A 43654-nucleotide genomic window follows, 5' to 3' on the forward strand; every position below is an offset into this window, starting at 1 on the left:
GATGGGGGCCGGGCCGGGGCGGTGGGCGGGCCGGGGCCGGGGCCGGGTCGGCAGGACTAGCCGGACCGGTCCAGGTAGCGCAGGGCCACGAGGGTGGACTGCTCGGCCACCTTGAGCAGGAACGGCGAGACGTCCCGGTAGATGTGCTGCGTGATGAGCTCGGCGGACGCGTCGGGACCCAGCACGTCCCGGGCGGCCGCGATCTGCTCGAGCCGGTCCCGCCGGTGACGGGCCAGCACCTGGGCGGCACGAGCGGTATCGGCCACATCCGGACCGTGGCCGGGGATGCCCACCACGCCGTCGGCGCGGGCGGCCAGCTGGTCGAGGCTCTGCAGGTAGTCCCCCAGATCGCCGTCGGTGGAGTCCAGAACGGTCGAGTCGCGACCCAGGATCGTGTCGCCGAGCACCACGCAGTCCGCCCGAGCGGTGAACCCGGCACCCGCGGGACGCACCTCGAGGCTGATCGAATCCGCGGTGTGCCCGGGTGTGGCCAGCACGGTGAGGTCCAGCCCGGCGGCGTGGATCACCTCGTCGTCGTCGCCCTCCGTCACCAACGGCGCCGCATCGCGGCAGTACGTCTCCCCGACCGCCCGGACCGGTGCGCCGGTCAGCGCCCGGAGGTGGTCGATCCCGCCGGTGTGGTCCCCGTGTCGATGGGTGATGACGACGAGCTCGATCTCCCCCACGATCGCGGCGATCCGCTCCGCGTGCGCGCGATCGTCCGGCCCGGGGTCCACCACCACGGAGGTGCGCGAACCCGGGGCCCGCAGCACCACCGTGTTGGTCCCCTCGAAGGTCATCTCCGAGGGGTTGTCGCAGAGGATCACCCCGGCCAGGTCGGTGACGGGGCGCAGGGTCTCGTACGCCGGGAACGTGATCGGGGCCAGACCGCCGCTCATCGACATTCTCCGTCCCAGACCATCGCCCGGTCCTATCCCTCGACCTCGACGATGAGCTCGACCTCGACGGGCGCGTCGAGCGGCAGCTCGGAGACCCCGACGGCGGAGCGGGCGTGGACGCCGGCGTCGCCGAAGATCTCACCCAGCAGATCCGAGGCGCCGTTGATCACCGCGGGCTGGGCGTGGAAGCCCGGGGCCGACGCGACAAAACCGACGACCTTGACGATCCGCACCACCGAGTCGACGCCCACCAGGCCGTCGACCGCGGCGAGCGCGTTGAGGGCACAGGTCCGGGCGAGATCGGCCGCCGTCTCCGGGGAGACCGCGGCACCGACCTTGCCGGTCGCGGCGAGAGCGCCGTCGATCATCGGCAGCTGACCCGAGGTGTAGACGTAGGCGCCCGTCCGCACGGCGGGCACGTAGTTCGCGAGCGGGGGGACGACGGTCGGCAGGTCGATCCCCAGCTGCTCGAGCTTGCGGGTCCAGTAACCCCCGCCCTCGCCCTCGGGCATCAGAGCTGACGCTTGAGGTAGGCGACGTGCTGCTCGCCGGTGGGCCCGGGCAGCACGGAGACCAGCTCCCAACCGTCACCGCCCCACTGGTCGAGGATCTGCTTGGTGGCGTGGGTGAGCAGCGGGACCGTCACGTACTCGAACCGGGCTGCGGGGGTGGATTCGCTCATGCCCCCACTCTAGGGAAGTCGCGGGCGGCCCGCGCGACGTGGTGGAACCGCTTAGGGTGGACCGCATGCCGTCCACCGACACATCAGGAACGCAGTCGACCACGTCGACCACGTCGAGTCAGTCGACCGAGTCGAGTCAGTCAGTGAGGTCGACGATCGCCGACGAGCTGTCCACCGGCTGGTCCGACGCCTCCGCCCGCGCGGACCTCCACTACGTCTCCGGCAAGGGGGGCACCGGCAAGACCACGGTCGCCACCTCGCTCGCGCTGGCGCTGGCCTCGACCGGAAAGCGCGTCCTGCTGGTGGAGGTCGAGGAACGCCAGGGCATCGCCCGGATCTTCGACCGCTCGCCGCTGCCGTACCGCGAGGAACTCGTGGCCCGGGTCGACGGCGGTGGCAAGGTGTTCGCGCTGGCCATCGACATCGAGGCCGCGATGCTCGACTATCTGGACACCTTCTACCACCTCGGGGTGGTGGGCAAGGTGATGAAGTCGGTGGGTGCGATCGAGTTCGCCACCACCATCGCTCCCGGCCTCAAGGACGTGCTCCTGACCGGCAAGATCTACGAGGTCGTCACGCGCCAGCACGCCAAGAAGGAGGTCGTGTACGACGCCGTGGTGGTGGACGCCCCGCCCACGGGTCGCATCGGCAAGTTCCTCGACGTGACCACCGCGATGGCGGACCTGGCGGCGGGCGGGCCCATCCGTCGTCAGGCCGATGCCGTCTCCGAGCTGGTCCACTCCCCACAGACCGTCGTGCACCTGGTGACCCTGCTCGAATCGCTGCCGGTCCAGGAGACCATCGAGGCGATCGAGGAGCTTCGGTCCCACGATCTGCGGGTGGGTCAGGTGATCATCAACCGGGCGGAGACCCGGCACCTCGACGACGCCGCGCTGCAGAGGATCGCCGAGGAGGACATCGACGCCGAGGCGGTGCTGGCCGGTCTCGAGGAGACCGGTGTGGAGCTCGACGACGAGGGCCTGCAGGGGCTCCTGGTGGAGGCCATCGAGCACGCCCGCGTCGCACGCGGACAGCTCAAGGCCGGCGAGACCCTGACCTCCTCCGGCTGCCCGACCCTCGTACTGCCGGCCCTGCCCAACGGCGTCGAGGTCTCCGACCTGTACGACCTCGCCTCCGCCCTCGCCGACCAGGGAGTGCACTGATCATGACTCGTCGTCTCGACATCACCGGACTGCTCACCGACCCCGCGACCCGGGTCGTGGTCTGCACCGGCGCGGGCGGGGTGGGCAAGACCACCACCGCCGCCGCGGTGGCCCTGCGCGCCGCCGAACTCGGCCGCGACACCGTGGTCCTCACCATCGACCCGGCCCGGCGCCTCGCGCAGGCGCTGGGGATCGACGACCTCTCGAATGAGCCGTCCCGCGTGGACCTGGGACCGGAGCACGCGGAGTCGGACGGCTCGTTGCACGCGATGATGCTCGACATGCGTCGCACGTTCGACGAGCTGGTCACCGCCAACACCACGCCCGAGAAGGCGCAGTCCATCCTGGACAACCACTTCTACAAGACCATGGTCACCTCGTTCGCGGGGACGCAGGAGTACATGGCCATGGAGAAGCTGGGGCAGCTGCTCGACGACTCCACGTGGGACCTCGTCGTGGTGGACACCCCTCCGTCCCGCAACGCGCTGGACTTCCTCGACGCCCCGCGCCGCCTGGGTGCCTTCATGGACAGTCGTCTCATGCGGGTGTTCGCTGCGCCCGGCCGCGGGGTCGGCCGGTTGATGACCGGCGCCATGAGCACCGCCATGCGGGGGGTGTCGGCGGTTGTCGGGTCCTCCATGCTCAAGGACGCCTCCGAGATGGTCGTGGCCCTGGACTCCACCTTCGGCGGGTTCGCCACGCGGGCCTCCCGCACCCAGGCGATCCTGCGCCGCAAGGGCACCGAGTTCCTGGTGGTCTCGTCCGCGGAACGACCCGCCCTGCGCGAGGCCGCGTTCTTCACCGAACGGCTCTCCGAGGAGTCGATGCCGCTCGCGGGGGTGGTGATCAACCGCACGCACCCGCGGCTCACCGACCTGACGGCCGAGCAGGCGTGTGCGGCGGCCGACCGCTTGGCGGGGAACCCCGAGGCCGAGGCGGTGCTGCGGATCCACGCCGACCGGGCCGGCACGGCCAAGCAGGAGGTCCGCCTGCTGGAGTCCTTCACGGACACCCATCCGGACGTGCGGATCGTGGGAGTGCCCTCGCTGCCGTTCGAGATCTCCAACCTGGAGGCGTTGCGCTCGGTCGGTGACCAGCTCTGCGGGTGAACAGACTGAGTGGGTGACCAGCTCTGCGGGTAGACCGGGGCCGGGCCTGAACGGACGACGCGACCCGCGGCGGGAGCCGCGGGTCGCGTCGAGGTGGGGGTGGGGTACGCCGGTGGGGTGCGGAGCCGGTGGGCGTCAGTAGATGACGGTGTGGCGCTCGATCTGCTGCGCGAAGAAGTCGGCCCAGGATCGCACCTCGGGGTGCTGCTTGAGCAGGGCGCGCCGCTGACGCTCGGTCATCCCGCCCCAGACCCCGAACTCCACGCGGTTGTCCAGCGCGTCGGCACGGCACTGCAGCAGGACCGGGCAGTGGCGACAGATGGACGCAGCCTTGCGCTGCGCGGCGCCGCGGACGAAGAGCTCGTCCGGGTCGATGTCCTTGCACCGGGCCCGGGCGACCCACTCCTGGCGCCCCTCCCCGATGATCGTCTCCTCGGAACCGAGGGGATTGCTTGAACCGGGGCGGACCCCGGCGTCGTCGGTCCGGGAGGTCCCGGGAAGGGTGGCCGTCATCGAAGTACCCCTGTCTGTGTGGAGTCGCGGACGGGTCTGCCGCACACGCCTCCGGCCTTCTGGACCCGCCCGGCGCGGCGGGCCCACGGTGTCCGCGGGAGCCTCTCGGCCGTGAGGTCCGTCACACAACCTCATCCGGGTCCGAAACGTCCCGCGTTCTCTAATATTGTTACCGCAGTCACACAACAGAAGTAAAGAGTCGTGTGCGACGGAGGCCTCGCGGGGTGGCGGGACGGGGGTGTTCACGTACTCTTGGCCCCGTGTCGGCTATGAGTTCGCTGGGAAAGCTGGCCGCGACCTGTGTCGCGGCCGGGGTGGTGGCGGCCGGGTCATTGTTCCCGATCGCCGGGGCGGCGGGCCTGGCCTCAAACAAGATGGCGGACTCCCTGTCCGGGACCTCGGCGGACCTGATCAAGGGCGATCTCCCGTCCATCTCCACGGTCACCGACTCCGAGGGGACACCGATCGCCTGGTTGTACGACCAGCAGCGCGTGGTGGTCCCGAGCGAGCAGATCTCGCAGAACATGAAGCTGGCGATCATCGCGATCGAGGACCGCCGGTTCGCCGACCACAACGGCGTGGACTGGCGGGGCACGATCCGCGCGGCGCTCACCAACGCCACGTCCGGCGACGTCCAGCAGGGCGCCTCCACCATCGATCAACAGCTGGTGAAGAACTACCAGTTCCTCGTCTCCGCGGAGAACGACGCCGAACGGCGCGCCGCCGTGGAGACCACCCCGGCGCGCAAGATCAAAGAGATCCGGATGGCGCTCACGCTGGACGCCGAGATGAGCAAGGACGACATCCTCAGCAAGTACCTCAACCTGATCTCGTTCGGCAACGGCGCCTTCGGCGTCCAGACCGCGGCCCAGACGTATTTCGGGGTCGACGCCTCCGAGCTGACCGTGCCGCAGTCCGCCATGCTCGCCGGGATGATCCAGTCCACCAGCATGTTCAACCCGTACGCGAACCCCGAGGACACCAAGGACCGTCGCGACACCGTCATCGACACCATGGTCCAGACCGGCGCGATCTCGCCAGCCGAGGGCGCGGCCTTCGCGGCCGAGCCCCTCGGCGTCCTGGAACGCCCCAACTCGTTGCCCCGTGGCTGCATCACCGCCGGCGACCGAGGGTTCTTCTGCGACTACGTGCTGGATTACCTGGACCAGAACGGCCTGAGCCGCGAGATGGTCCAGGAGGGCGGGTACACCATCCGCACCACACTCGACCCGACCGTCCACGACTCGGTCCAGCGGTCGCTCAACACCTACGGCAACCCGACGGGCCAGGGCGTGGCGCAGGTCATGAGCGTCGTGCGTCCCGGCCGGGATTCCCACAAGGTCGCGGCGATCGCCTCGAGCCGCCAGTACGGCCTCGAGCTGGGCGACAGCCAGACCGTCCAGCCCCAGCCGTTCTCGCTCGTCGGGGACGGCGGCGGCTCGGTGTTCAAGGTCTTCACGGTGGCCGCGGCCATGGAGAAGGGGATGGGGACCAACACCACGTTGTCGGTCCCGCGCCGCGTGCAGGTCTCCGGACTGGGTGCCGGTGGCGCCCGCGGATGCCCGCCCGCCCAGTACTGCGTCGAGAACGCCGGATCGTACCCGGCGTCACTGTCCGTGGCGGACGCGCTCGCCCAGTCGCCCAACACCACCTTCGTCAACCTCATCAAGGACGTCGGCGTCGCCCCCACCGTCGACATGGCGGTACGCCTCGGGATGCGGTCGTACGACCGAAAGGGCACCGCGGCGGACGGCGACTCGATCGCCGGGTTCATCAAGAAGAACAACCTGGGATCGTTCACCCTCGGCCCCACGGCGGTCAACGCCCTGGAGCTGTCCAACGTCGGGGCCACCCTCGCCTCCGGCGGAACCTGGTGTCCGCCGAGCCCCATCGAGTCGATCACCGACCGCACCGGGGCGCCGGTCGAGCTGAACGAACCGGGGTGCGAGCAGGTGGTCGAGCCCGGGTTGGCGGATACCCTCTCGGTGGCCCTGTCCAAGGACCACGTGGGAGCCGGCACCGCCGCGGGAGCGGCGGGGGCCGCCGGATGGGGCCTGCCCATGTCGGGCAAGACCGGGACCACCGAGGCCAACCGCTCCTCGGCGTTCCTGGGGTACACCAACAACTACTCGGCCGCCGTCTACGCCTTCAACGACGGCACCACCACGAGCGAGCTGTGCACCAGCCCCCTGCGCCAGTGCGCGTTCGGCAACCTCTTCGGCGGTCTCGAACCGGCCAACACCTGGTTCTCCGCGTTCACCCCGATCGCCCAGATCTACGGCCCGGTCCAGCTGCCCGCACCTGATCCCGCCTATCAGGCCGGCACCAGCGGCGCGGCGATGCCCGATGTCGAGGGGATGAGCCAGTCCGCGGCGACCTCCCTGCTCACCGCCGCCGGATTCGTCGTCAACACCCAGTTCGTCTCCGGCACCGGACGCCCCTACGGCACCGTCGTGGGGCTCGGCGGCGGGACCGGGATCCCCGGATCCCAGGTCACCCTCCGCGTCTCCGACGGCTCAGGGGGCGGCGGCGCCGCGACCCGGAGCACCGACGGCCAGGAGGCCTCGGGTCCGGGGGCCGCGATCGGGGACGAGCCCGTCGTGCTGAACGTCCCCGGTCTGGCGCCCATCACCATCTCCCCGCCGAGGTAAGCGCTGCCGGGTGGCGCCTTCACACGGGCACCGCCGGTAGGATGGTGGGATGCAGCGCCCCTCCCGCCGGCCCCGGAGCACCCCGTCGAGCCCCTCCGCCCGCGCGGCGGCCGTCCTCGCGGGCGCGGTCGTGGCGGGCACGGTCTACGCGTCCGGATGGGAGCGCAACGCGTTCACCGTCCGTCGTCACTCCCTCCCGCTGCTCGCGCCGGGCTCGGAGCCGCTGAAGATCCTGCACATCTCGGATCTGCACATGATGCCCGGTCAGAAACGGAAACAGGAGTTCCTCGCGGCCCTGGCCCGATTGGAGCCGGATCTGGTGCTCAACACCGGGGACAACCTCTCTGATGTGCGCGCGGTGCCGTCCGTCGTGCAGGCGCTCGGTCCTCTGCTGGGCCGGCCGGGGGCGTTCGTGTTCGGCTCCAACGACTACTACGCGCCGGTACCCAAGAACCCCCTGTCATACCTCGGCGTCGGACGGAAGAAGCACTCCTCCGTTCCGCTGCCGTGGCGGGACCTCAAGGCCGCGTTCTCCGAGCGTGGATGGGTGGACGCCACCCATCGGCGCGCGGAGATCTCCGTGGACGGCCGTCGCGTCCTGGTGGCGGGGGTCGACGACCCGCACATCGGTCGCGACCGCTACAGCGAGATCGAGGGACCCGCCGGTCCGGCGTTCGACCTGCGGATCGGCCTCGTCCACTCCCCCGAGCCCCGGGTGCTCGACCGTTTCGACGCCGACGGGTACGACCTCGCGGTGGCGGGCCACACCCATGGTGGGCAGCTCTGCCTCCCCACGGGGGCGATCGTCACGAACTGCGGCATCGACCGCTCGCGCGCCCAGGGACTGTCCGCCTGGGGCCGGAACCTGGTCCTGCACGTGTCCGCCGGACTCGGCACCTCGCCGTACGTGCCGGTCCGGACGTTCTGCAGACCAGAGGCGACGCTGCTCGAGCTGGTCGCCGGGCCCGGCGGTGGCGGCGAGGAGGCCTCGGTCCCCGAGACGCCGTTGCGCGAACGGATCCCGCTGCCGGCCTGACCCGGTTCCGCGCGTCACCCCGGTTTCGCGATACACCCCGGTTTCGCGATTCATCCGGCGGGGCGCTAGAGTATCCCTCGTTGTCAGCGGGGTGTGGCGCAGCTTGGTAGCGCGCTTCGTTCGGGACGAAGAGGTCGTGGGTTCGAATCCCGCCACCCCGACAATGCGAGGTCCCGGGCCGTTCACGGTCCGGGACCTCGCTCATTTGTGGGGCAGGGGCGGACCCGGACCGGCGCACAACCGAGTCGCGACGACCACGCTTCCGGTGCACGTCGGCGTAACAGATCCGTAGGGTTGTGTCATGACCAACGAGACCGACGTCCAGAACGCCGCGGCCCCCGGCGCGGCGGCCCCCCAGCCGGCCAGTGCGGGGCACCCCCACTACGGCCGGATCACCACGACCGGCCAAGGGGACCCCGCCCTCGCCGCAGGACTCCAGAAGGTTCTGGACGGCCGCTGGGCGGACGCGCGCCGGATGACGCGCGAGGCCATGACCCCCGACATGCTCAACCCGATCGGGGCGACGATGGAGGAGCACCGCGCGCGGGTGCTCGAGCAGATGAGGCTCCTCGCCGACTCGGGTCTGCCCGGGTTGGGGTTCCGCACCGAGGACGGCGGCACAGGGGACACCGGCGGGGCGCTGACCTCCTTCGAGATGCTCGGCCACCTGGACCTGTCGCTCATGGTCAAGGCGGGCGTGCAGTGGGGCCTGTTCGGTGGGGCCATCGCGAACCTCGGGAACGCCGAGACGCGCGGCAGGTACCTGCCGAAGGTCATGTCGCTGGACCTGATGGGATGCTTCGCCATGACCGAGCTCGGTGGAGGCTCGGACGTGCAGAACCTCGAGACCACCGCGACCTTCGACCGCGACACGGGCGAGTTCGTCGTCCACTCCCCCACTCCGAGCTCGGAGAAGTGGTACATCGGGAACGCCGCCCGCGACGGTTCGATGGCCGCCGTGTTCGCCCAGCTCATCACGCATGACGAGGACGGCGAGGAGGTCCACCACGGGGTCCACTGCCTGCTGGTGCCGATCCGGGACGAGGACGGCAACGACCTCCCGGGCGTCACCACCACCGACCACGGCCACAAGGGCGGACTGCTCGGCGTGGACAACGGCAAGATCATGTTCGACCACGTGCGGGTGCCACGCGAGGCGCTCCTCGACCGGTTCGGCGCCGTGGACGCCGAGGGCCGGTACTCGTCGCCCATCGATTCGGTCGGCGCCCGCTTCTTCACCATGCTCGGCACGCTGATCCGCGGCCGCGTGTCGGTGGGGGCGGCCGCCGGCGCCACCGCCCGGACCGCGCTGGCCATGGCGGTGCGGTACTCGCTGATCCGCCGCCAGTTCGACCACCCCGAGACGGGCAAGGGCATCCCGCTGCTGGAGTACCGCGAGCACCAGCGACGCCTGATGCCGCGGATCGCCCGCGCGTACGCCTACGCGTGCGCCCAGAACGCGATCGTCGCCGACCTGCACGACTTCGAGAAGAACCCGGACGCCTTCGACGCCGAGCGTCGGCGCGAGATGGAGTCCCACGCCGCGGGCATCAAGGCCACGGTGACGGGGTTCGCCAACGACACCATCATCGAGGCCCGCCTCGCGTGCGGCGGCGCCGGGTACATGTCCGAGAACCTGCTCACCGAGATGCGCAAGGACTGCGACGTCTTCTCCACGTTCGAGGGCGACAACGTCGTGCTCACGCAGTTGGTGGCCAAGGAGTTGCTCGGCGCCTACGCCGCCGAGTTCGGGGACATGGACCAGCGCGAGACCGTGGCCTTCGCCCTGACCACCGCGGTGGACGTGGTGCAGGAGAAGGCGCGTGCGTCGACGCTGTGGCAGAAGCTCATCGACACCGTGACGGACCGGGAGAACACCGACCTGCTCGACCGCGCCAACCAGCTGGAGCTGCTGGTCGACCGGGAGGAGCACCTGCTGGAGACCGTCGCGCGCCGCCTGCGCAAGGCCCAGGGCGAGGACGGCTCGGCGGCGTTCAAGGTGTTCAACTCGGCGCAGGACCACATGCTGCAGGCCGGGCGCGCGCACATGGACAGCTGGGTGTTCGCCCGCTTCGCCGAGGCCGTGGACGCCTGCGAGGACCCGGAGGCCAAGGAGGTCCTGGGAACCTTGTGCGATCTGTACGTCCTGGACATCGTGGACCGCGACAAGGGCTGGTTCCTCGAGCACAACCGCCTGACGACCGAGCGCACCAAGGCCGCGACCGCCGCCCGCAACCGCCTGTGCACCAAGCTCGCGGGCAAGGCGCGGACCCTGGTGGACGCGTTCGCGATCCCCGAGTTCGTCTTTGACGTCCCGATGCTCACCGACGGCGGCGTGGACGCCCCACTCGAGACCTGATCGAGAGCCGGCCAGCGCGACCGACGGGCCGCCGGCCGCAGATCCCGGACGCCATACCGGCGCACAGGGCCACCGCGGCCAGCACCGCGGCACCGGTCCACGCCACCGTCGGCGAGCCACCCAGCAGAACAGCGTCGAGGGCTGCGGTGGCCTGACCGGTGGGGGTGCCCGACACCGCCGTGAGCGCGGCGGTCGGGGCACCCCCGGACACCCACACCCACCAGGCGACCCCGATCGAGGTGGCCGCCACGAGCAGACCCGCCACGCGGCCGGGCCACCGACCGAGCACGACCGTCAGTGCGTGCCAGAGGGTCGACGAGGCGACGACGACGAGGACGATCAGTCCCACGACGGCCGCCGCTGTCGCGGCGGTCGGCGCGTCGGCCGTGGCGAGGGCCCACGCGGACAGGCCCGCGGACAGGACCGCCAGGGCGAGGACCGGTTCGGTGAGACCGGAGCCGGGCCGGCGGACCAGCTGCACGAGCAGCGCCCCCAGCACCGCCGCCGCGGCGAGGGCGAGGATCCCTGCCGAGGTGCGGCGCTGGGTGGCGTCGGCGGCCTCCGCGGCGGCCGCCCCGGCGTCTCCGCGTTCCGCCGCCAGCGCCCGTCCGGCCCGGCTGACCGCCGCGTCGGTCCGTTCCGCGGATCCGGCCACCCCGGCGGCGCCGTCGCGGAGTTCCACGGTCCCGGCGGCCAGTTCCGCGGCGCCGTCCCGCAGATCGTGCGATCCCCGGGTCAGCTGGAACACACCGTCACGCAGGGGTGCGCCCGGGGCGGAGAGCTGGCGGGCGAGCTCGTCGGCCCCACCCTCCAGCGCGTCGAGTCCGTCGAGGGTGCCCTGTCCCATCCCCTGGGTGGCGAGCTGCTGGCGAAGGCCGAGGAGCGCCTCCCTGGCGCGGACCACCTCGGGGGCGTCGCCCTGTAGGCGCCCCAGCGCGTCCTCGATGGCCGTCGAGACCTGCCCCTGGATCACCGCCACCCCACGAACCGCCCCGACGACCTCCCGCACCCCGCCGGCGACCTCGGTCGCACCGCTGCCCGCCTGGCCGATCGCCGACTGGAGTTGGTCCATCCCGCCCGCGAGCTCGGCGCCACCCGCTCGCATCTGTTCGGCCCCGTCCGCCAGCTCGGCCGACCCGTCCCGGAGTTGCTCCGCCCCGGCTCTGGTGAAGGTGGACTGGGCCGAGGCGTCGGCGAGTGCGGACTGCAGGGGCCCACCCGCACCGGCGCGGTCGGGGTCCTCGGCCGGGGTCGGACCGACGGCAGCCCACAGCGCGGCCAGGACCAACGGCAGGACCAGCACCACCAGCGCCAGCGCCCGCCGGCCGGGCCCCGGTGCGTCCGGGGTCGCGGCGACCGGCTCACCCGCCGGGTCACCCTCCCGGTCGTCGGTGTGGTCGTCGGCCCGGTCGTCCACGGGCTCATCCGCCGGGTCGTCCGTCCTGGCGGCTGCACTGGGGATGGGGGGCATGCCGTGGATGGTAGTGATGTAGAGCACCCGTTCCCGCAGGTCATTCGGCATGCCCCTCAATCCTGCTCGAATCCGCCGCGATCGGGAGTGTTAACCTGGGTCGGCGGGCTCGGTTCCCACGGGTCTGTTCCGACGCCCACCCCGACCACCACCGGAGCCAACGGCACGTGACCTTGACCCTCGCCCTCGCAGTGGCCTTCGGCATCGCGGCGATCTCACCGTTGCTGGCCCGCATGATGGGGCGGGACGCGGGGTGGCCGCTCGCCGCCATGCTCGGTGGCCTCGCCCTGTACATCTGGTTCGCCATCCCCGTCGACACCGTCGCGTCGGTCGAGTGGATGCCCGCACTCGGGGTCGAGCTCCGTCTGTCCCTCGATCCGCTGGCCCGGGTGTTCACCATGATCGTCCTCGGGATCGGGGCCGTCGTGATGGCCTACTCGTCCCGGTATCTCGGACGCGGCTCGGGCCACGGTGGGTACTACGGCCTGATGACGCTGTTCGCGGCGTCCATGCTCGGGCTCGTCCTGGCGGACGACGTGGTGGTGCTCTTCGTCGCGTGGGAGTTCACGACCCTCTGCTCGTTCTTCCTCATCACGCTCGCGGGGCCCAAGGGCACGCAACCCGCCGTACGGACGCTGCTCGTCACCGTCGCCGGCGGGCTCTGTCTGCTCACCGCCGCGGCGCTCATGGTGGTCCGCACCGGTACCACGGTCCTGTCGGAGATCCTGGTCGATCCGGTGTGGTCGGCCGACCCCGCCTTCGCCGCCGTCATCGCGGTGCTCATCGCCATGGCCGCCTTCACCAAATCCGCGCAGTTCCCGTTCCAGGCGTGGTTGCCCGACGCGATGGTCGCGGCGACCCCGGTCAGTGCGTACCTGCACGCCGCCGCGATGGTCAAGGCGGGCATCTACCTGCTGCTGCGGTTCTCCGAGGCGCTGCACGACGTCCCGGTGTGGAACCTGCTGCTCATCAGCTGCGGGATGACCACCGCGGTCCTCGGCGCGGTGTTCGCCATGCAGCGCGACGACCTCAAGGAACTGCTCGCCTACTCCACGATCAGCCAGCTGGGGTTCCTGGTGGCGACGATCGGTGTGGGCACCCCGGCCGCCATGGTCGCCGCGATCATCCACACCATCGCGCACGCGCTGTTCAAGTCGTCCCTGTTCATGTTCGTGGGCGTGGTCGACCACCAGACCGGCACCCGCGCCATGAGCGGCCTGCCGCGGCTGTACCGCATCATGCCCGGCACCGCGATCGGTGTGGGGCTGGCCGCGGCATCGATGGCGGGGCTGCCCCCTCTGCTGGGCTTCGTGTCCAAGGAGTGGATGTTCAAGTCCATGCTCGACGCGCCGGGAGGCGCGTGGGCCGGTCCCGCGCTCGGCGCCCTGGCGGTGTTCGCCGCCACGTTCACCTTCGCCTACTCCGCGCGCTTCCTGCTCGGCGGGTTCGTCACCCACGGCCCGCCGGCGGGTCCCGGGCCCGAGCCGGTGCACAGCACCCCGGAGACCATCGAGGCCCCGCGTGCCTCGTTCTTCCTCCCCGCCGCCCTCCCCGCGGTGCTGGGACTGGTGCTCGGGCTCACCGGGTTCCTGCTCGAGCCGACGGTCGCGGCCGCCGCCCGCGCGTCGATCGGGGAGGGCTACGAGGCCGATTTCGGACTCTGGCACGGGTTCGCGCCCGAGCTGTTCATGTCGATGATCGTGATCACGCTGGGAATCGTGCTGGTCGTGGTGCGCCACCCGGTCGACCGCTTCCTCGACCGCGAGCTCGCCCCCATCACCGGTGTGGCGACGGTCGACGCCCTGCGCCGCTGGGCCATCGCGGGCGGGGCGCGCGTCGGCGACGTCACCCGCACCGACCGGATCTCCCGGCACGTCTGGGCGGTACTACTGGTGCTGGTGGCCCTGGCGGCCGTCGGAGTCGTGGCGGTCCGCCCCGAGCCCGAGGTGGGCTCACCCGTCCGCGCGGAGGACTGGATCGTGGTGGTCCTGCTCGTCGTGGGCACCGCGGCCATGGTCATCTCCCGCTCCCGGCTCGGCGCCGTCGCGAACGTCGGGATCGTCGGCTTCGCCATGGCGCTGTGGTTCTTCACCCTGGGCGCGGTCGACGTGGCGCTGACCCAGCTCCTCGTCGAGGTCCTCACCGTCGTCGTCATCGTCCTGGTCCTCCAGCGGCTGCCCCGCGCCTTCCACACGGTCTCCCGCTCGCGCACGCTCGTCAGCGCGGCGGTCGCGATCGTGGTCGGCCTCGCCTCGGGCGCGGCGGTGTGGGCCATGACCGGTCGCCGGGAGCTCTCCGAAGTCGGCCGGTACTTCCTCGACAACGCCGAAGAGGACACCGGCGGCATCAACGTGGTCAACACCGTCCTGGTCGACTACCGTGCCCTGGACACCCTCGGCGAGCTCACCGTCCTCGGGGTCGCCGGGCTCGCGGTGATCCTCGCGCTGCACGCCAGGCGCGCCCTGCCCCGCCGCGAGGTGCCGCTCGCCGTCGGTGCGGACTCGCCCCTGCTCTCCGCGCGGGACAACGGGGTCTTCCTGCGCACGTTCGCCCGCATCCTCGGCCCCCTGATCGTGCTGCTCTCGCTCTACTTCCTCGTCCGCGGCCACAACGCCCCCGGTGGAGGGTTCAACTCGGCGCTCATCGGCGGGGCCGGGATCGCGATCTACTACCTGCGGGCACCGAGCGACGAGGCGGCGCGGATCCGCGTGCCGTACGTCGGGGTCATCGCGGCGGGCGTCATCATCGGCGTCGTCACGGGCCTGGCGGGCTTCGTCGACGGCTCGTTCCTGCTCCCGCTGCACGCCTACCTCGGTGACGTGCACCTGACCACCGCGCTGGTCTTCGACGTCGGCGTCTACCTGGCCGTGCTCGGCGTGATCATGGCCGCGATCGACAAGCTCGGCGGGGACGACCGGAGCGATGAGCCCGCCGTGCCGTCGCCACCGCCCACCGGTCCGGGTGCCGAGGCCACCGCCCCGGCCGCCACCGAGGACGCGGATCGGGTCATCGACGTCACCGACAACCGTGACGTCGCCGACAACCGGGAGGTACAGGCATGACCCTCGCGATCTCCGTCGGCGTCCTGATGGCCGGCTTCGTGTTCCTCGTCCTGCAGCGCGGGATGGTCCGGGTGATCCTGGGCTTCATCCTGCTCAGCCACGCGGCGCACCTCACTCTCATGGCGGCCGGCGGTGCATCGCGCCGCGAGGCCCCGCTGGTGTCCGACCCGGACCCGGCGCTCACCTCCGACGGTCTGCCGCAGGCGTTCGTCCTCACCGCCATCGTCATCGCGTTCGCCATCACGATCTACCTGCTCGTGCTGGCGGTGATCGGTGGTGACGACGACGACACCGACATCGGCGACCTCGACCATCTGGACCTCCTGCCCGAGGCCCCGGGCGGCGCCCACCCGGAGGACCCGGAGCCCGACGAGCCGTCGACCCACGACGCGGAAGGGGCCCACCGATGACCCTGGAGTCCGCCCTCACCCTGTTCGTCGCCGTCCCGCTGTTGACGGCGGGAGTGCTCGTCGCGGTCGCCTCGAGGACGCGGCTGATCCTCACCGTGCTGTTCGCGGTGCTCGTGGCGCAACTGGCCGCGGCCGTCGCCACCGTGCCGTGGGTGGCGGACGGCTCGGTCGTGGTGCACCAGGTCGCATTGTGGGCACCCGGGGTGTCCATCCCGTTCGTGCTCGACATGTTCTCCGCGCTCATGCTCACGGTGACGAGCCTGTTGACGCTCACATGCGCGGCCTTCGCGGTCGCGGCCGGCGAGGCCTACAAGAGGTTCTACCCTCCGCTGGTACTCCTGGTGACCGCCGGCGTCAACGGCGCTCTGCTCACCGGGGACCTGTTCAACTTCTTCGTCTTTGTCGAGGTCATGCTCCTGCCCTCCTACGGGCTCATGATGATCACCCGATCCGGGCGGGCGAGCGTGGCCGGCGTCGCGGCCTCGCGCCTCTACATCTCGGTGAACCTCCTCGCCTCGACCATCCTGTTGATCGGGGTCGCGCTGATCTACGGGCTCACGGGGACCGTCAACATCGCCCAGCTCCACGGCGCCGCCTCGGAGGACACGGCCGTCGCGGTGGCCACCGCCCTCGTGCTCTTCGCGCTCGCGATCAAGGCGGCGGTGGTCCCCGTGCACGGGTGGCTGGCGCGCGCGTACCCCAAGATGTCCCCCGCGGTCACCGCGATGTTCTCCGGCCTGCACACCAAGATCGCGATCTACGCGATATACCGCATCTACGCGGTGATCTTCGACGGCGACTCGCGCTATTTGTGGGTGGGGGTCGTCGTGTTCTCGGCGACCATGCTGATCGGCGTGCTCGGCGCCGTGGGCGAGGCCGCGCCCCGCTCGATCCTCGCGTTCCACATGGTCAGCCAGATCGGCTACATCCTGCTGGGAGTCGCGCTGTTCGGCCCCATCGGCCTCACCGCCGGCATCTTCTATCTGCTGCACCACATGATCGTCAAGGCCGCGTTGTTCCTGGCGATCGGCGCGATCGAGGTGCGCTACGGACCCCGGCGGCTCGGGCAGCTCTCGGGTCTGGCCAAGACCGAACCCCTCATCGCGATCGCCTTCTTCGCCTCCGCGATGTCGCTGGCCGGGATCCCGCCCTTCTCCGGTTTCGTGGCCAAGCTCAGCCTGATCATCGCAGCCCTGGACGCCGGCCAGATCGCCGCCGCGGCCGTCGCGGTGGTGGTGAGCATCCTGACCCTGCTGTCGATGCTCAAGATCTGGACCGGGATCTTCCTGGGCGAACCCACGCCCACCGACTCCCGCACGCTCCCGGAGGGTCTGGACCCGGCGTACTCGGACGCGACGGGCATCCCCGACGGCAGGGACCGCGACGGGCGGCACCGCGACGGCGTCGAGATCACCGCCGCCGCTTCGGGCGCCACGGCGACCGCCACAGCGGCTCGGGCATCCACCACCGCCACTGACACCGCCGCCGCCACCGACACCTCGGAAGCCGGCTCGCCCGACCCGGTCATCGTGCCCCCGGGCCGCCGGATCGGCCTGGCACTGGCGGCGCCCGCCCTGGCGTTGTCCGTGGTGACGCTGGCGTTGGGCCTGGGGGGTCAGCTCCTGCTCGAGCTGTCCGGGACCGCCGCGGCCAACCTCTACGATCCGACCACCTACATCCAGGCGGTGCTCGGATGACCTCCACCCTGACCTGGCCACTGCGGATCGCGTGGTTCCTGCTCTGGTTCTTCTGGCAACAGACCACCACCAGCGCGAAGGTCGTCCGCGACGCCTTCCGGCCCCACGCCTCGATCACGCCGGGCTTCGTGCGGTTCCCCACCAGGTGCCGCAGCGAACTCGAGGTGACGGTGCTGTCCTCCCTCATCACCCTGACGCCGGGGACCCTGACCCTGGGCGCGCATCACCCCGGGGACGGTGAGGACTGGGAGATCGTGGTCCACGGCATGTACTTCCCGGATCCCGACGACCTGACCGCGTCGCTACACGATATGGAGAACCACATGCTGCGGGCGATCCGGAGGAAGGGGCTGGCCCGATGATCGTCGTCGACATCGCCATCGTCCTGGTCTCCATCGCGGCGATCCTGTCCTCCTACCGCATGATCCGCGGCCCCCACGCTGGGGACCGCGCCATCGCGGCGGACCTGCTCTTCTTCGCGTTCATCGCCCTTCTCGCCCTGGTCGGCGTGAGAGTGGACAGCCCCTTCGTCTACGACCTGGTCCTGGTCGCGACACTGGTTGGCCTGGTCTCCGCCCTCTCGCTGGCCCGACTCATGTCCGGAGGTAGGCGATGAACTGGGAACTGCTCGCGACAGTCCTGGGATCGGTCTCCGTCCTCGTCGGCGCGGTGGTGTTCCTCGGCGGCGCCATCGGTCTCCTGCGATTCCCCGACCTCTACGTCCGGTCGTCGGCCATCGGTGCGGCCGCCGGGCTCGGGCTGGTCTTCGTGATCGCGGGCGCCTTCCTGCTGCACCCCACCTGGGAGGCCGCGCCCAAGGTGGCGGTGGCCGCCCTCCTCCAGTTCGCCTCCTCGGCGATCGGCGCGATGTACATCGCGCGCGCCGGGTTCCTCTCCGGGGCCGCGCCCACCACCGCGACCCGCTACTCGCAGATCGAGTTCACGACCGGGCCACCGACCGACTCCACGGAGGTGACACGAGATGACTGACCCACGCGATCTCGCGGATGATCCCGCAGCACCACCGACCGACGCCACCGGGTTCGCGCTCATCGACGCGTCCGTCGATGACGACGCCTCCTACGGCGAGATGAGCCTCGACGAGGCGACGCGGCGCCTCGCCAGGCTGCGCGCACGCGGCGACCTGCGAGCGGCCTCCCACCTCATGGACTCGCTCCCCGACCAGGTCGTCGTGGACATGTTCGAGCGCAGCACCGACAGGGACCTGGCCGTCGCGTTCCGCCTGCTGCCCAAGGGACGCGCGCTCGTGGTGTTCGAGGCCCTCGACGCCCCGGTGCAATCGGATCTTCTCCGGGGCCTGCGTGAGGAGCAGGTCGCCCACCTCTTCGAGGAACTCGACCCCGACGACCGCGTGGCGCTCATGGACGAGCTCCCGGCCCTCGTCGCCACCCGCCTCCTCCGCGGCCTCCCTCCCGAGGAACGGGCCCTCACCAACGAGATACTCGGCTACCCGGCCGGCTCCATCGGCCGAAGGATGACGCCGGAGTTCGTCTCGGCACGACCCGAGATGACGGCCGAGCAGGCGCTCGCCAGGGTCCACGACCGGCTCGCCGACGTGGAGACCATTTACACGATCCCCGTGGTGGACCAGGGCCGCCGACTGATCGGAGTGGTCGGTCTGCGCTCGCTGATGGGCGCGGATCCCCGCGAGCTCGTCGGGGACCTCATGAACGACGCCATCTCGATCCACGCCCGGGCCTCCGAGGAGGAGGCCGCCCGTCTCAGCGCGGACGAGCGGGTGATCGTCCTGCCCATCACGGACGAGGAGGACCGCCTCGTGGGCATCCTCACCGTCGACGACGCGCTGCGGATCCTCGAGGACGCCGAGACCGAGGACGCGGCCCGCCAGGGTGGCGCCGAGCCCCTTCGTCGGCCGTACCTCTCCACGCCCGTCCGGTCCATCGTCCGCTCCCGCGTGGTGTGGCTGCTGGTGCTCGCCCTGGGCGCCGCGCTCACCGTGCAGGTGTTGGCGGTGTTCGAGACCACCCTGGAGCAGGTGGTGGCGCTGTCGCTGTTCGTGCCGCTCATCATCGGTACGGGCGGCAACACCGGTAACCAGGCGGCCACGACCGTCACGCGTGCGCTGGCGCTCGGCGACGTCCGGCCCCGCGACGCCCTACGGGTGCTCGTGCAGGAGGTACGGACCGGGTTCATCCTGGGCCTGGCTCTAGGCGGCGTGGGTCTTCTCGCCGCCGGGTTCATCTTCGGTTTCGACTTCGGTCTGGTCATCGGCCTGACACTGCTGGCGTTGTGCACCATCGCCGCCACCGTGGGCGGGCTCATGCCGCTGCTCGCGCAGTCCGTCAAGGCCGACCCCGCCGTGTTCTCCAACCCGTTCATCACGACGTTCGTGGACGCGATCGGGCTGATCGTCTACTTCCTCATCGCCCGCTCCGTGCTGGGGTTGTAGTGCACGGTCCCGCGTCAAGGCCGGAGGGATCGTCGCCGTGGCCCCGGTGACCGTCGTCCTGCAGGCCCTGGTGATCGTGCTGGTGCTCAACATCCTGGCGTGCCTGGTCCGGGTGGTCCGCGGACCCGCCCCGCGGGACCGCGTGGCCGGGGTCGTCCTGGCCGGTACCACCGGGGCGGCGTCGCTGGCGGTGCTCTCGGTGATCGGCCCTCTTCCGTCGCTGCGTGACGCGGCGCTCGTCCTGGTGGCGCTGGCCCTGGTCCTCACCGTCACGATGGTCACCGCCCGCCCGCGATGAGTGGTGCGAGCGCCGTCCTCGACCTCGCGGTGGTCATCGCCGCCGTGCTCGGAGCCCTGTTCTTCACCGCCGGGACGGTCGGACTGCTCCGATTCCCGGACCTGCGCAGCCGCCTCCACGCCATCACGAAGGCGGACACCCTCGGGCTGGGGTTCGTGATGCTCGCGCTCTCACTCCGGGCGGACTCGGGCTGGGAGGTCGCCAAGTACGCCACCATCTGGGTGCTCGGGATGGCCGTCGCGGCCGTGGCCGCCACCCTGCTCGCCGCGGAGCCGGACCGGGGGGCGACGCCGTGATCGATACCGTGATCGATGCCGGCGCGGTCGACATCGTGGTGGGCGGCGCGGCCCTCGCCGCGGCCGCCGTGGCACTCACCGTGCGGGACCGCCTCACCGCGCTCGTTTCGTTCGTCCTTCTCGGCGGACTCCTCGCGCTCGTGTGGGCCGGGGTCCGCGCACCGGACGTCGCGCTCGCCGAGGCCGCCATCGGGACCGGGGTGACCGGCGCGCTTCTCGTGGACGCCGTGGCCGACCGCCGTCGGGGCACCGCCCCGCGGATCGGTCGCGCCGGCGTCGCGGTGTGGTCGGTCGGTGCCTTGATCGGCGCCGGGTTCGCCGCGCTGCTGCTGCGGGCGGTCCTCGCCTCGGACGGATCGGACCGCCACCCCCCGCTCAACGACACCGTCGCCGAGGCGATGGACACCACCGCCACGGGGCATCCCGTCACCGCGGTCCTGCTGGACTTCCGTGCCTACGACACGTTGCTCGAGGTCGCGGTGATCCTCGTGGCCGTGGTGGGGGCGTTCGCCCTGGCCTCCGTCGCGCCGCGGACACCGCGCTCCCCCGTGCCATGGGCTGTCGGGGACCGGGCCGGCGGGGCCGTGACCGGCCCAGTCCACCGTTCGCTCGCCGACTTCCTCCGGCTGGCCTCACCCGTCCTGCTCCTCCTCGCGGCGTGGCTCCTGTTCGCCGGTGCCTACCGCCCGGGCGGGGCGTTCCAGGGCGGGGCGGCCGTCGCGGGCGTGATGATCCTCGCGACCCTGGCCGGGGTGCCGCCCGGGATCCTGCACGGCAGCCGCGGCCGGTGGCTCGTGGTGGTCGGCCCCGCCGCGTTCCTCGCCGCCGGGGGCCTGGGACTGCTGCTGGCCGGCCACTGGCTTGCGATGCCCCCGGGGTGGGAGTCGGCGGCGACGATCGGCGTCGAGACCGCGCTCACCGTGTCCATCGGGGCGGGTCTGACCCTCATCTTCCTGGCGGTACGCAGGGACACCTCGCGGATCGGGGACGGGCGCTAGATGAGCTCCTTCGCGTGGTACTCGACCGTCGGCAGCGTCCTCGTGGCGTCGGGACTCGTGGTGATGCTGCTGGCCGCGGACCGCTTCCGCAGGCTCGTCGCCCTCAACGTGGCCGCCTCCGGCACGCTGGTGGTCCTGTTGGCCGTCGCCGGACGGGCGGAGGAACCCGACCCCGTCCCCCACGCCCTCGCGCTCACCGGCATCGTGATCACCGTGGCGTTCACCGGGCTCGGGGTCGTGCTCGCGCGCCGCATCGACGAGCTGGACGAGCCAAGCGAGCCAGACGAGCCAGGCGAAGAAGGCGACGGGGGGCGGGACCGGTGACCGCCCCCTCCGCCGCGGCGGCGTTGGTGCCGGGCGTCGTGTTGCTCCCGTTGGCGGCGGCGGTCCTCGTCGTCGTCGTCCCCACCGCCGCCCGGCGGGTGATCGGACTGATCGCGGCGCTCCTCACCGCCGCGACGGGGATCGCGGTGGTGGCTCTGGTCGTCGCGCACGGGCCGCTCGCGGTGTCCCTCGGCGGACACCGACCCCCGCTCGGCATCTCGCTGCGCGCGGACGGGATCAGTGCAGCGTTCCTGCTGCTCTCCGCGGTGGTCGGGGCCGTGGTGTCGGTCCACGCAGCGGCTCACCCTCCCTCGACCGGCGTCACCGGGTCCAGGGACTGGTTCTGGCCGACGTGGCTGCTCGCGTGGTCGGGCCTGGCGGCGGTGTTCGTCTCGGGCGACCTGTTCAACCTGTACGTCGCCCTGGAGATCGTCGGCCTCGCGGCAGTCCTACTGGTCGCCTTGGGCGGACCGGACGCCTGGCGGGCGGCCTTCCGCTACCTCATCGTGGCGGTCGCGGGCTCACTGCTGTTCCTACTGGCTCTGACGCTCGTGTACTCCGCCACCGGGACCCTCGACCTCGCGCTCGCGGGCGAGCGTCTGGCCGGGTCGGACGACGGCCCCCTCCTCACGGCCGTCCCGGCGCTGACGATGGCGGGCATGGCACTCAAGTCGGCGGTGTTCCCGCTCCACGGGTGGCTGCCCGGGGCCCACGGGCAGGCCCCGGCGGCGGTGAGCCCGATCCTGTCGGGCCTCGTGGTCAAAGCGTCGTTTGTCGTCGCCATCCGAGTGTGGACCGAGGTCGCCGGTCCCGTCACCGGCGTGGCGGTGGTGATCGGCGTCGCGGCGGCCGGGTCGATCCTGTGGGCCGGCCTGGCCGCCCTCCGCGCCACCGGGTTCAAGCGGCTCGTCGCGTACTCCACCGTCTCCCAGGTCGGATACCTGTTCCTCTTCTTCCCGCTCGCCGCCGCCGCCGACCGGCAGGGGATCCCCGCGACGGTGGCCCTGGGCGCGGCGGTGACCCTCGCCGTGGCGCACGGGCTCGCCAAGTCTGCCCTCTTCCTGGCCGCGGGCATCTTCAAGGAGCAACTCGGGAACGACCGGATCGACTCCCTCACCGGGCGGGGCGCCGAGCTGCCGGTGGTGACCATGGCGATAGGGATCTGCGCGGTCAGCCTGGCCGGGCTCCCCGTGACTCTCGGCTTCGCCGGCAAGTGGCAGCTGCTCTCCGCTGCCGTCGAGGTCCGGGCCTGGTGGATCGTGGCGGTGGTTGCGGCGGGCACGCTCGTGGCCGCCGGGTACCTCCTGCGCCCACTGCAGGCCCTGCTGACCGGGGCGGCCGAGGACGGCATCGACTCCGCACCGCACCGGGCGCGCCCCGCCCCGCCCCGCGTCGTGACCGTGCTCCCCCTCCTGCTCGCGCTGGTGACCGTCGGCGCGACCTTCGCCTCCGTCCCGCTCGCCGAGCTCGCGACCGTCGGCCTGACCCCGGGGGTCCAGCCGTGACCGACCTCGTGGACCTCCTGCCGGGCAGCCTGCTCGTCCTGGCGCCGCTGGCGATCTCGCTCGTCACCGCCGTGGCCGTCTTCCTCATCCCCGAGGGGGGAGTCCGCTCGAGATCGACCGTCAACCTCGGCGCCGCCGCGGTCAAGCTGGGACTCATCGCGCTGATGGTGCCGGTCGTGGTGGGCGGGGCCAGGCCCGAGTGGCGGACCGCGCTGCTGCCGGGGATCGACTTCGTCCTGCGCATCGAGCCCCTGTCCCTGCTGTTCGCGGGACTGTCGTCCCTGCTATGGCTGCTGACCACCGTGTACGCCATCGGATACCTCGAGGACCGCCCGCACCGCAGCCGGTTCTTCGGGTTCTTCGCCCTGTGCGTGACCGCGACCGTCGGGATCGCCTTCTCCGGGAACCTCGTGACGTTCCTGCTGTTCTACGAGCTGCTCACCCTGGTCACCTACCCACTGGTGGTGCACAACGGCACCGCGGCCGCGCGACGCTCCGGCCGCCTCTACATGCTGTACACGCTCGGCGGTGGGCTCAGCCTGCTCACCGGGATCGTCTGGCTCTCCGCCCTGGTCGGCGACGTCGAGTTCACCCCGGGCGGGGTCGAGGCGGTGGGCGCGCTCGCGGCGGACTCGCCGGCCACGGCCGTCGCGATCTTCGCCCTCATGGTCGCCGGCCTGGGCGTCAAGGCCGCGCTGTTCCCCCTCCACGGCTGGCTGCCCCGCGCGATGGTCGCGCCCGCACCCGTCAGTGCCCTGCTCCACGCGGTGGCCGTGGTCAAGGCGGGCGTGTTCGGCCTGGTCCGCGTGATCGACGATGTCTACGGCGTGGAGGTGGCCTCCGCTCTCGGGGTCCTCACGCCCCTGCTCGTCCTGGCCTCCTTCACCGTGCTCTACGGATCGGTACGCGCGCTCTTCCAGGACGACCTCAAGAAGCGACTCGCCTACTCGACCGTCAGCCAGGTGTCCTACATCACGCTGGGGATCACCCTGGTCACCGCGGTGGGCACCGCCGGCGGACTGGCCCACCTCGTGCACCAGGGCCTCATGAAGATCACCCTGTTCTTCTGCGCGGGGTTGTTCGCCGAGGTCCTGGGGATCAAGACCGTCTCGGCCCTGGCGGGACTGGGCCGACGCATGCCGTGGACGTGCGCGGCGTTCACCGTCGGCGCGTTCGGCATGATCGGTGTGCCCCCGGTCGCGGGGTTCATCTCCAAGTGGGAGCTGGGGCTCGGGGCGCTCGACTCGGAGAACCAGTGGGTGGTCTGGGTCCTGGTCGCCAGCGCGGTGCTCAACAGCGCGTACTTCCTGCCCCCCGTCGTGGCCATGTGGTTCCGACGCGCTGAAGAATCGCGCGGGGAGTCGCACCAGGATTCGCCGGAGGTGCCCGACTACCGACGCCGGCGGGGGCTCGAGGCCCCGGCCGCCCTCCTCGTCCCCGCGGTCATCACCGCCGGACTCTCCCTGGCCGTCGGGATCGTCGCCGCCGCCCCCTACGCCCCGCTGGCCATGGCCACCTTCATCGCGCGAGGGGTGTTCCCGTGACCACCACGCTGTGGACCGCGACCTTCCTGCTCCCCCTGCTGGTCGCCGCGGGGCTGGGGATCCTGGCCACGAGCCGCGTCATCGGCGAGGTGGGCGGCCGCGCCATCGGCGGGGTATCAGTGCTACTGGTCCGCCTGGCCCCCCTCACGTGCCTGCCCGCGATCCTGCTCACCGTGGCCCCCGGGGCGGGCGGGGGCATCCCGATCGACGTGCCGTGGCTGCTGGTGGGCACCCACCTCGAACTCGACGCACTCGGCCGGCCGCTGGTGCTGGTGTCCGCACTGCTCTACGGCTCCGCCCTGGCCGCGGTCGCGTGGACGGCCACGGACCGCAGCCGCGACCTCGTGGCGTTCCTCCTGATCTGCCACACCGGCACCACAGCGGTGTTCACCGCGGCCGACGCGGTGACCTTCTACCTCGGATACGCGGTGATGAGCTTCGCCGCCTACGGGTTGGTCGTGCACTACCGGACCGAGTCGGCGATGCGGGCGGGGCGCGTCTACCTGGTGCTCACCGTGGTGAGCGAGACCGCCATCCTCGCCGCGATCCTCATGGTGGCCGCCGCGGGCGGGACCCGGCTCGCCGACGCCCCGGCCGCCGTCGCCGCCGCGCCGAACACGGGGGTGATCGTCGCGCTGCTGCTGGTCGGGTTCGGCGTGAAGGCCGGGACGCTGCCGCTGCACGTGTGGCTCCCGCTCGCCCACCCGGCGGCGCCGCCCGCCGCGAGCGCGGTCCTGTCCGGCGCGATGGTCAAGGCCGGCCTGGTGGGGTGGCTTCGATTCCTCCCCCTCGGGGAGGTCGCCCTGCCCGGGTGGGGACTGACCCTGGTCCTGCTGGCGCTGGGCGGGGCGTTCCTCGCGGTCCCGGCCGGCGAGCTCCAGAAGGACCCCAAGGTGGTGCTGGCCTACTCCACCATCAGCCAGATGGGGTTCCTCGCCGCGCTCGTCGGGGTCGCGCTCGCCGCACCCGAACTCGCGCCGGCGGTCGCGCCGGCCGCCGTGACCTACGCCGTCCACCACGCGCTAGCCAAGGGCGCGCTGTTCCTCGGTGTCCCGGTGTGGAAGCACCACGCCCGGGGAGTCAGACGGTGGATCGTCGTGGTGGGGCTGGTCGGGGCCGGGCTCGCGGTGGCCGGGGCCCCGTTCAGCTCCGGCTCGGTGGGCAAGTACGCCGCCAAGTCCGCCGTCGGCGAGGCCACCGTCCTGGGGATGGACCTCGTCACCCTGCTCCCCCTCATCGCGACCGGGTCGACGCTGCTCCTCCTGCGCTTCGGGTGGCTGCTCGCGCACGGAGAGCCGGAGACCCGCCGGCGTGGGGACGCCGAACTCGCCGCCTGGCTGGTCCTGGTGGCCGGCGGGATCACACTGCCCTGGATCGTCACCGACCTCTGGCTACCGGTCGGGACGGTCCCCGGCCTCGACGCCGTGACCCTGTGGGACGCCACCTGGCCGATTCTGCTGGGATTGGCGATCGGCGGGCTGGCCTGGTGGCTGTCCGCGCGGGACATCCTGCCCGGGTGGGCCGCCCACCCCGACGGCCGCACTGTCCCACCCGGTGACCTGGTCGTCCCCGAGGAACGGCTCGTCCGGTCGGCGATGGCGTTCACACGGTCGGCGGCCGTGGGTCCGCGTCGCGTGATCGAGCAGGCCGCCGCACGCCTGACCGCGCATCATCCCGCCGACAGGGCGGGTCGCGGGGTCGACACGATCGAGGCGCTCCTACGGTCCCGCGCCGGACGCGGCCTGCTCCTCCTCGGGCTGGCCACGGTCCTCGTGGCCGCGGAGGTGGCCTCATGATCCGCTACGCCCGTTCCGGGATCGTCCGGTTCCTGCCGCTGCTGCTCCTGTGGTGGGTCCTCGCCGAGGGTGACCCGCGGTTCTGGTACTACGGGCTCGCGGCGGCCGTGGCGGCGACGGCTCTGAGCCTCCGGGCGATCCCACCGGCGCGCGACCGGACCGGTCGGCGGCCGTGGGCGGCGCCGCAGTTGGCGGGGTGGTTCCTGCTCCAACTCCTGCGTGGCGGCGCCGACGTGGCCCGCCGGGCGCTGGACCCCCGCATGCCCATCTCCCCACACACACTGCGGCTCCCGATCCGGTCCGGGACACCCGCCGGTCGCCGCCTGGCGCTGTGGATGATCAACCTCATGCCCGGCACCCTTGTGGTGGACGAGGGATCGGACGAGGACCAGGGGACGGACGAGGGCGAGGGTTCCGACGACGACGAGGCCACGGACTGGGTGGAGTTGCACGTGCTCGCGGAGAACATCGACGCGGCCCACGCGTGGGCCGGACTCGAGCATCGCCTGGGGCGCATCTTCGGGAGCTGACCCGGAGCGGGCGGAGCTGGCGAGGCGCGCGGTTCAGGACGCGCCGATCGGGCCGGCGGACCTCCGGCGGCGGGGTAACGTGACACGTGTCACTTTTCCGCCTGTTGCTCCGTCCTGCCGAAGGGCACGCATGACCTACGACGACCCCGCCCTGCCGCTCATGCCCGAGCTCGCCTGCTACGGCCTGGCCGGACACAGCGCGTCGCCGGCCGACCTCATCGTCGAGGCGGCCCGGGCGGAGGAGCTGGGGCTCGGATCGATCCTCCTGTCGGAACGGTTCGCCCTCAAGGACGCGGCGGTCATGGCGGGTGCCGCGGTCGCTGCGACCACCCGGATCGGCGTGGGGACCGCCGCGACCAACCACAACACCCGGCACCCGCTCGTCACCGCGACCATGGCCACCACGCTGCACCGGATGTCCGGCGGTCGGTACGCCTTCGGGCTGGGCCGCGGCATCCCGCTGCTGTTCGACATCATGGGCCTGCCGCACGTCACCTCCGCGCAACTCGAGGACGCGGTGGGCATCTACCGCACGCTGTGGCGGGGCGGATCCGTGGTGGGCCACGACGGCCCGGCGGGCAGCTACCCCTACCTCGTCCAGGACTCGTCCTTCGACGAGGACGTCCCGGTTCTGCTCATGGCCATGGGAGACAACTCGCTCCGGCTCGCCGGACGGATCGCCGACGGCGTGGTCCTGCACACCTTCATGTCCGACGCGGCCGTCGCCAGATCCGTCCGGCTGGTCCGCGAGGCCGCCGAGCGGGCGGGCCGCGATCCGGCGCAGGTGAGGATCTGGTCGGTGATGGCCACCATCGAGGACTCGCTCGACGAGACCGCGCGCCTGCGCAAGCTCGTCGGTCGCCTGGCCACCTACCTCACCGGGTACGGCGACGTGCTGGTCCGGGTGAACGGCTGGGACCCGGCGGGCCTGGAACGGTTCCGCGCCGACGAGCGCCTGTCCGCGCACTCCGGGGCGCTCGACGCGACCGACGACCTCGACATCCTGCGCCACGCCCGCGAGGTGCTGCCCGACGAGTGGGTGGCCTGCGCGGCGGTCGGCAGCGCAGACCACTGCGCCGACCGCATCGAGGGGCAGCTCGCGCTCGGCGCGGACTCCGTCGTCCTGCACGGCGCCACCCCGGACGAGCTCGCCCCGGTCCTGGCCGCCTGGCGCCGGCGGCGCGACCCCCGCCGGTTCGACCGCCTCGCCACCAACCCCGGACGATTCCTCCTGCGGAAGGACCCCCAGACATGACCGGTGTCGAGTCGAGCGCCCCCGTGGTCTGTACGCCGGAGGAGGTGACGGCGCAGTGGCTCACCGCGGCGCTCGGCACCGAGGTCAGGTCCGCGCGGACCGAGGCCGTGGGGACGGGGCAGATCGGCTGCTGCGTGGTCGCCCACGTGGACGGTGACGGGCTGCCTCCGACGCTGTTCGTCAAACTCCCGAACCCCGACGAGGGCATGCGGCCGCTCCTGCACGGCGTCTACCGCAGCGAGGTCCTGTTCTACCGTGACCTGGCGCCGACCGTGGCCGTGCGGGTCCCTCGGGCCCGGTTCGCGGTTCTCGGGGAGCGGGAGGGCGACTTCACGCTCGTGCTCGACGACGTGTCACCGCTGGTCCAGGGCGACCAGCTCACCGGACTGACGATCGACGACGCCCGCGACTGCGCGATCAACCTCGCCGGACTGCACGGACCACGCTGGTGCGATCCGACACTGCGCGGCATCGACGGGCTCTCCTGCCCGTCGGTCGAGGACAACGTCACCCTGCAGGAGCTCGGCGGGCCGGCGCTGGAGGCGTTCCTCTCCGAGTTGGGGGACAGGCTCGAGGACGACGAGCGGCGGATCCTGTCCGAGATCGCGCCGCTGATCGCCGACTGGGCCAACGGGCGGTCCGATCGCTACACCCTCTTGCACGCCGACTATCGCGCCGACAACATGCTGATCGACCCCTCGGGGCAGCGGCCGTCCCTGGCCTGCGACTGGCAGACTCTCACCGTGGGGCTGCCCGGGCGGGACCTCGGCGGTTTTCTCGGATCCAGTCTGGACGTCGCCGACCGCCGGGCTGCCGAGCGGGGGATCGTGGCCGATTATCACCGCGCGCTCGTCGGCTTCGGGGTGGCCGACTACTCCCTCGACACCTGCTGGGACGACTACGTGTACGGGTTGCTCCAGACCCCGGTCCTCGGGATCTTCGGCTGGATGTACGGCACCCGGACCGAGCGCGGGGACGAGATGTTCGCCCTGCTCATGCGGCGGGCCTGTCGGGCCATCGCGGACCATGACGCCCTCGCCGTGGTCCGCGGCGGTTGACCCAGCGCTCCGCAGACCCCCTGCCCCGACGCCCCCAACCGGGTGGCGCGTCGCCTATGCCACCGCCCGGCCGCCCCCGCCGGGTTGCGCGTCGCCTATGCCCGCTCGTCGATGACTCGCGCTGCCGCAATGGACCATTTCGGGCGCGTAACCGATAAAGCCCAGCGGAGGCGCGACCGTTCAGGCCCGGCGGAAGAGCGGCCCCGCGCACGGGAAGGGCCCGACCCCGCTCGTCGCGGGATCGGGCCCCGTACCGCAGTCGTGCCGGGCTCGCCGTGCACGTTTGTGCTCAGCTCACCGTGCTCGGCTACCGCGTCGTCACTCCTGGCGACGGTGGTTACCGCGCGGCCCGGACTCGACGCCGGCCTTGACCGCCTCGCACAACCCGGGGTCCACAGCGGCCCAGTAGGCGTACACGCGCTCGAGGAGCTCGGTCTCCGACGGATCGATCTTGCTCACGTGGCCCGCGATGTTAGACGACAGCCGCTCGCGGGCGGCGTCGTCGAGGACCTCGCGGTACAGCGTCGTGGCCTGCGCCTGGTCGGTGTCGTCGGCGTGCGGCGACACGTCCCCACGGTAGATCTCCGAGCCCTTGGTGTCCCAGTCACCGAAGTCGAACGCCTGGGCCTTGTCCGCGGCCGGGCCGTCGAGGGTGTTGGGGGCGTACTCCGCCTGCGCCGGGTGCGGGAACTCGTACTGCATGGCGCCCTCCTTGGAGTAGGAGTTCACCGGCGAGAGCGGGCGGTTGACCGGAACCTGCTGGTAGTTGGCACCGATGCGGTACCGCTGGATGTCCGGGTACGCGAAGACACGGCCGAGGAGCATCTTGTCCGGGGAGAAGCCGATGCCCTTGACGATGTTGGTCGGCGCGAACGCGGCCTGCTCGATCTGGGCGTGGTGGTTCTGCGGGTTCCGGTTAAGCGTCATGGTGCCGATCTTGCGCAGCGGGTAGTCCTTCTGCGACCAGACCTTGGTGAGGTCGAACGGGTTGAAGCGGTAGGTCGCCGCCTCGTCGACCGGCATCACCTGGACGTGCAGGTCCCACGACGGGAACTCACCCTTGCCGATGGACTCGTAGAGGTCCTGGCGGTGGTAGTCGGCGTTCTCACCGGCGAGCTTGTCGGCCTCGTCCTGGGTGAGGAAGTCGATGCCCTGGTTGGTCTTGAAGTGGAACTTGACCCAGTGGCGCACGCCCGCGGCGTTGATGAACTGGTAGGTGTGCGAGCCGAAGCCGTCCATGTGGCGCCAGGTGGCGGGGATCCCGCGGTCGCCCATGAGCCAGGTGACCTGGTGGGTCGACTCCGGGCTCAGGGTCCAGAAGTCCCACTGCATGGCGTGGTTCCGCAGGCCGGAGGCGTTCTTGCGGCGCTGCGAGTGGATGAAGTCCGGGAACTTCAGGGCGTCGCGGACGAAGAAGACCGGCGTGTTGTTGCCGACCATGTCGTAGTTGCCCTCGTCGGTGTAGAACTTCAGCGCGAAACCGCGCGGGTCCCGCCAGGTGTCCGGGCTGCCCTTCTCCCCGGCGACGGTGGAGAAACGGGCGAGCATCGGGGTCGTGACGCCCTTCTGGAACAGTCCGGCGCAGGTGATGTCCGAGACGTCCTCGGTGGTGACGAACTCGCCGAAGGCGCCCGAACCCTTGGCGTGGGGAAGACGCTCGGGGACGTTCTCGCGGTTGAAGTGGGCGAGCTTCTCGATCAGATAGAAGTCGTGGATCGGCTGCGGACCGAGTTCGCCGAGCCGGGCGCTGAACTCGTCGCTCGGGACCGGCTGACCGCTGTCGGTGGTGCTGGCGGAGTTGGGCTGGAAGTCGCGTACGCCTCGATCGGCGGGATGCGTGGTCACGTCTGGTGCTCCTCGATGTGATGGGGTGTTGGGCGATGTGGCCTGGGTCTCAATCTTCACCGAGACGGCCACCGCCCGCCTGACATTCGGGACATGTGCCCCAGTAGTTGACCTCGGCCTCGTCGATCAGGAAGCCGTGATCATGGTCCGCCTGCAGGCAGGGCGCATGCCCTACCGCGCATTCGACGTCCTCGATCCGGCCACACTGCCGGCACACGAGGTGGTGATGGTTGTCCCCGGTGCGACGCTCGTACCGCGCCGGGGACCCGGCCGGTTCGATACGACGCATGAGGCCGACGTCGGTGCACACGCGCAGCGCGTCGTAGACGGTTTGCGTGGACACCGCGCCCAGCCGTTCCCGGACCAGTACCGCGACGTCCTCGGCCGCGATGTGGGGACGACTGTCGACGACGGCGAGGACCGCCAGCCGGGGGGAGGTGACCCTCAGCCCGGCCGACCGGAGCTGCGCTCCCGGGTCCTGCACTTCCGTCGTCATGCCACCCACTGTAGCCAACTAATTGGAACTAGTCCAGAAAAGGACTGGTTCCGTTTTGGTAACGGCGACGATCGCCGCGATCAGCTCTCTCCTCCGCCCCGGCGCCCGCCGACTAAGCTGGCCCACGACGCCGAAACCGCAGGAGGACGCCATGACGGAGACCGCCACCGGACCGGTCGTATGCGGCTACGACGGCTCGCGGGATGCCCGCCGGGCCGTGTCCTGGGCCGCGACCTGGGCACGTGACCATCACACGACTCTCGAGGTGATCTCCGCCGACCGTGCCGTGGGCCGCGTCGTCGCCTTTGACGAGACCGCCCGGGCGAACGTCGAGGGCGCCATGCGGGACCAGCTGGCCGACCTCGTCGGACAGGTCCCCACGACCTACCGCGTCGTGGCGGACAGTCCCGTCGGCGCACTCGTCGAGTCGACCGGATACGCCTCGGCGATCGTGATGGGCAGCCGCGGCCTGACGGCCCGCGAGGACTTCGCCATGGGATCCACCTCCGCCGGGGTGGTCGAACATGCCAGGTGCCCCGTCCTCGTGATCACCCCGCGCACGCCCGAGGGCCACGACAGCGGCCCGGTGGTGCTGGCCGCCGACGGGTCCGAGGCCGGGGACCCGGCCGCAAGGTTCGCCTTCGCCGAGGCCGAACGCCGCGGCGCCACCCTGCGGGTCATCCACTCCGTCGAGGCTCCCCGCCTGCCGGGCGCGTCGCTGTTCGACCTCGATCAGCTCGCGGAGGATGTCCTCGCCGAGGACGAGAAGGCCGTCGCCGACGCCCTCGCCCCACACGAGGCCCGACACCCGGGAGTAGCCGTCGACCTGGTCCTCGTCGTCGGCGAACCCGCCACGACCATCGCCACGGAGGCCTCGGGAGCCGCCCTCTTGGTGACCGGGTCGCGCGGCCACGGCGGGTTCGCCGGACTGTTGCTGGGATCGGTCAGCCGACGCCTGCTCCAGACGGCACCGTGCGCTGTCGCCGTGGTCCGCCCCACCGACTGAGTCACCGCGAGTCACCCCGACCCCTCCGTCGTCGTCCCGGCCCGCCCCGCCCGGCCCTGCCCCGCGAGGCGATTGCACACGCGCGCGCTCCACGCCGATTGTCAGACGTTCGAGGGACAGACGGCGGCACCGTGCGCTGTCATCATCACGGGATGCGCCCTGCTCCTCCCGCTCGGGACGGTCGACCTAACCGCTACGGCCGCTCCCGTACCCGGAGTTCGAGGGTTGCGGCCTGCGCGGCCGTCGCGCTGGCGCTGGGCCTGTCCGCGTGCGGTTCGCCCGGTGATGACGGCCCGACCGAGAACATCGACGCAGCTCTGTCCACGGGCGTGCCCACCGTCCTCGTCGTGGACGCCTCGGCGTCGATGCTCATCGACGACGCCCCCGGGCCTCGGATCGATGCCGCGAAGGCCGCGGCCGACGGGCTAATCGGTGTGCTCCCGGACGACGCCGTCCTGGGCCTGGTCACGTATGGCACCTCCACCGATGACGCGCCCGGATCCCAGGAGGCGGGATGCCGCGATGTCACCACGCTCGCCGAGCCCGCTCCCATCGGTGTCGACGAGCATCGGGGAACTCTCTCCCAGCAGGTCGATGCGCTTGATCCGAGCGGTTACACCCCCATCGCCGAGTCGCTCCGGCAGGCCGCCGGACTGCTCCCCGAGGGGGACTCCGCGGTGATCGTCATCTCCGACGGCGAGGACAGCTGCGGAGACCCGCCGTGCGAGGCCGCCGCCAAGCTCCGTGAGCAGAATCCGAGACTCCGGATATCTACCGTCGGGTTCAAGACGGCCACTCCGGAACTGGCGTGCATCGCCCGCACCACCGACGGGCTCTTCGTCACCGCCGACGACGCCGACCAGCTCGCCACCCGACTGATGGCGGCCCGCGACATCGACGGCAACTCGGCGGTGCTGACCCCCACGGGCCTCGGCGGGATCGATCTGGGAACCCACTACAACGACATCGTGGGGACCCACCCGGATTTCCCGGCCCAGTCAGCCGGCACGGCCGACGGCGAGGACACGATCATCACCTACGTCGACTGCGACTACCTCTTCGACTCCTCCGGCACTGTCATCGAGATCCGACCCCACGATGGCCGCACCGTCGACGGCCTCGCCGTGGGCGATCAGGTGAGCAGGGCGGTCGAGTTGTATGGCGAGCCCGTGGAGGCTACCGACGGGACCACCCGCCTGTTCGCCGCGAGCCGTGAGGCCGGAACTGCCTGGAAGATAACCGCCGACGGTGATCGAATCTCCCGAATCGTGCTGTGTCGATGCCTGCCGGGCACCGGGGCTTCCTCAGCGGCGGGCTCGGGCTCCGGCGCAACCCATAGGTCGACCACGATTAGCGGCCAGACCGAGATCGTCGTGTACAACCCGTACCTTTACGACGGATCGCTCGCGCCCGGCTTCGGCGAACTGGACGGAGAGGTCGACGCTTGGGGCTGCGGCCCCATGGACGAGGACCTGTTCCGATGCGGTCGCATGTACACGGACGGCTCCATCTACTTCTGCTCCACCGACGGCTCCACCGCATGGTGCCCGTCCCGGCACTCCACCGGTGAACTGGAGTTCACCCGCCACGCCCGTGTCCAGATTCTCGACGGAAGCTACGACCCGCGGAGCGGCACTGAACCTGTGCCGGTCTACGTGGACCTCACGAACGGCGACCGATGCTGGTTCCATGTGCAACTCGGCAACATCAGGATGGACGCCACTGAACGGTTCCTCTGCCCGGGTGAGCAGTGGCTCTGGGAGCCCGCCGGGGGCAAGGTCTTCGCCAACACCACTGGGACATGGACAGCCTTGAAGGCACCGGGTTCGAGTTCGGCGCCATTCGAAAAAGTGACGGTGGCCCGTGCTGTATTCATTGACTAACCGTAGGCCGGATGGGGCTCCGGTCGACCGGGCGGCTGGAGTGTCGGAGGCTCAGGCGGGGCCGATCCGGAGCATCCGGGTGAGGGTGGGTTGCCACATCACTCCTGCCCCGTCTCCGCGGGAGACGACGGTGCCGGTGAGCTCCATCGGCTCGTCCAGCGGAGCCACGCCCACGAACGTTCGGGCGACCTCCATGCCAGTTTCCACATCCGTCGAGGTCACGTCGACCGGGCCGAACTTCTGTGCCAGCCCCTGATCCAGTGCGGGGTGCACGCCGGGCGGGCCGTAGGCCAGTGCGTGAATCTGTCCGTCACCCGTGGTGAGCTTGGGCAACGAGGCGGTGCGCGCGAGCGAGGTCCACGCCCGTGAGCAGGCGCCCTCCACACCCCCGGCCCCGTCCGTGCGCACGTCGATGCGGGTCATGCCGCCCGTGTACGGCGCGGAGGCGGGCGCGGCCGGTCCGTCGACGGCGAACGGCGGGTACTCGTATCCGTACGTGTTGACCAGCACGAGCGCATCCCCGACCGCGATGATCGAGTTCTCCGTGGCGGCTGGCCCCTCGATCAGTACCCCGTCCGGGGCGGCGGAGGCCGGTGCGAGCGACGTGGCGAACGCCGGCATCCTGCACACTTCGGCGCCGTCGGTTCGGCGCAGGACGATCAAATCCGGATGCTCGGCGTCATCGGTGATCGCCACCAGCGAGTCACCCGGCCCGAAGTACGTGGGCGTGGTGCCCGACCCGTGCGCGAGCAGGCCGGGCTTGCGTGCCGGGCCCACCTCGTAAGCGTGCCGCCACCGCACCTGCGGGGTCCCGTCGGGCGCCAGGTCCACCTCGTACAGCGCACGGGTGGTGATCACCGAGGCGCCGCCCGGCCGGACGGTCAGCCCGTTGGTGATCCTCTCCCCTGCCGGCAGGGCGAGGGTGCGCACGGTGTCGTCGTCGCCGGGAAGTACGGTTCCCACCACCCCGCCGGAGGTCGCGAACCAGATCCGCCCGTCGAACGCGGGGATCAGGCCGGTCACCGCGTCCCCGTCCGGGACGCCCGCCGAGAGGTCGGCCAGGACCTCGACCGACATCCGCCAGGTGCCATCCGGGTCGCGACGGTGCCCGACCGCGAGGAGCCTGCGGTTGCCTTCGGCCACCACCACCCGGTCGCGCTCGTCGAGGTAGCCGTACACCCCACCGAGCAGTGCGCCCTTGGCCAACTGCACCTCCGCCAGCACCACCGCGGTCTCGGGGTGGAACAGCTTGACCGTCGGCGCGAGCGGGGTCGGCGGATGGAGTCCCACGTACGAGGTGCACAGGGCGACGGGCATGCCGTCCGTGCCCACGAACACGGTGGAACACGTGGCCCCGGTCAGGGCACCCACGACGGCGGGGTCCGCCCCCGGCCCGCGACCCGGCATCGTGTCGGTGGAGGCCACGTCCCCGTGGACCGTGGAGGTACCGCCGGGGCCCAATCCGGGCGGCGCGGCCGGCGACTGATCAGTGTCCGACCGGGCCGGGACCGGCTGAGCCGCGGCCGACGAGGCGCTCAGGACGACAAGGCTCGTCACTGCCGCCACAAGCGTCGCCGTCCGTGCCGCCGTCCGCGCCGCTGCGGAGGTCGCGCTGACTGCCGCGGCGCCAGCCGCGAGGATCCCGCCCGGTGCGCCCATGGAACCGATTCCACCACGGACCCCCGCGCCTCGCGGCCGGTTCCGCTAGAGGTGCTCGGTCACGTCCGCACCCTCGCGCAGTTCCTCGGAGAGCGTCTGCATGGCCTGCGCCTGCTGCTCTGCGACCAACTGCTCCTCGACCTCGTCGCGGACCTGCTCGAGCGGGGGCAGTCCTCCACCCGCCTGACCGCCCGACATCGCCTGCTGCTGGGCCAACTGCTGGTAGGCGGCCTCGATCTCCTCGTCCGTCGCGGAGAACTCGCCGTACTCGTCGACGATGAGCTTCTCCACGAGAAGTTGCTTCTCGATCTGCTCCATCACGTCGTCGCGGTCCATCCCCTGCTCGCCCATCGCGGCGAAGAACTCGTCCTCGCTGGCCTGGTTGGCCTCGGCGAATCCGGCGAGCGCGGTGTCGACCTCGGCGTCCGAGACCTCGAGTCCGCGCTCCAGCGCCTCCTGCCGCAGCAGCTCGCTCCCGACCAGCCCCTCGAGGGTCTGCGACCGGAGCTGGTCCTCGTCGACCGGCTGGCCGGTCATCTGCGCCTGCATGGCCATCTGCTGATACTGGCCCTCGAAGACGGTGACGAACTCGTCCTTGCTGATCTCCGTGCCGTTGACCTCGGCCACCGGATCCGGGATGTCGTCGAGGTTCGGGCCCGCGCCGTCCTGCGCGGGGTCGGACTGCGGGTCCGCCTGTTCGGTCGCGGCGGTCGGTTCGCCCTGCGCGGCGTCGTCGCCGTCGCCCGGGGCACCGCAGCCCGCGGTGACGAGCACGGCTCCCGCAGCGACCGCGACCAGCCTCCTCGTGTTCTTCAGCACTCGATCTCCTGACGTTGATGGGTGCATCAGTCCGCCGAGGCTACACATCGGACTTAGGCGGGACCTGTGCGCGGGAGCTGTGCACGGGAGCTGCGTGCGGGACCCATACGCGGGAGCTGTGCGCTGGACCCGTGAACGCGCGCGGGTGCGCCCGCCGCTCGCCGGTCGGCCGCCCCCGGTCGAACCAGGGCTACCATCGCCCGGGTGACCGACCACCCCGTGACTCCCGCGGCCGAACCGCCCGTGAGCGCGGCGCGGGTCCTCACCACACTGATGGTCCCGCTGTTCATGGCGCTGCTCGCCCTGTCGGTCATCAACGTGGCGCTCCCCGTGATCGGCCCGGCTCTCGAGGCCGGGTCCACCGGGCTGCAGTGGGTGGTCTCGGGCTACGCGCTGTCGTTCGGCCTGCTGCTGGTGCCGTCGGGACGACTCGGGGACGCGACCGGCCGCAAGCGGATCTTCCTCGCCGGCGTCGCCGTCTTCACCGCCGGGGCCGTGATCGCCGGGCTCGCCCAGAGCATCGAGATGCTCAACGCCGCGCGGGTGGTGCAGGGCATCGGGTCCGGGATGCTCAATCCGCAGACCTTCGGGCTCATCCAGAAGTATTTCCGCGGAGCGGCCCGCGCCCGCGCGTTCGCCACCATGGCCACCACGGTCTCGGTGGCCACGGCCTCGGGCCCCCTGGTCGGTGGCCTGCTCATCGAGGCCCTGGGCGACGACCTGGGGTGGCGCGCGATGTTCTTCGTCAACGTGCCGCTCGGCGTGATCGCCCTGGTGCTGGGCCAGAGATGGCTGCCCGACGACCGCGCGCTGCCCTGGACCGACCGCGACGGCCACGACGTCGGCGGATCGAGAGCGCGCGCCGGCACGCTGGCCTACCTGGAGGACGACGACGACACCGTGGTCCCCGCCCCCGCCGCCCCGCCCACGCGTCCCAGGCGTCTGGACGTGGACCCGGTCGGCATCGTGCTGCTCGGGGCGGCGGTCCTCTCGGTGATGCTGCCCTTCCTCAACCGCGGTGCGAACCCCGCGATGTGGGCCCTGGTCCCGCTCGGGGTGGCCCTTCTGGGGGCCTTCGCCTGGTGGGAGCGCCGCTACGAGCGCATCGGTCGACCGCCGCTGGTCAATCCCGAGATCTTCCGGGATCCGGCGTTCCGCAACGGCATGATCATCGTCTCGATCTACTTCATGGGCGGGACCAGTCTGTGGATCGTCATGCCCATGTACCTGCAGTTCCACCTGGGGTACGCGCCGATCGATTCCGCCCTGGTGAGCCTTCCCGCCTCGATCTGCGCCGCGGTGTCCGCGCAGGTGGCGGGGCGCTTCGTGCTCATGCTCGGGCGGCGGTTGGTGATAGTGGGGTTCTGCCTCACCCTCACCGCGCTGGCCACGTTCATCCTGCTCGCGGGCCTGGTGGAGTCCGGTGCGGTGGGGTACCTGATCTTCATGGCGCCCGCCGCGCTGATGGGTACCGCGCAGGGCATGACCATCTCGCCCAACCAGACGCTCACGGTCCGCGCGGTCGACCCCGCGTACGGCGGGGTGGCCGGCAGCATCATCTCGCTGGGTCAGCGCATGGGCACCGCGATCGGCACGGCCGTGGTTCCCGGCGTGCTGTTCTGGATCGTCGAGTCGCAGGACGACTGGCTGCTGGCGTTCCGGGCGGCGCTGGGACTGATCGCCGCGTTGGCGGCGGGAGCGCTGGCGTTCAGCATCGTCGACCGCCGCCGGGAGAAGCGCTGCGCCTGACCAGGGCAGCCCCTCTACGCGGGCTCCGGTACCCACCCTTCCCCCGCTTAGCGGACACCCCGCCCCGGCCCCACCACGGTTGGCTGTGGTTGGCGGACACCCCGCCCCGGCCCCACCGCGGTTGGCTGTGGTTGGCGGACACCCCGCCCCGGTCGGCGGACATCTGATGCGAAGGACGGCCCGCCGGACACGAATTCTGTCCGCCACGTGAGGGACGGGGTCCGCCAGGCAGGGGGACGGGGTCCGCCAGGCGGGGGGACGGAGGCAGGGGCGGATGCTCAGAGGGTGGCCGCGAGCTCCACGCCCTGCTTGATGGCACGCTTGGCGTCCAGCTCTGCGGCCACGTCCGCGCCGCCGATCACGTGGACCCCGGGTCCGCGGTTCCCCGCACCCCGGGCCCGGGTCAGCTCGTCCGCGAGATCGCGCACCGACTCCTGGCCCGCGCACACCACGACAGTGTCCACGGGTACGAGCCGCGGCCTGCCGTCGCTGTCGAAGATGTGCAGCCCGTCGTCGTCGATCTTCTCGTAGGTGACCCCGGTGTACTGGTTCACGCCGCCGGTCTTGAGTTCGGCGCGGTGGACCCAGCCGGTCGTCTTGCCCAGGCCCTTGCCGATCGAGGTGGTCTTGCGCTGGAGCAGGTGCACCTCGTGCGCGGGCTCCTCCAGGACGGCGGTGCCCAGTCCCGAGCGTTCGACGGCCGGGTCCACCACACCCCAGTGACGCTTCCAGGCCTCTACGTCGGTGGAGTGACCGTGGGCTCGGCGGCCGTCGAGAGCCAGCCCGGGCCCGCCGGCGAGGAGGAACTCGGACACGTCCACACCGATCCCGCCGGCGCCGATCACCGCCACCCGACGCCCGGGCCTGCGGGCACCGGTGAGCAGCTCGGGGTAGGTCATGACCATCGGATGGTCGCCACCGGGGATCGTGATCTCCCGCGGGCGGACGCCGGTGGCCACCACGACGTGGTCGACGTCCCCCAGGTCCGCGGCAGCGACTCGTCGGCCCAGGTGGACGGGGACCCCCAGAACGTCGAGGCGTCGGCTGAAGTAGGCCAGGGACGCCGCGAACTCCTCCTTGCCCGGAACGCGCATGGCGTAACGGAACTGCCCGCCGATCTCGTCCTCGGCCTCGAACACCTCCACGGACAGACCCCGCGTCGCGGCCGCCTCCGCGCAGGCCAGACCCGCGGGACCCGCGCCGACCACCGCCACCCGCCGGCGCGAGGGCGCCACGGTGAGCAGCAGTTCGGTCTCCCGGCCCGCGCGGGGGTTGACCAGGCACGACGCCCGCTTGTTGGCGAAGGTGTGGTCGAGACACGCCTGATTGCAGGCGATGCAGATGTTGATCTCGTCCGCCCGCCCCTCGGTGACCTTGGCCGCGAACGCCGGGTCCGCCAGCAGCGGCCGCGCCATCGAGACCAGGTCGGCCTGCCCGGTCGCGAGGATCTGCTCGGCCACGTCCGGGGTGTTGATGCGGTTGGAGGCGATCACCGGCACGCCGACGGTCTGCTTGAGCCGGGCCGCCAGATCGACGAACGCCGCGCGGGGCACCGAGGTGACGATGGTGGGGATGCGCGCCTCGTGCCATCCGATCCCGGTGTTGAACACGTCGGCGCCCGCGGCCTCGAGTCGCTGGGCGAGCTCTGCGGTCTCGTCCCAGGTCTGGCCGCCCTCGACCAGGTCCAGCACGCTGATGCGGTACTGGATGAGGAAGTCCGGTCCCACCTCGGCCCGGATCCGTCGGACGATCTCCTCGGGGAAGCGCATCCGCTTGCTCGCGGTGCCGCCCCAGGAGTCGGTGCGCTGGTTGGTGCGGGCGGCGAGGAACTGGTTGATCAGGTAGCCCTCGGAGCCCATGATCTCGACCCCGTCGTACCCCGCACGCCGCGCCAGCCGCGCGGCCCGCACCCAGTGGTCGATGGTGCGCTCGACGCCGCGGGAACTCAGGCCGCGCGCCGTGAACATGCTGATCGGGGACTTGGTGGACGAGGCCGAGCGGACGAACGGCTGGTAGCCGTACCGCCCTGCGTGCAGGAGCTGGAGCAGGATGTGCGAGCCCTCGGCGCGGACGGCATCGGTGAGCGCGCGGTGCTTGTCCGCCATCCGCCGACTGGCCATCATCGACCCGGCGGGGAGCAGCCAGCCCTCGATGTCGGGCGAGAACCCGCCGGTGACCATCATCGCGGCGCCGCCGCGGGCCCGCTCGACGAAGTAGGCCGTCAGTTCGGGCAGGTGCTTGCTCCGGTCCTCGAGCCCGGTGTGCATCGACCCCATGACCACGCGGTTGCGCAGCGTGAGAGGCCCGACGGCGAGGGGGCTGGTCAGATGCGGGTGGCTGGAGCTCATGGGGCCCATTGTGCCCTGCCGGAGGCCGACCTTACCCACGGGTAAGGTCGTGTCGCGCGGGAGCCCGAACGCGGCACCGCGATCAGTAGCGCAGTATCGCGCCGACGGAATTGCCGTGCGGGAGCGCCTCGAGCACCACGAGCCGCCCGGACGTGGCGCAGGTGTGGCCCACGGCGTCGTCGAGGTCCCCCGGCTGATCCTCCGGTCGGCAGATCGCCCCGGTGAGGATCAGGGTCTCCACCCGACCCTCCGCGGCGGCGGCGACGATCTCCCTCGGGTCACTGATCCCGAGGCCGGTCCCGAGCGCCTCGCCGAACCGCTCGGTCGCCGCGGCGGCGTCGGCGATGAGGGCCGGCTGCACGAGCGGCCACGCCTTCTCCTTGAGCTCCGCACCGTCGAGATGATCGGGGTTCCCGGCCACCACCTGGTCGAGCAGGTGCGGGTAGGACAGCTCGCTCCTGAGCATCGGGTGATGCTCGGCCACCGAGGCCAGGACGAGCGGTCGTCGCTCCTGCCCTGCGAGGAGCTCGTCGATCCCCGTGGCCACCTGGCGGAAGAACTTCTCGAGCATCACGCGGTCCACCTCACCCCCGGCGCCGTGTCCGTGGAAGGCGGCGGTGCCCCCGGCCGCCGCCTGGTGCTGGAGCTGGGGCTCGCGCTCGGTGCGACCCTCCGCGTCCTCCATCGACGCCGGTGCGGTGCCGATGTCCCGCTCGTGGACCGACCCCCGGGTGGCCTCGAACAGTCGCACCGAGTTCTGGCTCAGGGCCAGGATCAGGAACTCGCCGTCGGCGATCGCGGCCGGGACCAGAGGACGGACGGCGAACGAGTCGGACACGTGGACCGTCTCCGGCATCTCGGTGTCCACACGGAAGACCCGCGCGATCCCCGGGGCGGCATAGAGGGCCAGGCCGTGCGCCGTGTGCTGCCAGAAGGGGTCCTCGTTCCCCAGCTCCCGCAGCGGCGCGAGCAGCTCGGCGGCCTCCTCGGCCGGGGTGCCCCGGGTGACCAGCTCGGACTGCGCGCGGTCGAGCAGAGAGCGCAGCCTCATCGGCCCCTCCCGGGTCTCCGGCCCGCCGCGGTGGGTCGGCATGAAGACCGACACCGCGGGACCGGATGCGGTCCCGAGTGCCTGAAGATCGTCGGCGGTGATCGGATCGATGTTCCGGGTGCGTTGGATCGGCGTCATGGTTCCGACCGTAACGCCGATCACGGTTCGGTGCCGGGGGTCGAACCGATCGTTGCCAGTCGGAGATGTGTGGGCGCCTCCACCCCGGCTCCACCCCCCGGCTCAACCCTGTCGCCCACTACAGGCGATGTAACGGATTTGACTTATGAGACGAAAGATGCGTAAGTGAACTCACGGCAGTAGTCTTGCCGTCAACGATCCCCGCCGGGCCCGGCTCCGGCCGCCGCCCGAGGAAAGGACAACCCACGTGCGTCATCCCATTCGCTCCGCCGTCGTCGCCGGCGCTTCGGCCCTGCTGCTCGCCACCGGCGCGGGCACCGCGTCCGCCCAGGGGTCCCTGGAGCTCGCCCTCCCGTTTCCCCTGGACATCCCCGGCCTGGCCTCGCTGATCCCGGGCGCGACCGCACCGGGGGCCGCGACGGTGGCCGCACAGGACGCTCCTCTCGTGGTGGTCCCGCCCGAGGTCGCGCGGAAGGCGTTCGAGGGCAGCGTCGTCGCCGGGGTCAACGAGGCGCGCACCGCGGTCGGCGCCGAGCGTCTGGTCACCGATCCGGCCCTGTCCGTCGAGGCCGAGGTCCGCGCGGACCAGCTGGCCGCCGGCGACCCCACGACCGGCGACCTCCCGGTCCCCGAGAGCGGCGAGACCCGGGACCGCACTGTGCTGACTCTGCCCCCGGAAGCCACACCGCAGAACGTGCTCACCGCCATGCTCACCGACACGGGCATGCGCGAACGCATGCTGGACGGCGAATTCGCAAAGGTCGGGGTGGGCACCGCCACCGACGGGGACGGAAGAATCCACGTAGTGCTGGACTTCGAACGGGGGTGACCGCGCCGGCGCACTGCCGGTTAACAGTGTGAAAATACGGCTAGATTTCCCAAGTCCTCTAGCCCGGAACGGTGTTGGTCTCTACCGTGGCTCCTGCACGCCCTCCCCCTCGGGACGTGCAGGAATGGAGTCCCTCCCGTGCGCCGAACTTCCCCTCGTTTCGTCAAGCCCCTCGCCGTTGTCGCCGCCGCCACCATGGCGGTCGGCGGACTCGGAGTTCCCGCCGCGTCCGGGCAGCAGTTCCTCGTCCCGGGGTCGTCCTTCGGGGTCGCCATCGGCGGCGGCGGTGGCACCGCCCCGGCACTCGATCCCACGAGCGCCGAGTACCGCCAGCAACTCCACGACGCCACCAACGCGGCCCGGGTCGCCAACGGCCGCGCGCCGCTGCCGTCCAATGACGCGCTCGTCCAGTTGGCCACCGCCTGGAGCCAGGTCCAGGCGGCGGAAAACCGGATGTACCACAACCCCGACCTGCGCAACCAGGTTCCCAGCGGCGCCACCCGCTGGTCGGAGAACGTGCTCCAGAACTGGCGCAACGCCACCCCGCAGCAGCTCGTCAACCAGTGGATGGCCTCGACCGGACACCGGATCAACCTGCTGCGCACCGATCACACCTCCATGGGCATGGGCGTCGCCGTGGCCGGCGACAACCGGCTCTACGCCACGCAGGTGTTCATCCGCAGCTGACCCGGGCCCGGGCCGGCGCTCATCGGCCCGCGCTCGTCGAAAAGGACGTTCCGCACA

38 protein-coding genes and 1 tRNA gene are annotated in these 43654 nt (G+C 71.4%); 28 read left to right on the plus strand and 11 right to left on the minus strand.

What is annotated here, in order from left to right; genetic code table 11:
- Positions 1 to 56: 56 nt before the first annotated feature.
- The 3 genes from H483_RS36430 to H483_RS39305 are packed head-to-tail and all read right to left on the minus strand — an operon-like array spanning position 57 to position 1581.
- The gene (locus H483_RS36430) at positions 57 to 899 is read right to left on the minus strand and encodes an MBL fold metallo-hydrolase (protein WP_017838336.1); all 843 of its coding nucleotides are present in this window, start codon (positions 897 to 899) and stop codon (positions 57 to 59) included.
- 32 nt (positions 900 to 931) lie between these two features.
- Positions 932 to 1411, minus strand: coding sequence for a RidA family protein (locus H483_RS36435; RefSeq protein WP_017838337.1), 480 nt, complete (start codon positions 1409 to 1411; stop codon positions 932 to 934).
- Positions 1411 to 1581: a hypothetical protein gene (locus H483_RS39305; protein ID WP_017838338.1), complete on the minus strand. Its 171-nt coding sequence runs from the start codon at positions 1579 to 1581 to the stop codon at positions 1411 to 1413. Before H483_RS39305 ends, H483_RS36435 begins: the two co-directional genes overlap by 1 nt.
- Before the next feature lie 65 nt (positions 1582 to 1646).
- On the opposite strand from H483_RS39305, the gene H483_RS36440 reads away from it, so the two are divergent.
- Positions 1647 to 2744, plus strand: a complete 1098-nt coding sequence (locus H483_RS36440; RefSeq protein WP_017838339.1) for an ArsA-related P-loop ATPase — start codon at positions 1647 to 1649, stop codon at positions 2742 to 2744.
- Positions 2745 to 2746: 2 nt separating this feature from the next.
- Positions 2747 to 3853, plus strand: a complete 1107-nt coding sequence (locus H483_RS36445) for an ArsA family ATPase (protein ID WP_017838340.1) — start codon at positions 2747 to 2749, stop codon at positions 3851 to 3853.
- Between the two features lie 135 nt (positions 3854 to 3988).
- Here the strand turns inward: H483_RS36445 and H483_RS36450 are convergent, their stop codons facing one another.
- Complete coding sequence (locus tag H483_RS36450) at positions 3989 to 4366, minus strand: WhiB family transcriptional regulator (protein ID WP_017838341.1); 378 nt, start codon at positions 4364 to 4366, stop codon at positions 3989 to 3991.
- 269 nt (positions 4367 to 4635) lie between these two features.
- On the opposite strand from H483_RS36450, the gene H483_RS36455 reads away from it, so the two are divergent.
- The 4 genes from H483_RS36455 to H483_RS36470 all read left to right on the plus strand — a co-directional run bounded on the left by H483_RS36455 (position 4636) and on the right by H483_RS36470 (position 10412).
- Positions 4636 to 7017, plus strand: a complete 2382-nt coding sequence (locus tag H483_RS36455) for a transglycosylase domain-containing protein (RefSeq protein ID WP_017838342.1) — start codon at positions 4636 to 4638, stop codon at positions 7015 to 7017.
- 49 nt (positions 7018 to 7066) lie between these two features.
- Positions 7067 to 8053 (plus strand): metallophosphoesterase, encoded by a 987-nt coding sequence (locus H483_RS36460; RefSeq protein WP_017838343.1) that lies wholly within the window; start codon positions 7067 to 7069, stop codon positions 8051 to 8053.
- An 87-nt stretch (positions 8054 to 8140) separates the two neighbouring features.
- Positions 8141 to 8214: transfer RNA gene (locus H483_RS36465), tRNA-Pro, on the plus strand.
- Between the two features lie 140 nt (positions 8215 to 8354).
- Positions 8355 to 10412, plus strand: coding sequence for an acyl-CoA dehydrogenase (locus tag H483_RS36470; protein WP_017838344.1), 2058 nt, complete (start codon positions 8355 to 8357; stop codon positions 10410 to 10412).
- Here the strand turns inward: H483_RS36470 and H483_RS36475 are convergent.
- Positions 10375 to 11883 carry a hypothetical protein gene (locus H483_RS36475; RefSeq protein ID WP_152428074.1) on the minus strand — a complete coding sequence of 503 codons (1509 nt, stop codon included), beginning with the start codon at positions 11881 to 11883 and terminating at the stop codon, positions 10375 to 10377. The two genes, H483_RS36470 and H483_RS36475, sit on opposite strands and share 38 nt — an antisense overlap.
- Positions 11884 to 12050: 167 nt before the next feature.
- Between H483_RS36475 and H483_RS36480 the strand changes: the two genes are divergently transcribed.
- The 17 genes from H483_RS36480 (at position 12051) to H483_RS36560 (ending at position 29087) form a co-directional block, all read left to right on the plus strand.
- Positions 12051 to 14945 carry a DUF4040 family protein gene (locus H483_RS36480; protein WP_017838346.1) on the plus strand — a complete coding sequence of 965 codons (2895 nt, stop codon included), beginning with the start codon at positions 12051 to 12053 and terminating at the stop codon, positions 14943 to 14945.
- Entirely contained in the window at positions 14942 to 15355 is a 414-nt protein-coding gene (locus tag H483_RS36485; RefSeq protein WP_017838347.1) for a sodium:proton antiporter, read from the plus strand. The genes H483_RS36480 and H483_RS36485 overlap by 4 nt, the downstream gene beginning before the upstream one ends.
- Complete coding sequence (locus H483_RS36490) at positions 15352 to 17052, plus strand: monovalent cation/H+ antiporter subunit D family protein (protein WP_017838348.1); 1701 nt, start codon at positions 15352 to 15354, stop codon at positions 17050 to 17052. The genes H483_RS36485 and H483_RS36490 overlap by 4 nt, the downstream gene beginning before the upstream one ends.
- Positions 17049 to 17414 (plus strand): Na+/H+ antiporter subunit E, encoded by a 366-nt coding sequence (locus H483_RS36495; protein WP_017838349.1) that lies wholly within the window; start codon positions 17049 to 17051, stop codon positions 17412 to 17414. The genes H483_RS36490 and H483_RS36495 overlap by 4 nt, the downstream gene beginning before the upstream one ends.
- On the plus strand, positions 17411 to 17668 hold the full coding sequence (locus tag H483_RS36500) for a monovalent cation/H+ antiporter complex subunit F (RefSeq protein WP_017838350.1): 258 nt from the start codon (positions 17411 to 17413) through the stop codon (positions 17666 to 17668). Before H483_RS36495 ends, H483_RS36500 begins: the two co-directional genes overlap by 4 nt.
- Positions 17665 to 18042: a monovalent cation/H(+) antiporter subunit G gene (locus H483_RS36505; RefSeq protein ID WP_017838351.1), complete on the plus strand. Its 378-nt coding sequence runs from the start codon at positions 17665 to 17667 to the stop codon at positions 18040 to 18042. The genes H483_RS36500 and H483_RS36505 overlap by 4 nt, the downstream gene beginning before the upstream one ends.
- Positions 18035 to 19483, plus strand: a complete 1449-nt coding sequence (mgtE, locus tag H483_RS36510) for a magnesium transporter (protein ID WP_017838352.1) — start codon at positions 18035 to 18037, stop codon at positions 19481 to 19483. The genes H483_RS36505 and mgtE overlap by 8 nt, the downstream gene beginning before the upstream one ends.
- A gap of 37 nt (positions 19484 to 19520) precedes the next feature.
- A complete protein-coding gene (locus H483_RS36515; RefSeq protein ID WP_017838353.1) occupies positions 19521 to 19781 on the plus strand; it encodes a hypothetical protein in 261 nt (86 codons plus the stop codon).
- The gene (locus tag H483_RS36520) at positions 19778 to 20077 is read left to right on the plus strand and encodes a monovalent cation/H(+) antiporter subunit G (protein ID WP_017838354.1); all 300 of its coding nucleotides are present in this window, start codon (positions 19778 to 19780) and stop codon (positions 20075 to 20077) included. The genes H483_RS36515 and H483_RS36520 overlap by 4 nt, the downstream gene beginning before the upstream one ends.
- A complete protein-coding gene (locus H483_RS36525; protein ID WP_017838355.1) occupies positions 20074 to 21075 on the plus strand; it encodes a hydrogenase subunit MbhD domain-containing protein in 1002 nt (333 codons plus the stop codon). Before H483_RS36520 ends, H483_RS36525 begins: the two co-directional genes overlap by 4 nt.
- On the plus strand, positions 21076 to 21399 hold the full coding sequence (locus H483_RS36530) for an NADH-quinone oxidoreductase subunit K (RefSeq protein ID WP_017838356.1): 324 nt from the start codon (positions 21076 to 21078) through the stop codon (positions 21397 to 21399).
- Complete coding sequence (locus tag H483_RS36535) at positions 21396 to 22904, plus strand: complex I subunit 5 family protein (protein ID WP_017838357.1); 1509 nt, start codon at positions 21396 to 21398, stop codon at positions 22902 to 22904. Before H483_RS36530 ends, H483_RS36535 begins: the two co-directional genes overlap by 4 nt.
- Positions 22901 to 24448 (plus strand): complex I subunit 5 family protein, encoded by a 1548-nt coding sequence (locus H483_RS36540; protein ID WP_017838358.1) that lies wholly within the window; start codon positions 22901 to 22903, stop codon positions 24446 to 24448. Before H483_RS36535 ends, H483_RS36540 begins: the two co-directional genes overlap by 4 nt.
- A complete protein-coding gene (locus tag H483_RS36545) occupies positions 24445 to 26244 on the plus strand; it encodes a proton-conducting transporter membrane subunit (RefSeq protein ID WP_017838359.1) in 1800 nt (599 codons plus the stop codon). The genes H483_RS36540 and H483_RS36545 overlap by 4 nt, the downstream gene beginning before the upstream one ends.
- Complete coding sequence (locus H483_RS36550) at positions 26241 to 26774, plus strand: Na+/H+ antiporter subunit E (protein ID WP_017838360.1); 534 nt, start codon at positions 26241 to 26243, stop codon at positions 26772 to 26774. Before H483_RS36545 ends, H483_RS36550 begins: the two co-directional genes overlap by 4 nt.
- A 130-nt stretch (positions 26775 to 26904) precedes the next feature.
- Positions 26905 to 28029 (plus strand): TIGR03857 family LLM class F420-dependent oxidoreductase, encoded by a 1125-nt coding sequence (locus H483_RS36555; RefSeq protein ID WP_017838361.1) that lies wholly within the window; start codon positions 26905 to 26907, stop codon positions 28027 to 28029.
- Entirely contained in the window at positions 28026 to 29087 is a 1062-nt protein-coding gene (locus H483_RS36560; protein ID WP_017838362.1) for a phosphotransferase family protein, read from the plus strand. The genes H483_RS36555 and H483_RS36560 overlap by 4 nt, the downstream gene beginning before the upstream one ends.
- A gap of 318 nt (positions 29088 to 29405) precedes the next feature.
- On the opposite strand, the gene H483_RS36565 is transcribed toward H483_RS36560, so the two are convergent.
- The gene (locus tag H483_RS36565; RefSeq protein ID WP_017838363.1) at positions 29406 to 30932 is read right to left on the minus strand and encodes a catalase; all 1527 of its coding nucleotides are present in this window, start codon (positions 30930 to 30932) and stop codon (positions 29406 to 29408) included.
- Positions 30933 to 30981: 49 nt separating this feature from the next.
- Positions 30982 to 31428: a Fur family transcriptional regulator gene (locus tag H483_RS36570; RefSeq protein WP_031265271.1), complete on the minus strand. Its 447-nt coding sequence runs from the start codon at positions 31426 to 31428 to the stop codon at positions 30982 to 30984.
- A 151-nt stretch (positions 31429 to 31579) separates the two neighbouring features.
- Between H483_RS36570 and H483_RS36575 the strand changes: the two genes are divergently transcribed.
- Both H483_RS36575 and H483_RS38290 read left to right on the plus strand, forming a co-directional pair.
- Positions 31580 to 32434, plus strand: a complete 855-nt coding sequence (locus tag H483_RS36575; RefSeq protein ID WP_017838365.1) for a universal stress protein — start codon at positions 31580 to 31582, stop codon at positions 32432 to 32434.
- Between the two features lie 152 nt (positions 32435 to 32586).
- On the plus strand, positions 32587 to 34317 hold the full coding sequence (locus tag H483_RS38290; RefSeq protein WP_081615249.1) for a VWA domain-containing protein: 1731 nt from the start codon (positions 32587 to 32589) through the stop codon (positions 34315 to 34317).
- A gap of 51 nt (positions 34318 to 34368) precedes the next feature.
- Here the strand turns inward: H483_RS38290 and H483_RS36580 are convergent, their stop codons facing one another.
- Both H483_RS36580 and H483_RS36585 read right to left on the minus strand, forming a co-directional pair.
- Positions 34369 to 35976, minus strand: a complete 1608-nt coding sequence (locus H483_RS36580) for a hypothetical protein (RefSeq protein ID WP_238556398.1) — start codon at positions 35974 to 35976, stop codon at positions 34369 to 34371.
- 45 nt (positions 35977 to 36021) lie between these two features.
- On the minus strand, positions 36022 to 36795 hold the full coding sequence (locus H483_RS36585) for a SurA N-terminal domain-containing protein (protein WP_017838368.1): 774 nt from the start codon (positions 36793 to 36795) through the stop codon (positions 36022 to 36024).
- Between the two features lie 204 nt (positions 36796 to 36999).
- Between H483_RS36585 and H483_RS36590 the strand changes: the two genes are divergently transcribed.
- On the plus strand, positions 37000 to 38544 hold the full coding sequence (locus H483_RS36590; RefSeq protein ID WP_017838369.1) for an MFS transporter: 1545 nt from the start codon (positions 37000 to 37002) through the stop codon (positions 38542 to 38544).
- Positions 38545 to 38822: 278 nt separating this feature from the next.
- Here the strand turns inward: H483_RS36590 and H483_RS36595 are convergent, their stop codons facing one another.
- Positions 38823 to 40892 carry an NADPH-dependent 2,4-dienoyl-CoA reductase gene (locus H483_RS36595; protein WP_017838370.1) on the minus strand — a complete coding sequence of 690 codons (2070 nt, stop codon included), beginning with the start codon at positions 40890 to 40892 and terminating at the stop codon, positions 38823 to 38825.
- 82 nt (positions 40893 to 40974) lie between these two features.
- The gene (locus H483_RS36600) at positions 40975 to 42081 is read right to left on the minus strand and encodes a hypothetical protein (protein ID WP_017838371.1); all 1107 of its coding nucleotides are present in this window, start codon (positions 42079 to 42081) and stop codon (positions 40975 to 40977) included.
- Between the two features lie 247 nt (positions 42082 to 42328).
- Between H483_RS36600 and H483_RS36605 the strand changes: the two genes are divergently transcribed.
- Positions 42329 to 42910 carry a CAP domain-containing protein gene (locus H483_RS36605; RefSeq protein ID WP_017838372.1) on the plus strand — a complete coding sequence of 194 codons (582 nt, stop codon included), beginning with the start codon at positions 42329 to 42331 and terminating at the stop codon, positions 42908 to 42910.
- A 138-nt stretch (positions 42911 to 43048) separates the two neighbouring features.
- On the plus strand, positions 43049 to 43597 hold the full coding sequence (locus H483_RS36610) for a CAP domain-containing protein (RefSeq protein ID WP_017838373.1): 549 nt from the start codon (positions 43049 to 43051) through the stop codon (positions 43595 to 43597).
- Positions 43598 to 43654 lie beyond the last annotated feature (57 nt).

Source organism: Dietzia sp. UCD-THP (assembly GCF_000349585.1).
GTDB lineage: Bacteria > Actinomycetota > Actinomycetes > Mycobacteriales > Mycobacteriaceae > Dietzia > Dietzia natronolimnaea_A.

Bases quoted from the DNA above. Each gene is read 5' to 3' on its own strand.
- H483_RS36430 (WP_017838336.1), bottom strand. From the start codon at position 899: ATGAGCGGCGGTCTGGCCCCGATCACGTTCCCGGCGTACGAGACCCTG.
- H483_RS36435 (WP_017838337.1), bottom strand. From the start codon at position 1,411: ATGCCCGAGGGCGAGGGCGGGGGTTACTGGACCCGCAAGCTCGAGCAG.
- H483_RS39305 (WP_017838338.1), bottom strand. From the start codon at position 1,581: ATGAGCGAATCCACCCCCGCAGCCCGGTTCGAGTACGTGACGGTCCCG.
- H483_RS36440 (WP_017838339.1), top strand. From the start codon at position 1,647: ATGCCGTCCACCGACACATCAGGAACGCAGTCGACCACGTCGACCACG.
- H483_RS36445 (WP_017838340.1), top strand. From the start codon at position 2,747: ATGACTCGTCGTCTCGACATCACCGGACTGCTCACCGACCCCGCGACC.
- H483_RS36450 (WP_017838341.1), bottom strand. From the start codon at position 4,366: ATGACGGCCACCCTTCCCGGGACCTCCCGGACCGACGACGCCGGGGTC.
- H483_RS36455 (WP_017838342.1), top strand. From the start codon at position 4,636: ATGAGTTCGCTGGGAAAGCTGGCCGCGACCTGTGTCGCGGCCGGGGTG.
- H483_RS36460 (WP_017838343.1), top strand. From the start codon at position 7,067: ATGCAGCGCCCCTCCCGCCGGCCCCGGAGCACCCCGTCGAGCCCCTCC.
- H483_RS36470 (WP_017838344.1), top strand. From the start codon at position 8,355: ATGACCAACGAGACCGACGTCCAGAACGCCGCGGCCCCCGGCGCGGCG.
- H483_RS36475 (WP_152428074.1), bottom strand. From the start codon at position 11,883: ATGCCCCCCATCCCCAGTGCAGCCGCCAGGACGGACGACCCGGCGGAT.
- H483_RS36485 (WP_017838347.1), top strand. From the start codon at position 14,942: ATGACCCTCGCGATCTCCGTCGGCGTCCTGATGGCCGGCTTCGTGTTC.
- H483_RS36490 (WP_017838348.1), top strand. From the start codon at position 15,352: ATGACCCTGGAGTCCGCCCTCACCCTGTTCGTCGCCGTCCCGCTGTTG.
- H483_RS36495 (WP_017838349.1), top strand. From the start codon at position 17,049: ATGACCTCCACCCTGACCTGGCCACTGCGGATCGCGTGGTTCCTGCTC.
- H483_RS36500 (WP_017838350.1), top strand. From the start codon at position 17,411: ATGATCGTCGTCGACATCGCCATCGTCCTGGTCTCCATCGCGGCGATC.
- H483_RS36505 (WP_017838351.1), top strand. From the start codon at position 17,665: ATGAACTGGGAACTGCTCGCGACAGTCCTGGGATCGGTCTCCGTCCTC.
- mgtE (WP_017838352.1), top strand. From the start codon at position 18,035: ATGACTGACCCACGCGATCTCGCGGATGATCCCGCAGCACCACCGACC.
- H483_RS36520 (WP_017838354.1), top strand. From the start codon at position 19,778: ATGAGTGGTGCGAGCGCCGTCCTCGACCTCGCGGTGGTCATCGCCGCC.
- H483_RS36530 (WP_017838356.1), top strand. From the start codon at position 21,076: ATGAGCTCCTTCGCGTGGTACTCGACCGTCGGCAGCGTCCTCGTGGCG.
- H483_RS36550 (WP_017838360.1), top strand. From the start codon at position 26,241: ATGATCCGCTACGCCCGTTCCGGGATCGTCCGGTTCCTGCCGCTGCTG.
- H483_RS36555 (WP_017838361.1), top strand. From the start codon at position 26,905: ATGACCTACGACGACCCCGCCCTGCCGCTCATGCCCGAGCTCGCCTGC.
- H483_RS36560 (WP_017838362.1), top strand. From the start codon at position 28,026: ATGACCGGTGTCGAGTCGAGCGCCCCCGTGGTCTGTACGCCGGAGGAG.
- H483_RS36570 (WP_031265271.1), bottom strand. From the start codon at position 31,428: ATGACGACGGAAGTGCAGGACCCGGGAGCGCAGCTCCGGTCGGCCGGG.
- H483_RS36575 (WP_017838365.1), top strand. From the start codon at position 31,580: ATGACGGAGACCGCCACCGGACCGGTCGTATGCGGCTACGACGGCTCG.
- H483_RS38290 (WP_081615249.1), top strand. From the start codon at position 32,587: ATGCGCCCTGCTCCTCCCGCTCGGGACGGTCGACCTAACCGCTACGGC.
- H483_RS36580 (WP_238556398.1), bottom strand. From the start codon at position 35,976: ATGGGCGCACCGGGCGGGATCCTCGCGGCTGGCGCCGCGGCAGTCAGC.
- H483_RS36595 (WP_017838370.1), bottom strand. From the start codon at position 40,892: ATGAGCTCCAGCCACCCGCATCTGACCAGCCCCCTCGCCGTCGGGCCT.
- H483_RS36600 (WP_017838371.1), bottom strand. From the start codon at position 42,081: ATGACGCCGATCCAACGCACCCGGAACATCGATCCGATCACCGCCGAC.